Annotated in this window: 56 protein-coding genes and 1 riboswitch (2 of these 57 running past the window's edge); of the genes, 36 read left to right on the top strand and 20 right to left on the bottom strand. The window is 62.9% G+C overall.

Features of this window, described 5'->3' with window-relative positions:
* Together C1H84_RS07390 and C1H84_RS07385 are read left to right on the top strand one after the other, a co-directional pair.
* On the top strand, nt 1–527 hold the 3' portion of the coding sequence (locus C1H84_RS07390) for a LysR substrate-binding domain-containing protein (RefSeq protein ID WP_113606994.1). 397 nt of this gene lie to the left of the window's left edge; only the last 527 of its 924 coding nucleotides appear in the window; its start codon lies off the left edge, out of view; it ends in the stop codon at nt 525–527.
* A gap of 233 nt (nt 528–760) precedes the next feature.
* Nucleotides 761–2149 (top strand): MFS transporter, encoded by a 1389-nt coding sequence (locus C1H84_RS07385; protein ID WP_425323562.1) that lies wholly within the window; start codon nt 761–763, stop codon nt 2147–2149.
* A gap of 91 nt (nt 2150–2240) precedes the next feature.
* Here C1H84_RS07385 and C1H84_RS07380 read toward each other — a convergent pair whose 3' ends face one another.
* Nucleotides 2241–3173 carry a LysR family transcriptional regulator gene (locus tag C1H84_RS07380; RefSeq protein WP_053798795.1) on the bottom strand — a complete coding sequence of 311 codons (933 nt, stop codon included), beginning with the start codon at nt 3171–3173 and terminating at the stop codon, nt 2241–2243.
* A 146-nt stretch (nt 3174–3319) separates the two neighbouring features.
* Between C1H84_RS07380 and mmsB the strand changes: the two genes are divergently transcribed.
* Complete coding sequence (gene mmsB / locus C1H84_RS07375; protein WP_053798794.1) at nt 3320–4249, top strand: 3-hydroxyisobutyrate dehydrogenase; 930 nt, start codon at nt 3320–3322, stop codon at nt 4247–4249.
* Nucleotides 4236–4994: a 3-hydroxybutyrate dehydrogenase gene (locus C1H84_RS07370; protein ID WP_047120105.1), complete on the top strand. Its 759-nt coding sequence runs from the start codon at nt 4236–4238 to the stop codon at nt 4992–4994. Before mmsB ends, C1H84_RS07370 begins: the two co-directional genes overlap by 14 nt.
* Before the next feature lie 84 nt (nt 4995–5078).
* Here the strand turns inward: C1H84_RS07370 and C1H84_RS07365 are convergent, their stop codons facing one another.
* Nucleotides 5079–6413: an MFS transporter gene (locus C1H84_RS07365; protein WP_113606993.1), complete on the bottom strand. Its 1335-nt coding sequence runs from the start codon at nt 6411–6413 to the stop codon at nt 5079–5081.
* A 157-nt stretch (nt 6414–6570) separates the two neighbouring features.
* Between C1H84_RS07365 and C1H84_RS07360 the strand changes: the two genes are divergently transcribed.
* Genes C1H84_RS07360 through C1H84_RS07345 form a run of 4 tightly spaced genes read left to right on the top strand, consistent with a single transcriptional unit; the run spans nt 6571 to nt 10567 of the window.
* Nucleotides 6571–7443: a shikimate dehydrogenase gene (locus C1H84_RS07360; protein ID WP_047120103.1), complete on the top strand. Its 873-nt coding sequence runs from the start codon at nt 6571–6573 to the stop codon at nt 7441–7443.
* The gene (locus C1H84_RS07355; RefSeq protein ID WP_113606992.1) at nt 7443–9293 is read left to right on the top strand and encodes a bifunctional sugar phosphate isomerase/epimerase/4-hydroxyphenylpyruvate dioxygenase family protein; all 1851 of its coding nucleotides are present in this window, start codon (nt 7443–7445) and stop codon (nt 9291–9293) included. Before C1H84_RS07360 ends, C1H84_RS07355 begins: the two co-directional genes overlap by 1 nt.
* Before the next feature lie 18 nt (nt 9294–9311).
* Entirely contained in the window at nt 9312–10082 is a 771-nt protein-coding gene (locus C1H84_RS07350; protein ID WP_047120101.1) for an IclR family transcriptional regulator domain-containing protein, read from the top strand.
* Between the two features lie 41 nt (nt 10083–10123).
* Nucleotides 10124–10567 (top strand): hotdog fold thioesterase, encoded by a 444-nt coding sequence (locus C1H84_RS07345; RefSeq protein WP_244910842.1) that lies wholly within the window; start codon nt 10124–10126, stop codon nt 10565–10567.
* Between the two features lie 71 nt (nt 10568–10638).
* Here C1H84_RS07345 and C1H84_RS07340 read toward each other — a convergent pair whose 3' ends face one another.
* From C1H84_RS07340 to C1H84_RS07330, 3 genes are all read right to left on the bottom strand, one after another.
* Nucleotides 10639–11643 (bottom strand): intradiol ring-cleavage dioxygenase, encoded by a 1005-nt coding sequence (locus tag C1H84_RS07340; protein ID WP_113606991.1) that lies wholly within the window; start codon nt 11641–11643, stop codon nt 10639–10641.
* Nucleotides 11644–11757: 114 nt separating this feature from the next.
* Entirely contained in the window at nt 11758–12999 is a 1242-nt protein-coding gene (locus tag C1H84_RS07335) for an aminotransferase-like domain-containing protein (RefSeq protein ID WP_113606990.1), read from the bottom strand.
* A 155-nt stretch (nt 13000–13154) separates the two neighbouring features.
* Entirely contained in the window at nt 13155–13553 is a 399-nt protein-coding gene (locus C1H84_RS07330) for a helix-turn-helix domain-containing protein (RefSeq protein ID WP_113606989.1), read from the bottom strand.
* Between the two features lie 380 nt (nt 13554–13933).
* Here C1H84_RS07330 and C1H84_RS07325 point away from each other — a divergent pair, with 380 nt between their 5' ends.
* From C1H84_RS07325 to C1H84_RS07315, 3 genes are all read left to right on the top strand, one after another.
* Nucleotides 13934–15115, top strand: a complete 1182-nt coding sequence (locus C1H84_RS07325; protein WP_113606988.1) for an NAD(P)-dependent malic enzyme — start codon at nt 13934–13936, stop codon at nt 15113–15115.
* 230 nt (nt 15116–15345) lie between these two features.
* Nucleotides 15346–15789, top strand: a complete 444-nt coding sequence (locus tag C1H84_RS07320; protein WP_146955948.1) for a hypothetical protein — start codon at nt 15346–15348, stop codon at nt 15787–15789.
* A 39-nt stretch (nt 15790–15828) separates the two neighbouring features.
* Nucleotides 15829–16236, top strand: a complete 408-nt coding sequence (locus C1H84_RS07315; RefSeq protein ID WP_161447255.1) for a DUF4262 domain-containing protein — start codon at nt 15829–15831, stop codon at nt 16234–16236.
* A gap of 212 nt (nt 16237–16448) precedes the next feature.
* Here the strand turns inward: C1H84_RS07315 and C1H84_RS07310 are convergent, their stop codons facing one another.
* Both C1H84_RS07310 and C1H84_RS07305 read right to left on the bottom strand, forming a co-directional pair.
* Nucleotides 16449–17216 carry a 2-keto-4-pentenoate hydratase gene (locus C1H84_RS07310; RefSeq protein ID WP_113606986.1) on the bottom strand — a complete coding sequence of 256 codons (768 nt, stop codon included), beginning with the start codon at nt 17214–17216 and terminating at the stop codon, nt 16449–16451.
* A 323-nt stretch (nt 17217–17539) separates the two neighbouring features.
* On the bottom strand, nt 17540–19027 hold the full coding sequence (locus tag C1H84_RS07305; protein WP_181728067.1) for an amino acid permease: 1488 nt from the start codon (nt 19025–19027) through the stop codon (nt 17540–17542).
* A gap of 203 nt (nt 19028–19230) precedes the next feature.
* Here C1H84_RS07305 and C1H84_RS07300 point away from each other — a divergent pair, with 203 nt between their 5' ends.
* The gene (locus tag C1H84_RS07300; protein ID WP_047120092.1) at nt 19231–20076 is read left to right on the top strand and encodes an HpcH/HpaI aldolase/citrate lyase family protein; all 846 of its coding nucleotides are present in this window, start codon (nt 19231–19233) and stop codon (nt 20074–20076) included.
* Nucleotides 20077–20251: 175 nt separating this feature from the next.
* On the opposite strand, the gene C1H84_RS07295 is transcribed toward C1H84_RS07300, so the two are convergent.
* Nucleotides 20252–21760, bottom strand: a complete 1509-nt coding sequence (locus tag C1H84_RS07295; RefSeq protein ID WP_053798782.1) for an alanine/glycine:cation symporter family protein — start codon at nt 21758–21760, stop codon at nt 20252–20254.
* A 423-nt stretch (nt 21761–22183) separates the two neighbouring features.
* Nucleotides 22184–23044 carry a fumarylacetoacetate hydrolase family protein gene (locus C1H84_RS07290; protein WP_113606985.1) on the bottom strand — a complete coding sequence of 287 codons (861 nt, stop codon included), beginning with the start codon at nt 23042–23044 and terminating at the stop codon, nt 22184–22186.
* Nucleotides 23045–23258: 214 nt separating this feature from the next.
* Here C1H84_RS07290 and C1H84_RS07285 point away from each other — a divergent pair, with 214 nt between their 5' ends.
* From C1H84_RS07285 to C1H84_RS07265, 5 genes are all read left to right on the top strand, one after another.
* Nucleotides 23259–23900: an ABC transporter permease gene (locus tag C1H84_RS07285; protein ID WP_053798780.1), complete on the top strand. Its 642-nt coding sequence runs from the start codon at nt 23259–23261 to the stop codon at nt 23898–23900.
* A gap of 55 nt (nt 23901–23955) precedes the next feature.
* Complete coding sequence (locus C1H84_RS07280; RefSeq protein ID WP_053799472.1) at nt 23956–25158, top strand: ABC transporter ATP-binding protein; 1203 nt, start codon at nt 23956–23958, stop codon at nt 25156–25158.
* Nucleotides 25155–25883 (top strand): ABC transporter permease, encoded by a 729-nt coding sequence (locus tag C1H84_RS07275; protein ID WP_047120088.1) that lies wholly within the window; start codon nt 25155–25157, stop codon nt 25881–25883. Before C1H84_RS07280 ends, C1H84_RS07275 begins: the two co-directional genes overlap by 4 nt.
* The gene (locus C1H84_RS07270; RefSeq protein WP_047120087.1) at nt 25880–26857 is read left to right on the top strand and encodes a glycine betaine ABC transporter substrate-binding protein; all 978 of its coding nucleotides are present in this window, start codon (nt 25880–25882) and stop codon (nt 26855–26857) included. The genes C1H84_RS07275 and C1H84_RS07270 overlap by 4 nt, the downstream gene beginning before the upstream one ends.
* Nucleotides 26858–27353: 496 nt before the next feature.
* The gene (locus tag C1H84_RS07265; RefSeq protein ID WP_113606984.1) at nt 27354–27911 is read left to right on the top strand and encodes a YceI family protein; all 558 of its coding nucleotides are present in this window, start codon (nt 27354–27356) and stop codon (nt 27909–27911) included.
* 120 nt (nt 27912–28031) lie between these two features.
* Here the strand turns inward: C1H84_RS07265 and C1H84_RS07260 are convergent, their stop codons facing one another.
* The 5 genes from C1H84_RS07260 to C1H84_RS07240 form a co-directional block, all read right to left on the bottom strand.
* Entirely contained in the window at nt 28032–28457 is a 426-nt protein-coding gene (locus C1H84_RS07260; RefSeq protein ID WP_113606983.1) for a DUF4190 domain-containing protein, read from the bottom strand.
* 117 nt (nt 28458–28574) lie between these two features.
* On the bottom strand, nt 28575–29744 hold the full coding sequence (locus C1H84_RS07255) for an MFS transporter (protein ID WP_244910841.1): 1170 nt from the start codon (nt 29742–29744) through the stop codon (nt 28575–28577).
* 144 nt (nt 29745–29888) lie between these two features.
* Nucleotides 29889–30521: a LutC/YkgG family protein gene (locus tag C1H84_RS07250; RefSeq protein WP_047120084.1), complete on the bottom strand. Its 633-nt coding sequence runs from the start codon at nt 30519–30521 to the stop codon at nt 29889–29891.
* A complete protein-coding gene (locus C1H84_RS07245; RefSeq protein ID WP_113607227.1) occupies nt 30518–31969 on the bottom strand; it encodes a LutB/LldF family L-lactate oxidation iron-sulfur protein in 1452 nt (483 codons plus the stop codon). The genes C1H84_RS07250 and C1H84_RS07245 overlap by 4 nt, the downstream gene beginning before the upstream one ends.
* A 17-nt stretch (nt 31970–31986) precedes the next feature.
* Nucleotides 31987–32751 (bottom strand): (Fe-S)-binding protein, encoded by a 765-nt coding sequence (locus tag C1H84_RS07240; RefSeq protein WP_047120083.1) that lies wholly within the window; start codon nt 32749–32751, stop codon nt 31987–31989.
* Nucleotides 32752–32897: 146 nt separating this feature from the next.
* On the opposite strand from C1H84_RS07240, the gene C1H84_RS07235 reads away from it, so the two are divergent.
* Both C1H84_RS07235 and C1H84_RS07230 read left to right on the top strand, forming a co-directional pair.
* A complete protein-coding gene (locus tag C1H84_RS07235; RefSeq protein ID WP_113606981.1) occupies nt 32898–34574 on the top strand; it encodes an L-lactate permease in 1677 nt (558 codons plus the stop codon).
* 28 nt (nt 34575–34602) lie between these two features.
* Nucleotides 34603–35310 (top strand): FadR/GntR family transcriptional regulator, encoded by a 708-nt coding sequence (locus C1H84_RS07230; protein WP_047120081.1) that lies wholly within the window; start codon nt 34603–34605, stop codon nt 35308–35310.
* Between the two features lie 86 nt (nt 35311–35396).
* Here the strand turns inward: C1H84_RS07230 and C1H84_RS07225 are convergent, their stop codons facing one another.
* The 3 genes from C1H84_RS07225 to C1H84_RS07215 form a co-directional block, all read right to left on the bottom strand.
* Nucleotides 35397–36461 (bottom strand): hypothetical protein, encoded by a 1065-nt coding sequence (locus C1H84_RS07225; RefSeq protein WP_113606980.1) that lies wholly within the window; start codon nt 36459–36461, stop codon nt 35397–35399.
* 77 nt (nt 36462–36538) lie between these two features.
* Complete coding sequence (locus tag C1H84_RS07220) at nt 36539–36859, bottom strand: cytochrome P450 (protein WP_280524257.1); 321 nt, start codon at nt 36857–36859, stop codon at nt 36539–36541.
* A gap of 496 nt (nt 36860–37355) precedes the next feature.
* Nucleotides 37356–37907, bottom strand: a complete 552-nt coding sequence (locus tag C1H84_RS07215; protein ID WP_113606978.1) for an OsmC family protein — start codon at nt 37905–37907, stop codon at nt 37356–37358.
* A 32-nt stretch (nt 37908–37939) separates the two neighbouring features.
* Nucleotides 37940–38061, bottom strand: a riboswitch (SAM riboswitch).
* 149 nt (nt 38062–38210) lie between these two features.
* Here C1H84_RS07215 and C1H84_RS07210 point away from each other — a divergent pair.
* Nucleotides 38211–41435 carry a DEAD/DEAH box helicase gene (locus tag C1H84_RS07210; RefSeq protein ID WP_113606977.1) on the top strand — a complete coding sequence of 1075 codons (3225 nt, stop codon included), beginning with the start codon at nt 38211–38213 and terminating at the stop codon, nt 41433–41435.
* Nucleotides 41436–41525: 90 nt separating this feature from the next.
* Here C1H84_RS07210 and C1H84_RS07205 read toward each other — a convergent pair whose 3' ends face one another.
* Nucleotides 41526–41969 carry a MarR family winged helix-turn-helix transcriptional regulator gene (locus tag C1H84_RS07205; protein ID WP_047120079.1) on the bottom strand — a complete coding sequence of 148 codons (444 nt, stop codon included), beginning with the start codon at nt 41967–41969 and terminating at the stop codon, nt 41526–41528.
* Nucleotides 41970–42226: 257 nt separating this feature from the next.
* Between C1H84_RS07205 and C1H84_RS07200 the strand changes: the two genes are divergently transcribed.
* The 11 genes from C1H84_RS07200 to C1H84_RS07150 all read left to right on the top strand — a co-directional run bounded on the left by C1H84_RS07200 (nt 42227) and on the right by C1H84_RS07150 (nt 50782).
* Nucleotides 42227–43141, top strand: a complete 915-nt coding sequence (locus C1H84_RS07200) for an N-acetylglucosamine kinase (protein ID WP_047120078.1) — start codon at nt 42227–42229, stop codon at nt 43139–43141.
* A 98-nt stretch (nt 43142–43239) separates the two neighbouring features.
* The gene (locus C1H84_RS07195; RefSeq protein ID WP_047120077.1) at nt 43240–43557 is read left to right on the top strand and encodes a bifunctional 3-phenylpropionate/cinnamic acid dioxygenase ferredoxin subunit; all 318 of its coding nucleotides are present in this window, start codon (nt 43240–43242) and stop codon (nt 43555–43557) included.
* Entirely contained in the window at nt 43558–44700 is a 1143-nt protein-coding gene (locus C1H84_RS07190; RefSeq protein WP_113606976.1) for an NAD(P)/FAD-dependent oxidoreductase, read from the top strand.
* Nucleotides 44697–45953, top strand: a complete 1257-nt coding sequence (locus C1H84_RS07185; protein ID WP_113606975.1) for an MFS transporter — start codon at nt 44697–44699, stop codon at nt 45951–45953. Before C1H84_RS07190 ends, C1H84_RS07185 begins: the two co-directional genes overlap by 4 nt.
* Before the next feature lie 2 nt (nt 45954–45955).
* Nucleotides 45956–46456, top strand: a complete 501-nt coding sequence (locus C1H84_RS07180) for a DedA family protein (RefSeq protein ID WP_113606974.1) — start codon at nt 45956–45958, stop codon at nt 46454–46456.
* Between the two features lie 67 nt (nt 46457–46523).
* The gene (locus tag C1H84_RS07175; RefSeq protein WP_047120075.1) at nt 46524–47012 is read left to right on the top strand and encodes an Lrp/AsnC family transcriptional regulator; all 489 of its coding nucleotides are present in this window, start codon (nt 46524–46526) and stop codon (nt 47010–47012) included.
* Nucleotides 47013–47218: 206 nt separating this feature from the next.
* A complete protein-coding gene (locus C1H84_RS07170) occupies nt 47219–47452 on the top strand; it encodes a hypothetical protein (RefSeq protein WP_152666887.1) in 234 nt (77 codons plus the stop codon).
* Between the two features lie 281 nt (nt 47453–47733).
* The gene (locus tag C1H84_RS07165) at nt 47734–49104 is read left to right on the top strand and encodes a TrkH family potassium uptake protein (RefSeq protein WP_113606973.1); all 1371 of its coding nucleotides are present in this window, start codon (nt 47734–47736) and stop codon (nt 49102–49104) included.
* Nucleotides 49097–49795 carry a potassium channel family protein gene (locus tag C1H84_RS07160; RefSeq protein WP_244910840.1) on the top strand — a complete coding sequence of 233 codons (699 nt, stop codon included), beginning with the start codon at nt 49097–49099 and terminating at the stop codon, nt 49793–49795. The genes C1H84_RS07165 and C1H84_RS07160 overlap by 8 nt, the downstream gene beginning before the upstream one ends.
* A 201-nt stretch (nt 49796–49996) precedes the next feature.
* Complete coding sequence (locus C1H84_RS07155) at nt 49997–50425, top strand: hypothetical protein (RefSeq protein ID WP_113606972.1); 429 nt, start codon at nt 49997–49999, stop codon at nt 50423–50425.
* A gap of 168 nt (nt 50426–50593) precedes the next feature.
* Nucleotides 50594–50782, top strand: coding sequence for a hypothetical protein (locus C1H84_RS07150; RefSeq protein WP_047120071.1), 189 nt, complete (start codon nt 50594–50596; stop codon nt 50780–50782).
* Here the strand turns inward: C1H84_RS07150 and C1H84_RS07145 are convergent.
* Complete coding sequence (locus tag C1H84_RS07145; protein WP_113606971.1) at nt 50779–51018, bottom strand: LapA family protein; 240 nt, start codon at nt 51016–51018, stop codon at nt 50779–50781. The two genes, C1H84_RS07150 and C1H84_RS07145, sit on opposite strands and share 4 nt — an antisense overlap.
* On the bottom strand, nt 51015–51668 hold the full coding sequence (locus C1H84_RS07140; protein WP_082344834.1) for a TetR/AcrR family transcriptional regulator: 654 nt from the start codon (nt 51666–51668) through the stop codon (nt 51015–51017). The genes C1H84_RS07145 and C1H84_RS07140 overlap by 4 nt, the downstream gene beginning before the upstream one ends.
* 108 nt (nt 51669–51776) lie before the next feature.
* Between C1H84_RS07140 and C1H84_RS07135 the strand changes: the two genes are divergently transcribed.
* The 5 genes from C1H84_RS07135 to C1H84_RS07115 form a co-directional block, all read left to right on the top strand.
* Nucleotides 51777–53210, top strand: a complete 1434-nt coding sequence (locus C1H84_RS07135) for a flavin monoamine oxidase family protein (RefSeq protein ID WP_113606970.1) — start codon at nt 51777–51779, stop codon at nt 53208–53210.
* 4 nt (nt 53211–53214) lie between these two features.
* Nucleotides 53215–54087 carry a universal stress protein gene (locus tag C1H84_RS07130; RefSeq protein WP_047120068.1) on the top strand — a complete coding sequence of 291 codons (873 nt, stop codon included), beginning with the start codon at nt 53215–53217 and terminating at the stop codon, nt 54085–54087.
* 156 nt (nt 54088–54243) lie between these two features.
* Nucleotides 54244–55758, top strand: coding sequence for an APC family permease (locus tag C1H84_RS07125; RefSeq protein WP_244910839.1), 1515 nt, complete (start codon nt 54244–54246; stop codon nt 55756–55758).
* A gap of 74 nt (nt 55759–55832) precedes the next feature.
* Nucleotides 55833–56240 (top strand): arsenate-mycothiol transferase ArsC, encoded by a 408-nt coding sequence (locus C1H84_RS07120; RefSeq protein WP_047120911.1) that lies wholly within the window; start codon nt 55833–55835, stop codon nt 56238–56240.
* Nucleotides 56228–56335 carry the 5' end (the start) of an MFS transporter gene (locus tag C1H84_RS07115; protein WP_113606968.1) on the top strand. Its footprint extends 1128 nt past the window's final position, so the window shows 108 of its 1236 coding nt (coding positions 1–108); its start codon is at nt 56228–56230; the stop codon falls past the right edge of the window. The genes C1H84_RS07120 and C1H84_RS07115 overlap by 13 nt, the downstream gene beginning before the upstream one ends.

The following is a 56335-nucleotide window of genomic DNA, read 5'->3' as shown; positions in this document are numbered from 1 at the left end:
TGGTGAAGCCGAGAATGCGGATCATGAACTCGCAGGACGTGATCCAGTCGGTCCGGGAGGGCGAGCTGGAATTCGGTTTCGTCGAGACGCCGCACATCCCCATGGGGCTCAGAAGTCAGCAGGTCTACAGCGACGAAATGCTGATCGTCACCGCGCCGGACCACCCGTGGGCGCAACGAGGCGGCGCACTGACCCTGCACGAGCTGCAGAACACCGCGTTGATCGAACGGGAAGCGGGTTCCGGGACCCGGGCCTTCCTCGACTACATTTCCCATGCCGACCGCCCTAAGCCGCTGGCCGAGTTCAATAGCAACGCCACCATCTGCCAATGCGCGGCCGCCGGCATGGGCCCGGCGGTGCTCAGCCAGCTGGCCGTGGAAAGCCAGCTGAAGCTCGGGACGCTGGTGGAGATCCCCTTCGACGGCCCGGCGCTGGTCCGCGAGCTGCGGGCGATCTGGTCGGTGGACCACGTCCCCGGCGCCGCCGAGCAGGCGCTGCTGGAAATCGCCGCGGAATCCGCGTCCTAACCCTCCAAGAGGGAGGCTGACCTCGGATAACCTCGGCCGCAGCCGCTGTTCGATGGAAGCAAGCCCGTGCAGTGACGGGCGCATGCTGCGGGGTCCGCTGTGCAACAATGCACGCTTGGTGTGCGCAATCGGCCCCTCGAACAAGACTGGTAAACCTTTCAAAGCAGTGTGAGCTGCGACATACTCGGGTGCTACGGGACGGGTCCAATGGGGGACCTGCGGCATCGGAAGGATTGGCAGTGGCATCGGGAATTTCTGATAAAACCGAACGCAAGGGGCTGCGACGGGTCGTCGCGGCATCGATGGCGGGCACTATCGTCGAGTGGTACGAATTCTTCCTCTACGCGACCGCGGCCACCTTGGTGTTCAACAAGGTCTTCTTCCCCGACTCGGGCAACGACCTGGACAACATCATCAAGGCATTCCTCACCTATGCGGTGGGATTCATCGCCCGGCCGATCGGCGGCATCGTCTTCGGCCACTTCGGCGACAAGTACGGTCGCAAGCACCTGCTCCAGGTGGCCATCATCCTGGTCGGCGTGACCACGTTCCTCATGGGCTGCCTGCCCACCTACGACATGATCGGCTACGCGGCCCCGATCCTGTTGATCGTCCTGCGCTTCCTGCAGGGCTTCGCCGTTGGCGGCGAGTGGGGCGGCGCCGTGCTCCTGGTGGCCGAGCACGCGCCCAACCGCGAGCGAGGATTCTGGGCTTCATGGCCGCAGGCAGCGGTGCCGATCGGCAACCTGCTGGCGACCATTGTGCTGCTGGTGCTGTCCTTCACCCTCAGCGACGAGGCATTCCTCGCATGGGGCTGGCGCGTGGGTTTCTGGCTCTCTGTAGTGATCGTGGGCGTTGGTTACTACATCCGCACGAAGGTCTCCGACGCGCCGATCTTCCACGAGGCCAAGGCCGAAATGGAAGCCAATGCCGCGGCAGGCTACGGCGTGGCCGAAGTGTTCAAGCGCTACCCACGCGGGGTGTTCACCGCCATGGGCCTGCGCTTCGCGGAAAACATCCTCTATTACATGGTGGTGACCTTCTCCATCACCTACATGAGCGTGCAGCTGGACATGCAGACCTCCAACATCCTCACCCTGATGCTGCTGGCCCACGTCTTCCACGCCATCGTGGTTCCGCTGGTTGGACGCTTCACCGATACCCTGGGCCGCCGCCCGGTCTACGCCGCCGGCGCCGGATTGATGATCGTTTGGGCTGTGGTCGCCTTCCCGATGTTCAACACCCGCAACGACGCGATCATCCTGCTGGCCATCGTTGCAGGACTCGCAGTGCATGCGCTGATGTACGCGGGGCAGCCGGCGATCATGGCTGAGATGTTCCCGACCCGCATGCGCTACTCCGGGGTGTCGCTCGGCTACCAGGTCACCTCCATCGTCGCCGGGTCGATGGCTCCGATCATCGCGGCGGCCCTGCTGCGGGCGTCCGGAAGCTGGGTGCCGGTAGCCGGATACATCGTCTTCGCCGCGCTGGTGACGCTGGTTGCCGTCTACTTCCTTCGTGAATCCAAGGGAGTGGACCTCGGCGACATCGACGAGCAGGACCGCATCAGCAACGGCCTGTCCACCGAGGTGCTGGACTCCGAAAGCAAGCTGACGCGCTAGCTGTCAGGCCGCTACTGCCAGAGTGCCGCATCCCGCACCGGGGAGCGGCACTCTGGCAGTTAAACGGCACCGGCCCGGCTGTGGTGTCCCTTCAGGAATTGGCCGCGGAGGACACCGGGGCGAAGGGCGCCAAATGCCAGTCCCCGCGCTCGGCGGCCTCGTGCAGCGCCGTGGCGGTGAGCTGCACCGCCGGATTGCGCAGCGCTTCCTCACGCCCGACCAGCCAGTATTCCGATTCGTAGGTGAACTGGTCGTGGAGCACCGGAACCAGTGCCTCGTAGTGCCGGCTGAGGAATGTTGGCAGCAGGCCGATGCCGCCATGGCCCATGGTCGCCGAGTACTGCACCGCGATGCTGTTGGACGAGATGGCTCGGCGCATGGGCGGCAGCCCGCTGGTGGCATCGTCGAGCTTGTCCACCGTCAGCGCGGTGTCGATGTAGTAGTTCAGCGCATGCTCGCGCAGGTCTTCCAGTTTCCCGGGGGTCCCATGCAGGTCCAGGTACCTTTTAGTGGCGTAGAGCCGCAGCTCGTATTTCAGCAGCAGATGGGAGACCGCGCGTCGCACCTGGGGCTGGCCGATGACGATTTCCAGGTCCATGCCGGTGCGGCCCTGGCGTGCCCGCGTGGTTTCCGAGACCAGGTCGAACAGTAGCTGCGGGTGGATCTCGTGCAGCTTCGCGAGGGTCGGCGCGGCCAGATGGGCGCTGAAGGCGTCCGGTGCGGCGACGCGCACGTGGCCGGTCACCTGTCCAGGCTCGTCGGCGGAGCCGATGGCGGCGACGGCCCGTTCGATGGCCTCGGCCGAGGCCATGGCGCGCCGCCCGAGGTCGGTCAGTTCCCACCCCTGCGCCGAGCGGGTCAGCAGCCGTCCGCCCATGGCCTGCTGCAGCGAGGCGATGCGCCGGGAAATCGTGGAGTGGTTCACCCCGAGCACGTTGGCGGCCGCCGTGTACCTGCCCAGCCGGGCGACGGTCAGGAAGGCGATCAGGGACTCGAGATGGTGGTAATCGATGGGACGCTGCATGCTCCCAGTGTGCGCCAGCGCACAGCGGTGTTGCAATTTTCTCGGGTCTTTGTGCATTGAGGAAGTGATGTGGCGCACCTACGCTGGCCATATCCGGGATTACCCGAATTATCAAGCACCTGTCGGCGCGTGGAAGGAACAGCACAATGAGCGTATATGCATGGATCGGACTGGGGAACATGGGCGGACCCATGTCGGCGAACCTGGTCGCCGCCGGGCACGAGGTGCGCGGCGTCGACCTGAACGAGCAGGCCCGCGCCGCGGCGGCGGGAGCCGGTGTGCTCCTCGTCGATTCCGTGGCCAAGGCACTGGAGGGGGCGGATGCGGTGATCACCATGCTGCCCAAGGGCCAGCACGTCCGTGCGGTTTACGAGGGCCCCGAAGGCATCTGGGCCCATGCCACCGACTCGATGATGCTGCTTGACTGTTCCACCGTGGACATCGAGACCTCCCGCTACATCCACGAGCAATCCGCGGCCCGCGGCCTGAAGTTCGTCGACGCCCCGGTTTCCGGAGGCATCTCGGGAGCGGCGGCCGGATCTCTGGCCATCATGCTGGGCGGGGCGCCGGAACTCATGGAACGGGCCAGCGAACTGGTGGCGCCGATGTCAGCGCGAGCCATCGTCGCCGGCGGCCCGTCCATGGGCATCGCGGCGAAGATCTGCAACAACATGATGCTGTTCATCGACCTCATGGCCAGCGCCGAGGGATCGCAGCTGGCCGAGAAGCTGGGGCTCGATCCGCAAGTGTTCTGGGAGATCGTGTCGGTATCCTCAGGCCGTTCGTGGGCGCAGCAGACCTGGTACCCGGTTCCCGGCATCGTCGAGACCGCCGCGGCGAACAACAACTTTGACGCGACCTTCCGCGTGGACCTGGCGCGCAAGGACGTAGGGCTGGCGCTGGATGCGGGAACCACGTCAGGCATCTCGCTTCCCGCCGCGGAACTGGTCAGCAAGCACTTCGACGAGCTGATCTCCGAAGGACTGGAAGACAAGGACTGCTCGCTGATCGTTAAGAACCTGGTGCCCGGCGGGCAGGTGCGCGGCTACGGAGCGGCAGAGCATGCAAGCCGGTGACACCCGGCGCACCGTGCGCCGGGCGGTAGTCACCGGCGGCGCGGGAGGCATCGGGCTGGCCTGCGCCCGCGAGCTCTCCGCCCAGGGAGTCCGCGTCGTGGTGGCGGACCTGGACGAGCAGGCGGCGCGGAATGCGGCGGCCGAGGTCGGAGGGGAAGCCTGGGTGGTGGACCTGTCCGACACCTCGGGGCTGGAGGAGCTGTCCCTCGACGCCGACATCCTGGTCAACAATGCCGGGGTGCAGCGGGTGGGACCGATCCATGAATACCAACCCGATCATTGGCGCCTGATCCACCGATTGATGCTCGAAGCGCCGTTCCTGCTGATCCGCGCGGCGCTGCCGGGGATGTATGAGCGGGGGTTCGGGCGCATCATCAACATCTCCTCCGCCCATGGCCTGCGCGCCAGCGCGTTCAAGAGCGCCTACGTGTCGGCCAAGCACGGACTGGAGGGCCTGTCGAAGGCGACCGCGCTGGAAGGAGCGGAGCGCGGGGTGACGAGCAACTGCATCAATCCCGGATATGTGCGCACCCCGCTGGTCGAAGCGCAGATCGCCGACCAGGCGAGGGCCCACGGCATCGACGAATCCGAAGTGATGGAAAAGATCATGCTGACCGAGATGGCGGTCAAGCGGCTCATCGAGCCGGAGGAAGTCGCTTCGCTGGCCGGTTGGCTTGCGGGGGACAGTGCTGCGATGGCCACCGGAGCCAGCTACGCCATCGACGGAGGCTGGACGGCGCAATAGCCATTGAACCCGCCGCGGCAAACAGCGGGCAGGTGCCGGGAATGGACTTCCCGGCGCCTGCCCGCTGTCGTTTCTCGGCCGTATTTATGCCTTTGCTACGTGGTGCCCCAGCTGGCTGGTCGGCACGCGGTAGGTTTCGCGGGCGGTCAGCGCGGAGAGCGAGGCGATCAGGGCGATGGCCGCGGTGAACAGGCTGATCTGCACCCAGCCGCCGGGCTGCAGTCCGCCCAGGGCGGCGACGATGGACGGGGCGAAGCCAGCCATCAGGAAGCCCAGCTGGGTGCCGATGGCCAGGCCGGAGAAGCGCACCTGGGAGGAGAACATCTCCGCGTAGAAGCTCGGCCATACGGCGTTGGCCGCCGCGTAGGCGCAGGAGAAGACCAGCAGCGAGAGCCCGAACTGCAGCAGCGTGTTGCTGGTTTCCATGGATCGCAGGTAGAAGGGCATGACCGCGGCGGAAGCCAGCGCGCCGTAGATGAAGACCGGTTTGCGGCCGATCTTGTCGGCCAGCATGCCGAAGAGCGGTTGGGTGAGCAGTGCTCCGATATTGCCTGCCACGACCAGCCACAGGGTGATGGACTCGTCCATGTTGCCAATGGTCTTGCCGTAGGAGATGGCCAGGGTTCCATACACGGTGGACACCGCGGCGATGAACGCGCACAGCACCACGCGCAGCACGTCCTTCCAATGGAAGCGCAGCAGCACCGCCAGCGGCAGCTTGGCGATCTCGTTGTTCTTCTTGGCCTTCTCGAATTCAGGGGTCTCATGCAGCGAGCGGCGGATGAAGAAGGTGACCACAACAACCACGGCGGACAGCCAAAACGGGATGCGCCAGCCGATGCCGAACTTGATCTCGTCCGGCAGTGCCACTACCGGAATGAAGATCAAGGCCGCCAGGATCTGGCCGCCCTGGGTGCCGGTCAGGGTCCAGGAGGTGAAGAAGCTGCGCCGGTGATCCGGGGCGTGCTCCAGGGACATGGAGGAGGCACCGGCCTGCTCGCCGGCGGCGGACAGGCCCTGCATCAGGCGGGCGACCACCAGCAGGATCGGGGCCAGCCAGCCGACCTGGTCGAAGGTGGGCAGGCAGCCGATGGCGAAGGTCGAGGCTCCCATGAGCACCAGGGTGAACATCAAGACCTTCTGGCGTCCGATCCGGTCGCCGAAGTGGCCCAGGATGATCGCGCCGATGGGGCGGGCGATGTAGGCGAAGCCGAAGGTCGCCAGGGACATGACCGCGGCGTTGGTGTCGGCGTCGGGGAAGAAGATGTGCGGGAAGATCAGGGCTGCGGCGGAGCCGAAGATGAAGAAGTCGTAGTATTCGACGGCGCTGCCCATGAAGCTGGCCAGCGCGGCCTTGACCGGCGTGCGCTGCCCGGCTCCGTTGTCTTCAGATGCCGACGGCTTCGGTGTCGTGGTCATCGGGTTACTCCCTAGATGGTGGCGATGTTCTGGCCTCATTCCTACAAATGTTCGCTATGCGACCACTTGTTCGGAATGTGTTCATTGGTTTAGAGTAGATGCAAATCACAGACGAAGCAATACCTGTTGCATCGATGACTGAATGCGAGGACCTGCGATGAGTACAACTGCCGAATCCTATTTGGTGGGCTTGATCGGCGACGGGGTGATGCCGTCGCTGACTCCCGGGATGCACGAGCGGGAGGCTGATGCGCAGGGCCTGCGCTACCTGTACCGTCCCATCGACCTCACCGTGCTGGAGCGCCCGGGCAGCGATGTGGGTGCTCTATTAAAGGCCGGTGAGCAGCTCGGATTCAATGCCTTCAACATCACCCATCCGTGCAAGCAGCTGGTCCTGGAGCACCTTGATGAGATCTCCCAGAACGCGCGGGACATCGGCGCGGTGAATACGGTGGTCATCCGCGACGGGAAGTTCCACGGCTACAACACCGACGCCTCAGGATTCGGCCGCGGCTTCGCCGAAGGGCTGCCCGGAGCCAACCAGCAACAGGTCCTGCAGCTGGGAGCCGGCGGCGCCGGATCCGCCGTGGCCTACGCGCTGCTGGCGTCCGGAACCGAGCAGCTGTTCCTGGTGGACCCGGACGCGCAGCGCGCTGGGCAGCGGGCCGCGGAATTGAACCGGCTTTTCCCTGAAGCCACGGTCACCGCGGCGTCCCCTGACCAGGTTCCCGAGCTGCTGCCTGCGGCGGACGGGCTGCTGAACGCCACCCCGATCGGCATGCACCACCACCCGGGCCTGCCGCTGGATTTGGCCGGGCTCGAATCCCGCCACTGGGTAGCCGACTGCATCTACCGCCCGGTCGACACCGAACTGATCCTCGCAGCCCGCGACCGCGGCTGCCGGGTGCTTGACGGCGGGCACATGGCGGTGGGCCAGGCCGTGGACTCCTTCGAGATCTTCACCGGCATCAAGCCCGATGCCGCGCGCATGCGCGCACACCTGCTGGAAATGCTGGAGGCGGGCCTGTAATGCGCACCTCCATTGCCACCGTGTGCCTCTCGGGCACGCTGGAAGAGAAGATGCTCGCCTGCGCCAAGGCCGGATTCGACGGCATCGAGATCTTCGAGCAGGACCTTCTGGTCAGCCCGATGTCCCCGGAGGAGGTCCGGGCGCTGGCCGCGCGACTGGGGCTCACCTTGGACCTGTTCCAGCCCTTCCGCGACTTCGAAGGCGTCGAGCCGCAGCTGCTGCAGGCGAATCTGCACCGGGCGGAGGCGAAGTTCAAGCTCATGACGCGCCTGGGCATGGACATGATGCTGCTGTGCTCCAATGTCGGCACCGCCACGATCAACGACGACGAGCTGTTCGTCTCCCAGATCCGCCAGCTCGCGGACCTGGCCGCCGGATACGGGATCCGCATCGCCTACGAGGCGCTGGCCTGGGGCACATACGTGAACACCTACCAGCACTCCTGGGAGATCGCCCGCCAGGTGGACCGCGAGAACGTGGGCATCTGCCTGGACAGCTTCCACATCCTCTCGCGCGGGGACGACCCCGAGGCGATCGCGCAGATCCCGGGGGAGAAGATCTTCTTCGTGCAGCTGGCCGACGCCCCGGTGCTGTCCATGGACATCCTGTCCTGGTCGCGGCACTACCGGGTGTTCCCGGGGCAGGGCGGATTCAAGCTGGACGAGTTCCTCGGCGCCATCGCCCGCTCGGGCTATGCCGGCATCATTTCGCTGGAAATCTTCAACGACGTCTTCCGCCAGTCGAATGTCGAGCGCACCGCGGTGGACGGGCTGCGCTCGCTGAACCTGCTGCAGTCCCAAACCGCCGCGCTGCTCGATGCGCAGGGCATCGGCTCCGCTCTTGCACTGCAGGCGCTGCCCGGCGGGCAGAAGGCCAACGGTTTCGACTTCACCGAAATCCGCACCGAGGACCCCGAACCGGTGGCCCGGCTGCTGGCCCAGCTGGGCTTCGAATTCCGCGGCCAGCACCGGCGCAAGCCGGTGCAGCTGTTCAGCGCCGGCGGGGCGCGGATCATCATCAACTCGCAACGCAGCCGCGGGGTCACCGCCGCGGTGTCAGGCTTCGGGGTGCAGGTCCCGGACCCCGCCGCGGCCGGCGAGCGCGCCGTGCAGCTGCTGGCCCGCCCGGTCCCGCGCCAGCACCTGCGCAACGAGGCGGACCTGCCCGGCTTCAACGCCCCGGACAACACCGAGGTCTTCTTCGGAGCCACCGGGGACGCCGGGGGCTGGGAAGCCGAATTCGGGGTCCACGAGTCCGGAGCCGCGGCGGAGCACCCCGCGCTGATCCAGTGCATCGACCACCTGAACCTCGCCCAGCCTTGGCAGTCATTCGACGAATCCGTGCTGTTCTACACCAGCGTGCTCAACCTCCAGGCGCTGCCCGGCACCGAGGTTCCCAGCCCCATGGGGCTGGTCCGCTCGCAGGTGCTGGCCACCGGGGACAATGCGGTCAGGTTGGCGCTGAACATCGTTCCGCACGGGCTGGAAGAGGCCATCGACAGGAACCACGAGTACCCCGAGCACATCGCGGTGCGCACTGGGGACATCATCACCCTGGCCCGCAACGCGGTGGCCGACGGCATGGACTTCCTGCACATCCCGGCCAACTACTACGAGGACCTCGCCGCGCGCTTCGACCTGGAGCCGCAGCTGCTCCAGACTTTGCAGGAGCTGAACCTGCTGTACGACCGGGACGAGCACGGGGAGTTCCTGCATTTCTACACAGAGACCATTGGAAACATGTTCTTTGAAGTAGTTGAGCGCCGCGATGGTTACGATGGGTACGGGGCGCCCAATGCCCCAATCCGGCTGGCCGCGCAATTCGAGCGCAACCGCTGGAGCAGACACTAGCCACGGGGAGAATCGACTGTGACGCAGCGGCCGGACTACTTTGTTAAATCCACGGAGAAGACCCTGGCCGTCCTGCTCGCCTTCAACGGCGGAAACCCGGAGATGACCGTCAGCCAGGTCGCCGCCGCCACCGAACAGACCCGCGCCTCCGCCCGCCGCTTCCTGCTGACCCTCACCGACCTGGGCTACCTGGAAGCCAACGGAGCGAACTTCCGCCTGACCCCGCGCGTGCTGGACCTGGGAGCCTCCTACCTTTCCGGGCTGACGCTGCCCAAGGCCGCCACCTTGCACCTGGAAAGCCTGGCCCGCGAGCTGGAGGAAAGTGCCGCACTGTGCGTCTTGGAAGGCCAGGACATCCTGTACATCGAGCGGGTGTCCTCGCCGCGGCTGTATTCGATGAACGTGTCCATCGGCAACCGGCTTCCTGCCTGGGTCACCTCCATGGGCCGTGTGCTGATCGCCGAGCTGGGCGACGCAGAGCAGAAGGAGTTCTTGGCGCAGATCGACCTGCAGCGCTACACCGAGCACACCGTGGCGAACCTGGAGCAGCTGCGCGCGGAGCTGGCCCGGGTGAAGGAGCAGGGCTGGTCGCTGGTGAACCAGGAACTGGACGAGGGCCTGCGCGGGCTGGCCGTGCCGGTGTACCGGGGAGACCAGCTGCTGGGCGCGCTGAACATTTCGGTGCAGCGCGGGCGCGCGGACCTGCAGAGCATCACCGAGCAGCTGGTGCCGCGCCTGCGCCGGGCCGCGCAGGACATCGCCGACGACTTCGGGGGACGGCTGGCCTGACAAGCCGCCCGGTTGCGCCGCGACGGCGTAGGCTGTCCTGCATGAGCACAGGCAAGGCGGCCATGGCGCCGCACGAGCACCCGGCATTCGCCAACGACAAGTCCGCCCAGTGGCTGGGCGCCGAGGTGCTGCGCGCTGACTACGGCGACGTGGTGATCAAGATGCGGCTGCGCGATGACATGCTCAACGGCTACGGCATCGCGCAGGGCGGCATGATCGTCGCCTTCGCGGATACCGCCTTCGCCCTGGTCTGCAACGACCCCCACAGCGATGCAAGCACCATCACCGTGGCCTCCGGGGTGGACGTGAACTTCATGAATCCGGGATTCTCCGGGGATACCACCACCGCCACCGCCAAGCTGGTGGGCCATGCCGGGCGCAGCGGGCTGTTCGACATCGAGGTCACCCGCGACAACCAGGACGGCAGCACCACCCACCTGATCCATATGCGCGGGCGTTCGCGCACCATCCCCAACCGCAGCTAGGTCCGGGCGATCGCCTGCCCAACTCGGAGTCCGACAGGGCCCTGCGCCCGAGCCATTGCGGCCCTCGGCCACTACGAGCCGGCCGGCGCTGAAGCAGTCGGGTCGGTGCCAGGTTGCTGCCCATCGGGCAGTGCAGGAGGACGCCCGGTAGGCATGCCTCCTGGGGCCCCTCCGCCGCCTGGGGCCCCTGCGCCGCCTGGAGCACCGCCGCCTCCCGGGGCTCCTCCGCCGGTAGCCTCGGTGTTCGTATTCACATTGACCGTGAGGCGCACGGTGTAGCCGGCGCTTGTATCTCCGGTGACGGTCGCCAGCTGGGTGGCCCCCGAATCATCGCCGAAGACATTGTCCGAGTCCAGACTCACGCCCTGCAGGTTCTTCACCGACTGCTCGTAGCCGGTGGTGGCGTACACCGCGGTACAGGTTTCCTGCGGCAAGGCGACCTGCGAGGTGGCGATCGCCGTGGTGTGGTCGGTAATCGACCCGGTATCCGGGTACACCTCGAAGTGGATGTGCGGCCAGCGCCCGGCATAACATGCAGGGAAGATGCTGGTGTAGCGCACCAGACCCTCGGCATCGGCCACCTGGACCCCGCGCAGGTAGTTCTCATTTTCCAGACCGCTGGAGTACATGGAGTATTCCCCGGACCGGTCGCAGTGCCACACGTACACGGCCACACCCTCGAAGGGCTGGTTGTTGTTGGCCATGTCCACGATCTTCAGTTCAAGGGTCATCGGGATGCCCTCAGCCGTGGTGGTGCTGGTGCCGAAGCTGGAGCGGATGTCGCTGCGGACGATTCCGCTTTGCTCCAGCACATCGGGCCCATTGGACCCGTCGCCCGGGTACGGGCCGGCGGTCTCGTCAGGGATCTCTGCGGCGGTGGACGGGGAAGGGGAACCCTGGGTGCCGGTGGGGGAACAGGCCGCCAGGGCGAACGCGAGCGTGCCCACTCCCATCCCGGCCAGGACCTTGCGCCGCTCGATCAGGGTGCCGACGTCGAAGGACAGACCCTGGTCCTCAAGATCTTCTTCGGGCCGGGGCAACTGTCGGTGTCCGAACCAGCGTGGTGGGGGATTCATAGCGCGCTCCTTGAAGCAGGTGACATGGGATTGATTGCCGTGTTCACTACCGTAGACGCACGGATCATGGCCCATCACAGGAGGCACTGTGGGTTTTCTGAGAAGGGCTGGCGGCTAGCTTCCCTTGGAGGCGATGGCCTGCTCGAGCAGCAGCGAGAGACGGCGCACGCCCTCGGCGATGGTTTCCTCGTCCACCGAGCAGAACGCCAGCCGCAGCTTGTTGCTGGCCTCTCCCGAAGGGCTGAACGCCGCCCCCGGAATGAAGATGACCCCGGCCTTCACACCCTGCTGCAGTAGCTCGTAGGTGTCGATGCCCTCGGGCAGCGTCAGCCAGATGAAGAATCCGCCCTCCGGATGGGTATGGGTGATCCCCGCCGGCAAATGCTCGCCCAGCGCGGCCAGCATGGCGTCGCGGCGCGAACGATACAAATCGTTGTACTTGGCAATCTGGCCCTTCCAGTCATGCTCGTCCAAGTAGGCGCTGATGATCATCTGGTTCAACGTCGGCGGGCACAGCGCCACGGCCTCGCCGGCCAGGTAGAAGCGGCGGAACAGGTTGGTGGGCACCGCAGCCCAGCCGATGCGCAGGCCCGGGGCGAAGATCTTGGAGAAGGAACCCATGTAGATGACGTTCTGCGCATCCAGACTGCGCAGCGTCGGGGCAGCCTCGCCCTCGTAGCGCAGCATGCCGTACGGGTTGTCCTCGAGGATCAGGATGCCGGCCTCGCGGCAGATCTCGACGATTTCGCTCCGGCGCTCGGCGGCCAGCGTGATTCCCGAGGGGTTGTTGAAGTTCGGAATGGTGTAGAGGAACTTGATTCGCTCGCCGGCGGCGCGCAGCTCGGCGATGCGGGCGCGCAGCGCGTCGGGGATGAGCCCGTTCTCATCGGTGCCCACCGGGCGGGCCTTGACCTGGTAGGCCTCGAAGGTGTTCAGCGCGCCCACATAGGTGGGATCTTCGCACAGGACGGTGTCGCCAGGGTCGCAGAAAACCTTGCAGGCCATGTCCTGGGCTGACTGCGAGCCGTTGGTGACCACCACGTCCTCGATACCCACGTTCGTGATGCCCTCGGCAGCCATGACTTCGATGATCTGCGCGCGTAGCTCGGGGGTTCCCAGACCGGAGCCGTATTGCAGGGCCACCGGCCCCTGCTCGACGATGATGCGCTGGGCCAGCTCGCCGACTTTCTGAAGCGGCAGCAGCTGTAGGTACGGGTTGCCGCCGGCCAGCGAAACCAGCGAAGGATCCAGCGACAGCTCGAACACGTCGCGGACCGCCGACTGCTTGATTCCGGCGGCGCGCCGGGAGAAGAGCGCTTCCTGCACGTCCTGGATGGAACGCTGATCGGTTGACATGGGTCCTCCTGGATCGGCCGGCCCCACGGTAGCGGGAGCCCGGCGACTGCGACGTTCAGTGGCGCAGAAAAGTTTTCAAATAGAATACTTTGGTATTCCAACAGGAAAACAGGTGCTTGGCAAGATCCTAGGCCCCGAAAACCGCAATTTCGCTGTCAGTTCGCCCTGGATGACGGGTTCTCGCGGGAGTCCAGCCAAGCCTGGATGGCGCTGGGGCGGATGCGGCGATGCGTGCCCCGGTATTCCACCGGAATGATTCCGGAGTCCGCGAGCTTGCGAAGATAGCTGTTGGAAATCCCCGCCATCTGGGCCGCCTGTGAGGTGTTCAGCAGCAGTTCGGCGGTGCCGATGGTGACCGAGTCCCCGGCGGCGAAGCGCGAGAGCACTTCGATCAACGCGTCGTGGGCATCCTTCGGGATCTGCAGGGCGGTGCCGTTGACGAATACCGTCGTGTCGCTGGATTCGGCCAGCGCGCGGCGCAGCCTCGCGGTGGTTTTTTCATCGAGTGCCTCGAAGGTGCGCACCTTGCCCAGCGCGGAAGTCGGAGTTGCCATAGGTCTCATTTTGCCTGAGAACCGCCCTGGCCGCACGGTTGGTGACCGAGGCCTTCCAGATGCCGATTATGAAACTTTATGACGGTGATGCGACGAATGGGGGTTGTCTAGCGACCAGCGGTTCCCGTATGGTGGAAATCGTAGGTCTAAAGAAAGTACTGACCAGCCATCTTCCGGCACACCGTGGGGAACGCTTCGCCTTACCAGGCTGCTTCGCTCGGGGAACTGTGCACATGGACGCTTGATACCTGCCTTAACTGCGCAGCCTCAAGATCCATTGCGGTCGGATGAATGGTCATGCGCGTTCCTACGCTATTCCACAAGTTTCGTGGGTACTGCGTTTTCGTCATTCAGAACTTTCTTGAAAGTAGAGCTATTCAATGTCTGTTGAATCCACTAAAGACCTGTCCACCATCACCGACACCGAAATCTTCGACTCCCACCTCGGCGGCAAGCTGAGCGTCCAGTCCAAGATGCCGCTGACCTCCAAGCGCGATCTGTCCATTGCCTACACCCCGGGTGTCGCCAAGGTATCGCAGGCCATCGCGGATGATCCGGCAAAACACGCCACCCACACCTGGGCCTCCCGCTTGGTCGCCGTGGTCTCCGACGGCACCGCGGTGCTGGGCCTTGGCGACATCGGCGCCGCCGCCTCGCTTCCGGTTATGGAAGGAAAGAGCGCCCTGTTCAAGGAATTCGGCGGCCTGGATTCCATCCCGTTGGTGCTGGATACCAAGAACGTCGATGAAATCGTCGAGACGATCGTCCGCCTGCAGCCAAGCTTCGGCGCAGTGAATCTGGAAGACATCTCCGCCCCACGCTGCTTCGAGATCGAGCGCCGACTGATCGAGGAACTCGACGTTCCGGTCATGCACGATGACCAGCATGGAACCGCCGTGGTGGTCCTCGCGGCCCTGATCGGTGCAGCACGCCAGGTCAAGCGGGACATCAGCTCCATGAAGGTTGTCGTCTCCGGTGCCGGTTCGGCCGGCGTCGCCGTGACCAACCTGCTGCTGTCCGCCGGCGTCGACGATGTGATCGTGCTCGACTCGCGCGGCACCATCCACCGCGAGCGCAACGACCTGAACCAGTTCAAGGCAGACCTGGCCGCCCGCACCAACCGCGACGACGTGATGGGCGGACTGGCCGAGGCGCTGGACGGCGCGGACGTCGTGGTCGGCCTGTCTTCCTCGACCTTCCCGGAGGAAGCGCTGGCCAAGATGAACAAGGACGCGATCATCTTCGCCCTGTCTAACCCGTCCCCGGAAGTCATGCCGGATGTCGCCGCCAAGTACGCGGCAGTGGTCGCCACCGGCCGCAGCGACTTCCCGAACCAGATCAACAACGTGCTCGCATTCCCGGGCATCTTCCGCGGCGCGCTGGATTCTGGCGCCAAGAAGATCACCGAGGAAATGAAGGTCGCAGCCGCCCACGCCATCGCCGAACTCACCGGCGACGACCTGGCCGCCGACTACATCATTCCTTCGGCGCTGGACGACCGTGTGATGCCGGCCGTTGCTGCAGCCGTTGGCGCCGCTGCCAAGGCGTCGGGCGCGCTGTAAAGATTCCCCTGCGAGGGAGCTCATAGGCGGCAGTTGGAGAGCTGCCGCCACCGGAATTCGCCGTTCCGAATCATTCGATTCGGGACGGCGTTTTTCGTTGCCGCGGGATTCACCGCGATGATCCGGAATGGGCGGCATCCGTTGTCCACATGTCGCACCGCACCGCGCTGGTCCCCCGGAAGCGCGCTGAGACTGGGAATATCTCGGCTCACTACCTAGGGAGGACACTTATGGAAACGTCCGGAGGAACCTTAAGTTTCATAAGCAGCACACCCGATGAAGATTTCATGTACAGGATCGCGCGGGAACTGGACGAGGCGGGATTCGCGGTGGTGGCGTACCTTCCCGACGACGGCCGGACCTTCGCGGCATTTTCCATCGGGCTCAGCAGCTACGGGCATCCGGAACTCGTGGTCACCGCGGACTGCGAAGAGTCCGCGCGCTGTTTCCTGCTCCACCTGATCGAGCAGGTGCTCCGTCGCGGCAAGGCCTTCCGGGAAGGGATCACGTCGACGCCGTTCTTCCCCTCGCTGGAGGTCGTGGACATCACCGACCCCTTGGCTGGGCTGCGTATCTACGATGAATTGCTCGACGCCGAGGATTTGCGGGTGTTCGGAGTACGACCGAAACACGCACTCGATAGCGCCCCTGCCGACAGCACTTCGGTGCGCTGAGCACGGAGAGGAAATGACATGTGCGATATGTGCAATGGCATGACCAGGGAACAAGTCAATGCCAAAACGAACCGCCACATCCAGGAATACGGCAGATCCATTGTCTACGTCGAAGCAGATGCAACCAGCGGATCCTACGGTTACACAGTTGGGCTGAGCAAGGTTGGCCATCCAGAATTCCTGGTTCGGGGCATGGGCCCGGAGGACACCATGCAGATGCTCAACGGCTTCTCGGAAAGCGTTTTGTCGCGCGGCGAGAAGTTCGGGCAGGGGCACACCGCAAATTGGAAGGATGGCAGCCTGCTGTTCTTCAGCACGGTGTCCGGCCGCCTCCATCTGCTGATTCCGGCAGCCTACTCGCGGTACGCGCAGCGGACCCGGCTGCTGGAGATCAGCTTCGTCGGGGAGGACGTTCCGTACAGCGTGCTCGCCGCGCGAAAGAACTAAGCTGGAGGCCGGACGGGAACTGCTCCGGGGTGTTGGTTTTAGGCGGTTACACTCTGAATCCTGAAGAGCCGGTTTGGGCTTACCACTACGAGACTGATGGACCTGCGCTACCAGAATGGAACAGGCCCGGGCAGCGAGTACCGGGATTCGGTTGCTGCGCTCCTGTTCGGAGCGACTCTTCGCCGGGGCTCCGGCCGGAATTGCACCCGGGATTAGCGGAATGAGGCATGCACGGTACCCAGCCTGCTGATTTGGGCGGACGCTGCGGCAGCATTGCCCAGCGACACCGGTACGTTCATGGAGCCGCTGAGCACGACGTCGCCCGGCTTCAATCCCGAACCCAGCGCTGCGAGGTGGCGGGCCAACCATGCGACGGATTCGAGCGGGTTGCCCAGGACGGAGTCGGTGGAGCCGGGATGCTGCGCCCCGCCGACTGTCAGCAGGCTCGTCGCGTCGGCGATATCGGCAGGTAGCCGGACCGGTTCGCCAACCACGGCCGCGGCCGCATTCGTGTTGTCGGCGACGAGCAGCGGGAGACTTGCAGCTCCTCCGGACCAGCGGCTGTCGATGATTTCCAACGCAGGGGCCACGGACTCGGTGGCCTCGATGACGTCTTGCACCGAAGTGGCGGGGTCGTCGAGCGGCGAACCGATGGTGAACGCGATTTCCGCCTCCACCATCGGATTGCTGAGCTGTTGTGTCTCGACGAAACTACCGGAGGGCGACAGCGTGCTTTCCAAAACGTATCCGTGGACCGGGGATTCGTACCTGTATGAGGCGCGCGCGGACGCTGCGGTCAGGCCGATTTTGTAGCCCGCGACGCGGTCGCCGTCAGCTAGTGCAAGTTCGCGGCCCAAGGCAGCGATTTCGCAGGCGAGCTCGAGATCCAGGGCTTCGAATCCGGCAGGCGTGAGTGGTGAGCCGCAGCGTGTGGCGTGGCGCAGATCGCGGGCGACGGCATGAATGTTTGACGCTTCCATATCTTCCTCCGATAGGACGAACAATCCACTGGCTGCGGAGCTTTAGCAGCCTGTTGGATCTTTCGTTGGGGCACTGAGGGGACCGTTGGGTTTACGGATCCGGCGAGGCGTCTTCGTCGGGATTTTTCCGAGCTACAGTACCAGCATGGCAAATCGCATAGTGGAAAATAAATTTTATTACACGAAAAAAAGTCATATTTCGGTGAGAGGTCGAAGGCCCTTTCGGCGGCCCATGCCGCAGCGAAAGAACGAGAGGGCCGCTGGAATCAGAACTGGTTCCAACGGCCCTCTCCGTATGGGGGATCGTCCCTGGCGCACCTCGCCTAGTGCGACAAGCGCGAGCCCTTGGCCTCGAGATAGGCGGCTGCATCGCGCTTCTCCTGGGCGATGCGCACCTCGTGGTCCCGGCGCAGCTGCTGGTGCTTCGGATTCTTGCGCAGCAGCAGGTATCCGAGACCGACCAGCGCGAACCAGATCGGGGCCGCGTACATCTCCAACAGGGTGTCCGGGTCCTGGGTGAAGGCCCACAGCAGGAACACGAAGAAGGCCAAAACTACCCACGGCATGAACGTGCCGCCGGGGACCTTGAAGATCGACTCGTCGTGGGCCTGCGGGCGGCGCTTGCGGTAGACGATGTAGCTGATCAGGATGATGCTCCAGACGAAGATGAAGCACAGCGAGGAAATCGTGGTGACGATGGTGAAGCCCTTGGACTCGCCCAGCCCGAAGACCAGCAGGACGATCGCGCTGAGCAGCACCACGCCGGAGAGGAACAGCGCGTTGCGCGGAACCTGGCGGCTGGTCAGCTTGGAGAACGCCTTGGGGGCGTTGCCGTCCGTGGACAGGCCGAACACCATGCGCGAGGTGGAATAGATGCCGGAGTTCGCGGAGGACATGGCAGAGGTCAGCACCACCATGTTGACGATGTGCGCAGCGGCGCCCAACCCGGCCAGGGAGAACAGCATCACGAACGGGGAGTTGTCCGCATCGAAGCGGTCCCACGGAACCACTGACATCAGCACAGCCAGCGAGCCGACGTAGAACAGCAGTACGCGGACCGGAATGGCGTTAACGGCCTTGGGGAGGTTGTGCTCGGGGTTCTTGGTTTCCGCCGCCGCCGTGCCCACCAGCTCGATGCCCACGAACGCGAAGACCGCGATTTGGAAGCCCATGATGAAGCCCATGAGCCCGCCTCCGAAGAAGCCACCACCCACGTTGAACAGGTTAAGGAAGGAAGCCCGGGCGCCGTCGTGCTCGAAGCCGGTGAACACCATGACCAGGCCGATCACGATCAGCAGCACGATGGCCGCGATCTTGATCAGCGCGAACCAGAATTCGGTTTCGCCGAATCCCCGCACCGAGGGGAGGTTCAGCGCGATAAGCGCCACGATGACAACCAGTGCAGGAATCCAGGTCGGGATCAGCGGCAGCCAGAAGGTTACGTAGACCGAGGCAATCACGATCACGTCGGCCACGCCGGTGACGATCCAGCAGAACCAGTAGGTCCAGCCGGTGAAGAACGCGGCCCAGGGACCGAGGATGTCTCCGGCGAAGTCGGAGAAGTTGCGGTAGCTGCTGCGGCTGAGCAGCAGTTCGCCCATGGCCCGCATGACGAAGTACAGCATGAAGCCGATGATCATGTAGACGAGGATGACCGATGGGCCGGCCACTGAGATGGTTTTGCCGGAGCCCATGAACAGGCCGGTGCCGATGGCACCGCCAATCGCAAGCAGCTGGATATGTCGGTTGGACAGGGCGCGTTGGAGCTCCGGTCCGTTCTCGCTGGCAGTATCCGTGGATTCGTGCGCCACGTGGTGCCCCTTTCGTGCATCGCCCCGCGGGACGCCGGTCGTACTGGTGCGAGCTCATACGAGCCCAGTGAGTGACATTACAGCATCCGAATCTCGTTCAATAGTCGAATTTCCGCGGGAAGTGCAATGCCAGAGGTGGGAATAGAGTTAATTGTGTTCGAGCTCATTAGTGCCGATGACGGGTCAATGAGTAGTCTTGGATCATGGCATTTCGAAATCGTCGAGCAGCGGCTCTCCCGGCAAAGTTGTCCCGATCCTGGCTATTGGTTAATGCGGCCAAGGACGAAGATTTTGCCCCGGCCCTGGCCTCGGAAGCGGACTCAGTCATCTTCGACATGGAAGCCGCGGTGCCCGATGACAAGAAGGCAGAAGCCCGTGACAAGGTGGTCCACGCGCTTTCCAACGGCATGACCGCCTGGGTGCGTGTCAACGGCATCGACACCGACTACTGGTCCGATGACTTGGCAGCTCTGTCGGCCACTCCCGGCCTGCGCGGCGTCATGCTGGCCATGACCGAAAAACCTGAACAGGTCACCTACACCGCGATGCGCCTTCGTGCCGGAACCCCGGTGCTGGCGCTGATCGAATCAGCAGTCGGCATCGAGAATGCTACTGCCATTGCCTCGGCTCCCGGCACTTTCCGCCTGGCCTTCGGCGTGAACGACTTCCGCAAGGACACCGGCGTCTCCGACGACCCGCTGGCCTTAGCCTACGCCCGCGGCAAGCTCGTGGTCGCATCCCGCGTGGGCAAGCTGCCTGGCGCCATCGACGGCCCGCCTCCTGCAGGCTCCGACGGAGCCAAGGTCACCGAGGAGACCCTGGTGACCGCATCGATGGGCATGACCGGAAAGCTGTCGCTTTCGCGCGACCACGTGGACGGCATCAACGCAGGGCTTGCACCGAGCGAGGACGAGCTGTCCTGGGCCATGGAGCTGCTCGAAGCCCACGCGGCGGGCGCCTCGGTGGGCGACGGTTCCTACCTGCCACGACTGGCCCGAGCACAGAAAATCGCCGATCTGGCCGATTCCTACGGCCTGTGGAACGCCTAGGCATCTGATACACAGCACCATTGCATCCCTCCCGGCGGCTCGCCGGGAGGGATGCTTTTTGGTGTGCTGGTGGCCTGGGCCGCCGACTGGGTTGGACTGCGTTTCGGAGAATAAAACAGCGCCCTCCCTGATCCGTGAATCAGGGAGGGCGCAGGGACGGAGTCCGCGTTTCGAATTAGCGGATTGGATCCGGTTCCTGGACGTCGCCGCCGTACTTGTGCGACGAGCCCACGACATCGCCGGACTTCCACTCGGCCCAGCCTGGGCGGCCTGCCATGAAGTCCTCGATCTGGGCCTTGTCGGCTTCCAGCTTCGGGTCGTTCTTGAGGTACCACTTGGTTTCGCGGGCGATGAGTCCGGACATGATCAGCAGGCCGATGAGGTTCGGCAGAGCCATCAGGCCATTCATCATGTCGGAGAAGTTCCAGACCGCGGTCAGCTCGGTGGTGCAGCCGACGAACACGATCAGCGAGAAGACCACGCGGAACGGCATGACGGCGCGGCGGCCGATGAGGCGTTCGATATTGCGCTCACCGTAGTAGGACCAGCCGAGGATGGTCGAGAAGGCGAACATGACCAGGCCGAGGGTCACGATCCAGTGGCCCCACTGGCCCGGCAAGCCGTAGCTGAATGCCTGGCCGGTCATCAGTGCTGCGGAGATCTGCTCCCCGGTTTCCGGATCGGTCATGTTCCACACCCCGGTAGTGATGATGACCAGGCCGGTGCAGGTGACCACGATGATGGTATCGATGAAGGTCTGGGTCATGGAGACCAAGCCCTGGCGTACCGGGTGGGTGGTCTGCGCAGCCGCTGCTGCGATAGCTGCCGAACCCATGCCCGACTCGTTCGAGAAGATACCGCGGGCCACACCGAACTGCACGGCGATGATGATGGCCGAACCGGCGAAGCCGCCGACTGCCGAGGTGCCGGTGAAAGCATCGGTGAAGATCTGCGCGAAAGCGGCGGGAATTCCACCGACGTTGGCGATCAGGATGTACAGCGCTGCGGCAACGTAGAAGATGATCATGACCGGGACGAAGCCGGCGGTGACCTTGCCGATGGACTTGATGCCGCCGACCAGCACGGCCATGGCCAGCACAGTCAGGACCAGGCCGGTGACCCACGGAGCCACGTTGAAGGAGTTTTCCATGTTGGCGGAAATCGAGTTGCCCTGGGTCATGTTGCCGATGCCGAAGCAGGCAAGAGTTGCCGCAATGGCGAAGAACAAAGCCAGGAACTTGCCGAACGGGCCCTTGATGCCGCGTTCAAGATAGTACTGCGGACCACCGGACTTTTCGCCGGCAGCGTCGGTGCCGCGGTAGCGGACGCCGAGGAAAGCTTCGGAGTATTTCGAGGCCATGCCCAGCAGGCCGGTAACCCACATCCAGAACAGGGCGCCAGGGCCGCCAATGCCGATGGCGGTGGCAACACCAACGATGTTGCCGGTGCCGACGGTTGCGGCCAGCGCCGTGGTCAGGGCCTGGAACTGCGAGATGTCGCCTTCGGCTCCCGCGTCCTTGCGCTTGAGCAATCCCAAGCGCAGGGAGGCCCCAAGCTTGACTAGCTGCAGGCCGCCCAGGCGGATGGTCAGGTATAAACCGGTACCCAGCAAAAGCGGGATGAGGACAAACGGTCCCCAAATTACCGAGGAGATGTCACCAAGTGTGGTGGCCAAGGCATCCATAGAAAAGTTCCTTCGTGCGAGTGAAGAGTATGCAGTCCGTTGATGTAGACGGATTGCTTGCTGTGACTCACTTTATAGGAAGCTGAGACGGATGTCACAAACGGTAACCTTGGCCAGGGTTCCCCGATGTGCCGCCTTGTCAGGTGAGGGTCGGATGCGCGGGTTGGACTATGGGATTTCGCGGGGATCCAGCCGAATTTTCGACATTCAAGCAGGCGAAAAGTGCCTGAGATCGGATTCTTCTGCGGTGAAAATAAGATCCCAGTGAAGAAAATTCCGATCCAGCAACGTGCGCCAGAGGCGTGGGAATTTTCGATGAACGGCAATAACTGTCACGTTTATGTCGAAAATTCTCGTCTCCGGACAACTCCGCTCCCGCATTCGACGTGATGAATGCGGGAGTGGAATCGTCCGTGGAGCGCGCTATTCCGGGGCGGCTGCCTTGAAGGTCACCCGGGACGTGCCAAGCCCCTCGATGCTGGTTTCCAGGACATCGCCGGCCTTGAGCCAGGGGTGGCGGTTGTGCTCGTTGCGCCGGCCCAGGGCAACACCCGCGGGGGTGCCGGTGAGGATGACGTCGCCAGGCTGCAGCTCGTTCATGACCGACAGATAGGCAACAAGTTCCGCCGCGGAGAAGATCAAGTCGTCAATGGTGCTGTCCTGGACGGTCTCGCCGTTCACGACACTGGTGATGCGCGCGTCGGGCTTGAGCTCGTCTGGGGTCACGAGCCAGGGGCCCAACGGAGTGGTTCTGTCCCAGACCTTGCCCTGCAGCCATTCGGAGGTGCGTCCTTGGTAGCCGCGCAGCGACACGTCGCTGCTGACCGCGTATCCCGCGATATGCTCTTCTGCCTGCTCGGCGGCGATGCGTCGCCCGGGCTTGCCGATGATGATGGCCAGCTCGGCTTCGTAGTCCAGGCGGTGGTCCTCCGGTGGGACTTCGATGTCGTCGTTTGCGCCGCACAGCGTGGAAGCGAACTTCGCGAACACCGAAGGGTACTCCGGCAGCTCCTTGCCAACCTCCGCTGCGTGCGCCTTGTAGTTGAGCCCGATGCAGTACACCTTGCTGGGATTCGGGATGACCGGGGCGTAGTCGGCTTCACCCTCGGCGATCGAATCGCCGACCAAGGCGCGGGCCAGAACTTCCTGCTGGATGGCATCGTTCAGGCGCAGAAAGCGCTGCACGGTGTCCAGATTTTCCAGGTAGTAAATCCGGTCGTCCTCGATGACTGCTGCGGTCGTATGGCCGGGGTCGCTGGCCAGGCGAAGGGTAGCTAGTTTCATATACCTATCGAACTACATTTCCCGCGACTGCGCACCCGTAATCCGGACATTCGAAACAAGGCCTGCCTCAATAAATACAACCTAGTCAAATGCTGTATACGGGAAACCCAACTAGTTTCGCCCTGAAAGCGGGACTAAAGTGGGAAGAAACTGAGGCTGGCTCAGCACTCGGTTGCACTGCTAAATACGAAACTAAAGTGAAGTAGGTTTTAATGTGGGAGATTTCATTGGCGAGCGATCTCGCCAAATACTTTTCGCCTCCTGGCAGCACTTCTCGCTGGTCGCGCAGTGCCTGATCCTGGCGACGTTCATCGCGGTTTTGATCGCCGTTCTGGTTTATCGGAACAAAGCATTAGCGGGAATTGCCAACGGAGTCAGTGCCGTCGGCCTGACCGTTCCATCCTTTGCGCTCATCGGTCTGTTGATCGTGCCTTTCGGCTTCGGGGTGACGCCCGCCGTTATCGTGGTGACATTCTTTGCCGCCCTGCCCATCCTGCGCAATGCGATCGTGGGCCTGAACAATATTGAGCCGACCATCGTCGAATCCGCTCGCGGGATTGGCATGAGCCGGCTCAAGACGCTCGTATCCGTTGAAATCCCCATCGCCTGGCCGGTCATCCTCACCGGCGTGCGCATCTCAGCCCAGATGGTGATGGGTGTGGCCGCGGTCGTTTCATACGCCCTGGGCCCTGGACTCGGCGGATTCATCTTCTCCGGACTCTCCCGGCTTGGCGGCGCCAATGCGCTTGAGTCGGTGGTCGTCGGAGTAGTCGGCGTCGTCATCCTGGCACTCATTCTTGACCTGATCTTGCTCGGCATCGGCCGACTGACTACCCCGCGAGGTATCCGTGTCTGATTCAAAAAATTCCGCATCCGGCGTCTCGGAGCACACCGTCTCCGGCGCTTCCATCATGCTCGAAGAAGTAACCAAGACCTACCCCGGGCAGAAGAAGTCCGCCGTGGGTGGCCTGACCCTTGAGATCCCGGCGGGATCCATCGTCATGTTCGTCGGCCCTTCGGGTTGCGGCAAGACCACGACGCTGAAGATGATCAACCGTCTGATCGAGCCGACCAGCGGGCAGATCGTCATCAACGGCGAAGACGTCACCACGATGAACGGCGACGAGCTGCGCCGCCGCATCGGCTACGTGATCCAGGCCGGCGGCCTGTTCCCGCATATGACCGTGGCGGCCAACATTGCCATGGTTCCCAAGATGCTCGGCTGGGACAAGGCGAAGATCGCAGCCCGCGTCGACGAGCTGCTCGAACTGGTCTCGCTGGATCCCGAGCTGTACCGCGACCGCTTCCCCAAGGAGCTCTCCGGCGGGCAGCAGCAGCGCGTGGGCGTGGCCCGCGCGCTGGCCGCCGATCCTCCGGTGCTGCTCATGGACGAGCCCTTCGGCGCGGTGGACCCGATCACCCGCCAACGCCTGCAGGACGAGCTGCTGAACATCCAGTCCGAGGTACAGAAGACCATTGTCTGCGTGACCCACGATTTCGACGAAGCGGTGAAGCTGGGGGACTGGATCGCCATCTTCAACGAGGGCGCGCAGCTGGAGCAGTACGATTCTCCTGAACGCATCCTGGCCAACCCGGCCAGCGAATTCGTGGAGAACTTCATCGGCTCCGGCGCAGGGCTGAAGCAGCTCACGTTGACCCGTGTGAACGAGGTGGATCTGGTGGATGCAATTACCACCACCCCGGGCAAGCGGGCCTCGGATGTGCTCTCGCAGCTGCAGGGCGCAGGGCGGAAACTGGCCGTGGTGCTCGACTCCAGGGGCCGTCCGCTGCGCCGACTTGGCCGCCGCCAGCTCTCCCGCATGGAGATCATCGAGGGCACCTATGACCCTGGTCTTCCGGTGGTTGGCGAGCAGGCCACGCTGAACGACGCACTGGACACCATGTTGGTGGCCAGTGCCGAATACGCCCTGGTGACCGGCCGCCGCGATGTCTTCAAGGGCATCATTACGGTGCAGACGGTGATGGAGGCGATCGCCGCGGCGAATTCCGCGTCCGACGATCACCACGAAGCTCCGGTGGGCTTGAATTCCGGCGCCATCAACGTGGTGGATATCGAGGTCGAGCCCGCGGAGCGCGGTGGGGAGCCGGCATGAGCAAAGAGACCAAGGGGCTGATTTATCAGCTGGTGGCGATCGGCGCGGCATTCGCCGCGCTGGTCATCTGGCTTGTGACCGCTGACCTGACCGAGACCGAACGCCAGACCCTGGATCCGGCAACGATCTGGAAATATACGCAGGAGCATCTGCAGATCACGCTGATTTCCACCGTGATCGTGCTGCTGATTGCCATCCCGCTGGGGATCCTGCTCACCCGCCCGTCGCTGCGCAAGGCGGCTCCCGCCGTCCGGGCCATCGCGAACTTCGGCCAAGCCGCACCGGCCATCGGCGTGATCGTCCTGCTGGCCTTCTGGCTGGGATTCGGTCCGAAAACCGCCGTGATCTCGCTGGTGATCTACGCCATCCTGCCGGTGCTGTCCAATACCATCGTTGGCCTGCAACAGGTCGATCAGCGGCTGGTGGAAGCCGGACGCGGCATCGGCATGAGCCAGCTGGCCGTCTTGTTCAAGGTCGAGCTGCCGCTGGCCGTACCCGTGATGCTGTCCGGAATCCGCACCGCCTTGGTGCTTCTCGTGGGCACCGCGACGCTGGCGACGTTCATCAACGGCGGCGGCCTGGGCATCTTGATCACCACTGGCGTGAACCTGAACCTGAACGTCGTGCTGATTGCCGGCTCGCTGCTGGTGGCGCTGCTGGCTTTGACCGTCGACTGGATAGGTCGCCTGGTTGAACAGCTGGCACGACCGAAGGGACTTTCATGAAAAGAACATCGAAACTCATCGCTTTGTCCTTCGCCGCGTTGATCGGCCTGACCGGTTGCGGACTGAGCCCTTCCACCGGCACTGTGCCGGAATCGGCGCCGGGAAGCATCCAGCCCATCCCGGACCTTCCGGAGGATGCCAAGGCCACCGTGACCTCGAAGTCCTTCACCGAGCAGCTGCTGCTCGGCAAGATCACCGTGATTGCTCTGGAAGTCGCAGGGTTCAACGTCACCGACCTGACCAACGTGCCCGGCTCGCAGCCCGCACGCCAGTTGCTGCTCTCCGGCGATGCCAGCGCGCTCTGGGAATATACCGGCACCGCCTGGCTGACCTATCTCGGTCACGAAGAACCGGTTGCCGGTGAGCAGAAGCAGTGGCAGGCCGTGCATGATGAGGACGTGGCGAACAATATCGTATGGGGAAACCCGGCACCGCTGAACAACACCTATGCGATGGCCATGAACCGTGAGACTGCGGACCGTCTGGGCATCACCAAATTGTCGCAGCTCAAAGAGCTGGACAAGAAGGAACTGAGCTTCTGCGTTGACCCCGAGTTCAACTCCCGCCGCGACGGCTTGACCCCGATGCTCAAGCATTATGACATCGACCGCGGCAAGGGCGTCTCTGAAGACAACATCGGCCTGTACGATGTCGGTGCGATCTACCAGGCCACAGCCGACGGGGCCTGCAACTTCGGCGAAGTCTTCACGACCGACGGCCGCATCAAGGCGCTGGATCTGACGGTGCTGGAAGACGACCTGAAGTACTTCCCGAGCTATAACGCCGCTCCGGCGTTCAACGGTGATTTCATCCGCGAGTTCCCGCAGGCAATGGACATCATGGAGCAGATCGCTCCGCTGCTGACTGATGAAGCTCTCATGGATATGAACTACCAGGTGGACGTCGTTGGACGCGAACCTTCGGATGTCGCCTTCGAATGGATGGTCGACCAAGGGCTGGTGACCAAGCCATAGGGCTGGGCGCCATCCAACGCACCGGAGGTGTGTTCCGGGAACAGCACGTTCCCTGAACACACCTCTTGTGTATTAATCATTGATAGCGTCCAAGGCCACCGCAACGAGGGTTCAGACTTGGTTTCGGGTTTCAAGTTGTCCATCAACCTCGTCTGCGGCTTCGGTGCTCGCGGCCGTGGTGGTGGACCCCTCCTGCCAGATTTCTTCCAGGTCGGCAGCGAGTTCATCTTCCTGTTCCGCGATAACGGGTTTCCTGGGTCTCGATACTCACGCGACCCGCCTGTCCATGAATCCTGCTTGGCGCAACATGGCTGGCAAAAAAGTTTGAAAAATGAATGGACTAGTCAACAGCGTTTTTTATGGTTTGCGTGTCGAAGTTTGACAACATTTCACCGATAAGTGGTTGACGGTTCAACTTGATTGGTGCAATACTGATATCAGCAAAACAAATTGAAGCATCAACTAATCCAGTAGGTGCTGACGGAAGGAATTGATCATGACTGCAGCAGCAACTTCGCCATTGACCGCAGGTACCTGGAACCTGGACGCCTCGCACTCCGAGGTGGGCTTCTCGGTTCGCCACGCAGGCATCTCCAAGGTCCGCGGCAGCTTCACCGAATTCGATGCAACCCTGACCATCGGCGAGAGCCTGGCTGATTCCTCGGTGGAGGCCACCGTCCAGATCGCTTCGGTTTCCACCAAGGATGCCAATCGAGACGCCCACTTGAAGAGTGCCGACTTCTTCGATGCCGAGCAGTTCCCGACCATGACCTTCAAGTCGACCGGAACCAAGGGCAACGCAGACGAGTTCGTGCTCATCGGCGACCTGACCATCCGCGGCGTCACCAAGCAGGTTGAGCTGGAAACCGAACTGGGCGGCCAGGCTGTGGATGCCTTCGGCGCCACCCGCGTAGGCTTCTCTGCCTCGACCACCATCTCCCGCAAGGAATTCGGCATCACCTGGAATGCCGCTTTGGAAGCCGGCGGCGTACTGGTCAGCGACAAGGTCAAGATCGAGATCGACGCCTCGTTCGTCCTGCCGACCGCAGAATAGTTTTCTCGACTGCCGCCTTGGGGAAGGCGGCACGGGGCCGATACCGGCAAAACCTCCGAATCACGCACTGCGTGGGTCGGAGGTTTTGTCGTTAGATCGGGTTGCGCGGGCCGAATGAGATCAGTAGTCGAAACCGCCGGCGACGGGGAAGGATACGAAGACCGCGAGAATTATGAAGATTATGTACAAGAACCCCAGCGCTCCAAAGATGGTGCCAATCCACCCGGTGACCTTGCCGACGGTGGCTGAAGTGTTGAATTCGCGCTCCGCCCTGTTCGCCTTAACAATTGCGATCGGGCCGAGGACGATCCCCACGACGAACAGGGAAATGATGCCCAGGATCATGGAGGTCTGGGCCAGCTGCGCACCTTCCGGATGCACCATGGGATAGCCGTAGCCCGGCTGGTTGCCCAAATGCTGCTGGTTCTGGCCATGGTACTGCGGGGCCTGGTATTGCGGCGGCTGGTACGAGGAACTTGGCTGCGACCAGTTCTGGTTGCCGCCCGAAGAATAGGGATTGTTGGGTTCGTTATTTGGCGTGGTCATCTGGCCGATGCCTTTCCTCAAAGCGATTGATAAGTCTATTGAACCAAGAAATCCCGAGGATGCACCGTACAGACGCGAGGAAATACGCCACGAGCCGGAGAAGTTCATCACGCACAGCTAGGCGGGATTCGCGGCTCTCCACCTGGCATGCGCCAGCGTGGCGATGATTGCCAGCGCGATCCCGAGCCAAAGCCCGTAGCCGAAAATCTGTGCGTAGCCGGCAGCGGCCGCAAGATCCGCGGTCAGGTAGGTCATTGTGGAGGCTCCGAAAAACAGGGAGAACACGAACAGCGAGACGGTTGTCGCACGGGCCTCAGGGGCAATGTCGGTGGCCCAGCCCTGCATGGATGAATGCATGATCGCGTTCGCCGCACCGAGGAAAAACCCGGTGAAGGTGAAGGAGGCGGGGGAGGGGATGAATGCTGAGGGAACGAAGCTCAGGAACAGCACCGCCCCGCCGATACCGATTAGCCAGGTGCGCGAGAATCGGGCCACCAGCCGCCGCATCAGTCGGGCCCCGAGGATCACGCCCAGCGCGAAGCCGCAGCCGAGCAGACCGGAGAGCCCGACGCCTACCCCTGACTGCTGCAAGGCGGGAACAATATAGGTCAGCAACCCCATTAGCAGCGCGCCTTCAACGAAAACTATCGCATAAAGCAGCAGGTTGGACGGCCGCACTGCGGCCCCGAGCTTCATCGTGGCGTGTGCGCGGGCCGGCTCCAGCACCCCGCGCAGCGACACAAGCGCGGCAACCGCGCCCAGGGCGGGAAGGATGAAGACCACCCGCCAATCGAGGTAGGCGGCCAGCAGTCCCGCGGCCAGGGTCGCCAGCGTGGTGCCCAGGGACGAATAGATCTGCAGGTCCGACAGGCCACGGGCGCGTTCAATGCCCTTGCGCGTATCTCCGAGCAGGGTCAGCAGCGTGGGATACATGGCCCCGAACATCAGGCCGGTGAAGGACCGGGCCAGCAGCAACGGCAGGTAGGCGGTGAACAGCACGCTGGCAATGGAGCCGAGCGCGGCGCCGACCAGCGAGCAGCGCAGTACCGTGAGCCTGCCGAACTTGTCGCTGACCAATCCCCAGAAGGGCTGGCCCACCGCGTAGAGCAAGGCATAGGCGGCAATCAGCTCAACGGCCTGGGCGAAGGAGAGCTCGGTTCCGGCCGACAGCATGAGCAGCATCGGTGCGGTGCCGTAGCGGTCGAAGAAGGACAGGAAGCCGATGAACCGCAGGGCGGCGTCAGGCAGTCCGCGCGGGGCCGCCCGCTGTGTGTCCTTGGTGCCCACGTGCCGGTCCTCCATCGTGCTGCGCTTGGTGCCGCGAAAAGCTTCTCGTCAATCAAAACAGATAGCCCGCGGGCATAAAAATTCGCAGCCGGTTCCCTGGAGGTTAGGAGTGGGAACCGGCTGCGATGGCCTTGTACGATTCGGCTACAGACCGCGCACCAGCAAAACGTCCAGCACACGCGGGCCGTGCACGCCCTCGACGCGTTCGAGCTCGATGTCGCTGGTGGCCGACGGGCCGGAAATCCACGTCAACGGCCGGGTCACGGTCAGGCGGGGCATGGCCTCGGGCAGCAGCTGCACGATCGTGGAGACCGGCACGATGCACACGTGGTGATCGGGAACCAGCGAAATCGCGCGGCGGCCCTGGTCCGGCTCGCCGTCAAGGATGATGGTGCCGGATTCGGCGATGGACACCGCCGAGGAGGTCACCACCGCGCTGGTCTCGTCCAGCTCGGCGACACTCAGCCGGGCGCCCGGCTCGTCGATGCGCCGGGCGATGCCCTGCGGCAGCGCGGACAGCCAGCCGGTGTCCAGCCCATGCGGGTAGACCACCGAGGATGCCTGGCCCAGCTTCGCGGCCACGAGGGCGGGGATCTGCGCGGCGTCGATGACGTCCACGCCGGCCTTGTAGTCGACCAAGCGGTCGACGAGCATCTCGATGAGTTGCTCTTCGCTCATCTCCGAGCTGGTGCGGTACTCGCGCGGGATGTCTTCGGCGGCCGGGGCGTCGGCCAGGGCCGAACGGATGCGTCCGAGGATTTCTTCTTTGGCGCTCACTTGGATTCCTTCTCGTCGCTCCACCAGTCGCGGAAGGACTTGTTTGGCGGGGCAGGGATGTCGCGGGACTGGGTCCAGCCGGCGGCGATGCCCGGAAGCTTCTTGATCTTCTTGCTCTTGCCGGCGGCCAGACGGCCCAGCGGCAGCGCCTTCTCCAGCAGGCCGATGTTCTTGCCCTTGCCCAGCGCCCAGGAGCCGCCCTTCATGAGCAGGTCCATCTGGGTCGGGATCTTGCGCTTGCCACGGTTCGCGTCCACGTCGTCCCCGCGCAGGTGCACCAGGATCTCCGGGATGTTGATCTTCACCGGGCAGGCCTCGTAGCAGGCGCCGCACAGCGAGGAGGCATACGGCAGCGAGCCGTTGTCCTCGGCCTCGATGCCGGTCATCAGCGGCGAGAGGATCGCGCCGATCGGACCAGGGTAGGTCGAGCCGTAGGCGTGGCCGCCGGTGCGCTCGTAGACCGGGCAGACGTTCATGCAGGCCGAACAGCGGATGCAGTTCAGCGCGGAGCGCCCGAACTTGTCGGCCAGCACGCGGGAGCGGCCGTTGTCCAGCAGCACGATGTGCACGTTCTGCGGTCCGTCGTCTTCGCTCACGCCGGTCCACAGCGAGGTGTACGGGTTCATGCGCTCGCCGGTGGAGGAGCGCGGCAGCAGCTGCATGAACACCTCGATGTCCTCCCACTTCGGGAGAACCTTCTCGATGCCCATGACGGTGATCAGGGTTTCGGGAAGGGTCAGGCACATGCGGCCGTTGCCCTCGGACTCCACGACGCCCAGGGTTCCGGTGTCAGCCAGCGCGAAGTTCGCGCCGGAGATGGCGACCTTGGCGGCCAGGAACTTCTTGCGCAGGTGCTTGCGGGCGGCCTCCGCGAGCCGGGCCGGCTCGTCGGTCAGGTCCGGATCCACGACCGGCATCTCCTTCAGGAAGATGTCGCGCACCTCGGTGCGGTTCTTGTGGATGGCCGGGACCAGGATGTGGCTCGGCTTGTCGTGGCCCAGCTGGACGATCAGCTCGGCCAGGTCGGTCTCGAAGGCTTCGATGCCCTGGGTTTCCAGGTGCTCGTTCAGGCCGATTTCCTGCGTCGCCATGGACTTGACCTTGACGACCTCGGTGGAGCCGGTTTCCTTGATCAGGTCGGTGACGATCTTGTTCGCCTCATCCGCGTCGCGGGCCCAGTGGACCACGCCGCCGCGGGCGGTGAAGTTCTTCTCGAATTCCAGCAGGCGCTCTTCAAGATTGATCATCGAGGAGTTCTTGATGGCGCTGCCGGCATCGCGCAGCTGCTCCCAGTCGGGCAGTTCGCCGACCACGCGCAGGCGCTTGTCGCGGATGGTGTGCGTCGCGTGGCGCAGGTTCTTGCGCATCTGGGTGTTGCCCAGTTCGCGGTGCGCGGCCTGGGGGAACGGCTCCTGCTCGAACAGGTTGCCCATTCCCGGGGCCGGCATGCCGAGGAATACCTGGCTCACAGTTTCACCGTCTCTTCCATGGTGCTGGCCAAGATGTCGGCCAGGTGCAGGGTCTTTGGCTTGGCGCCGGTGCGGGACAGGCCGCCGCCGATGTGCATCAGGCAGGAAGCGTCGCCGCCCGAGCAGGCCGAAGCGCCGGTGGAGCAGATGTTCTTCACCTTGTCCTCGAGCATGGCGGAGGAGACGTCGGCGTTCTTGATCGAGAAGGTGCCGCCGAAGCCGCAGCACTGGTCGGCCTCCGGAAGCTCGTTCACGGTGATGCCGCCGACGGTCTTGAGCAGGTCGAGCTGGCGGTCGCCGAGCTGCAGCGAGCGCATGCCGTGGCAGGACGGGTGGTAGGTGATGGTCTCGGGGAAGTAGCTGCCCAGCTGCTTCGCGGCATCGGTGATTCCCAGGACGTCGACCAGCAGCTGCGAGAGCTCGTAGGTGCGCTTGCCAACGGCCACTGCGCGTTCCTTCAGCTCCGGCTTGCCCAAGCGCTCGGCGAGGTAGGGGTGCTGGTGCTTGACCGAGGCGACGCAGGAGCCGGAAGGGGCCACGGCAACGTCGTAGTCGTCGGTGTCAAAGGCATTGATATGGTTTTCAACCACCGGCAGGGCTTCGGGCATGTATCCGGAATTCATGTGCATTTGCCCACAGCAGGCCTGCGCCTTGGGGAAAATGACCTCATGACCCAAGCGTTCCAGGATTTTCACCGTGGACTTGGCTGTTTCGGGGTACATGGCATCGACGATGCATGTGGCAAAGAGAGCGATCCGCATACTAAATATCTCTTTCGAAGTGTGGTCTGACCATACTACGTCGGAACTTTCTCGATAGTCAAGACTTGTTGTGATGGCTCTCACCTCGTACACTTGGTGGTCGGACCACGTATGGTCAGACCATCACAAGTAAGGACGCCCACACCGTGTTTACCCCCACAACAGATCCCATAGCTGGCAGCGTTGCCATCTCGGCTCTGGTCGCTCTCGTGCCATTGCTGACATTTTTCATCCTCCTTGCGGTTATTAAAACCAAGGCCCACGTGGCGGGTCTCGGCTCGTTGGCCGTCGCAATCCTGGTTGCCATCTTCGGTTGGCATATGCCGGTGGGCATGGCGCTGAACTCCGGCGTCATGGGCATGGTGTTCGGTGCCTTCCCGATCGTCTGGATCGTCGTCATGGCGATCTTCCTCTACCAGGTCACTGTGGTCTCAGGGCGCTTCGACGACCTGCGCCGCGTCTTCGACGTAATTGGCGGCGGCGATGTCCGCATCCAGGCAGTGCTGATCGCCTTCTGCTTCGGCGGCCTGCTTGAAGCGCTGGCCGGATTCGGCGCCCCCGTGGCCATCACCGCCACCATGCTGCTGGCCCTGGGCCTGTCCCCGCTGCGCGCCGCCTGCGCCGTGCTGATCGCCAACACCGCCCCGGTCGCCTTCGGCGCCGTGGCCATCCCGATCACCACCGCCGGTGCGCTGACCGGCATCCCGTCAGCCGAGATCGGCGCCGTGGTGGGCCACCAGTCGCCAATCCTGGCACTGTTCGTTCCTTCCATCCTGGTTCTGGTCATCGACGGCTGGCGCGGCATGCGCCAGACCCTGCCGGCCACCTTGTTCATCGGTTTCTCCTTCGCCGTGGCCCAGTGGCTGTGCGCCACCTACTTCTCCTACGAGCTGACCGACATCGTCGCCTCGCTGGTCGGCCTGGCCGCCGCCGTGATCCTGCTTCGCTTCTGGACCCCTAAGGGCGCCGGCGAGGCCCGCGGCCGCATCCTGACCGCCGAGGCCGCCGCGCTGCCGATCGAGCACGGCAAGAAGCTGAACCCTTCCAACACCTGGATGGCGCTGTTCCCCTACCTGCTGGTCATCCTGATCTTCGGCGTGGCCAAGCTCTGGAAGCTGGGCGTGGACATTCCCGCATGGCTTGCCAGCACCGACATTAAGTTCGGCTGGCCGGGACTGCATGGAGCTGTGGTCAACGCCAACGGCGAGGCAGTGTCCTCCACCATCTACAACTTCTCCTGGCTGTCCTCCCCGGGCACCCTGCTGCTGATCACCGGCACCATCGTGGCGCTGGTCTACTCGATGAACGACGGCGGCGGCAAGTACAAGATGACCTTCGGCCGCGGCATGGCCGAAGTCTGGCACACCGTCTACAACATGCGCTACGCCGCGCTGACCATCCTGTCGGTGCTGGGCCTGGCCTACGTGATGAACCTGTCCGGCCAGACCATCACCGTTGGCACCTGGCTTGCCGGCACCGGAGCGTTCTTCGCCTTCCTGTCGCCAATCCTGGGCTGGATCGGCACCGCGGTGACCGGTTCGGACACCTCGGCCAACGCGCTGTTCGCCAAGCTGCAGCAGACCGCCGGCATGAACGCCGGCATCGATCCGACCCTGCTGGTGGCCGCTAATACTTCCGGCGGCGTGGTCGGCAAGCTGATCTCCCCGCAGAACCTGGCCATCGCCGCCACCGCGGTGAAGATGGAAGGCCAGGAGTCGGTCATCCTGAAGAAGGTTGCCGGCTGGTCCGTGGGCATGCTGATGGTGCTGTGCGTGCTGGTTTACCTGCAGTCCACCCCGGTCCTCTCCTGGATGCTGCCGTAGCCCGAATCCGGGCTAAAATTGGGTCTAGATGTCAGTAAATCCAGCTCCACGTGCCTACCAAGTAGTTCTCACCGCAATTGAGAACGACCTGCGGTCAGGAGTCCTCACACTGGGGGACCAACTCCCCGGTGAGAGGGCCCTGGCCGAGCAGCACGGTATCTCCCGCGCTTCGGTGCGCGACGCGATCCGCATCCTCGACGTGATGGGGATCGTGCGGACCTCTACCGGTTCGGGCCCGAACTCCGGCGCGGTGATCATTTCCGAGCCGTCGGCCGGGATCTCCCAGGCGCTGCGACTGCACGTGGCGGCCAAGGGGATCAATGTGCGCGAGATCGTGGAATCACGCATCCTGCTGGAAACCTGGGCCGCGCAGATGCACCCGCGGGACACCGTGTACGCGCAGCAGGTCCTGGACCGCACCGCCGTGCTGATCATGCGCATGGACGACCCGCAGCTTTCGCGCGACGAGTTCCACCGCATCGATGCGGAGTTCCACGTGCTGCTGGCTTCCACGGCAGGCAATGCGGTGGTCGAATCCATGATGGAGTCGCTGCGCAACTCGATCAGCGACTACGTGGCCGCGTCGATCCCGGATGACGAGTCCTGGCAGCCGATCGTGCGCACGCTGCGCCGCCAGCACAAGGCGATCCACCACGCGTTCGCCACGGACCAGCGCGAGCGCGCGGCCCAGCTGCTCGAAGAACACATCAACTGGTTCTACTCGCAAACCCGATAGCAAGACCAAAGCCGAGGCCTTCGATCCAAGAATGGATTGAAGGCCTCGGCTTTTTGCGTCTGCATGTCACTGGGCAAGACTAGGAATCAGTCGGCCAATCGTTCCGACACCCAATGGGGATGCTCACCGAAGCTCAGTTCGCAGTTGCGGCAGGAATACCTCGGCACCGGAGGGTTCGGAATGGCGCAGCCGCCAACGACGTATTCCTCTTCATCAGGCGGGAAGGCCGGCATACCCCAGAAATATTCCTTCGGATTCCGGGCTCCGCAGCCCGGGCAGGCAACGAGCATTCTCTGGAGATGCTTGAGCGTGGGTGCGTGCATCAGCCGGTGGCAATCGGCGCATAGCAACGCTGCGTCATCAACATGGTCCTGGATGTCCCAATGCAGATCGACATGACGATCGCGGAAGAAGTGAACCGTACTCCTGCCCTTGATATTAGTCTGGCAGCCGTCGCAGTAGTCGGTTTCTGAATCATGTCGCTGCGCGAGGGCCAAGGCATGCACCGTGGCTGTAGCTTCCGACTCGCTATCGACCCCGCAGGCTCCCGCATCGAGGTACAACGGGCGCGGATTTTCAACGAGCCCGGTCAACGCGTTGAGAACGCGCTCCGCGAGCTGGGGATTGAGCGCCTGCGAAGATCGAGGCAGCCCGGAATCGCACAGCTGTTCGAGGTCCAGCAACGAAATCGGCTGGGCGAATGTTGCCTCACGGCGGACATCGTAGGTTCGCCCTTCTAATGATTTCACAGTTTCCAATGCCATAACCAACGGCGGCGTCGTGGCAAGGACGGTAAGTACCATGGTGCCTGCCGAAATTTCTTCCCCGATATTCCAGACGCGTTGATCCATCCTGGACACATCGAGGTAGGCTGCGGCACCGATCGCGTCAGGCTCCCAGCAGAAGTACAACTTCTTTTCGGATCCCAGCGTGAAGGGCATCTCGGCACCGATTTCGTTGCGCTGGCGGTTCAGCAGCGCGTTTGGTGGGAAATGGGGCCTAAGCTGTTCCTCGAATGGCTCATGCTGGTGAATCATGTCGATTAGTTTCTGACGAGTCATATCCATGCAGGCCCAAGCCTGCTCGGGTGACGTCAACTGGCCGTAGCGGGAAATCAGTTGTGTGCGGTCGAAAGAGCGGTAGTCGGTCATTAGGTCAGGACTCCCCGGTGCGATGAGCTAATTGTTGACTAGAATCTATCCGGTTCTTCCGACAAATTGGCGACCAACTACCAGATGATCAGCGGAAGCTTGCTGAATCCACTGCCGGGGAAGTGGGCGCGGACCGGCGGATCGTTCTCGATGGACACCAGCCGGTGGACGCGCAAGATCAGTTCTTCGATCAATACCCGCAGTTCCAGCCGTGCCAGGGGCGCACCGGGGCAGTTGTGGATCCCTGCCCCGTAAAGCGAGTTCAGGCTGGGATGCCGGTCGAGGAGGATGTCGTCGGGATCTCCGAAAGCGCTTTCGTCGCGGTTGGCCGACGCCCCCATGGTGCTCACACGTTTGCCGGCAGGAATACGTACCCTAGAAATCTCTACATCCTTTATAGCGACCAGCCGGTCGGAAACTAGCGGTGCAGGGGAGCACAGTATCCGTCGGAAACGGCATCGACCAGGCGTGAAGCAGACTCGCAGGGATGCCGAGTCTGGTCGTAATTGTGGTTAGTTCGCTTACTGTCCAATTGCTCAGCAGGCTGACCAGTTCCTTCATCGGTCATCTTGCGGTCGTAGACCCACTCATTCATCAGACAGGTGGTCAGATCCGTTGACGCGTTTCCCCAGCACAGCACCAGTCCCTCAGCGGGATGTAGCCGCCGATCTCGATGGCGTTTTGCTTCATGGCCGTGCGGTTCTGCTCTCCGGTCGCAACACTGCCGAGACGCCTCGGGATCCTTGGGTCCCACTGGACAATTTTCGGCGCAGACATGGCAGCTTCTTCCGGTCCTTAGCCTTCGCAGTCAGCCTATGAGTGCCACGCCGTGGAAACAAGGCTCTGTGTAAAGCATGGCGTCGCCCGTGAAGCGGGCAACGCCATGCTGATCAGCTAGTTGTTGGAAACCAGCGAGATCTTTGTGCTCACCGGCACCGGATTGGCGAACAGATCCAGAACCGGGCAGTGGGCGTCGACTGCCTGGCGCAATTCGTCGTAGCGCTCAGCGGTTTCCGGGCCGGTGATCTGCACATCGAGATCCACCGAGGTGAAGCCGGGGCGGATCGACTTGTCGATGCCGAACAGGCCGCGCACGTCCAGGTTTCCGTTGGCCACGATCTTCACGTCGTCGACCTGGATGTTCAGCTGCTCTGCATAAAGACGGTAGACAACGACCTGGCAGGAGATCAATGCGCCCAGCGCGTATTCGACCGGGCTCGCTGCCAGATCGTCGCCGCCCAGAGCAGCTGGCTCGTCGACGGTAAAGGTGTGTTGGCCCGAAACGATGTTGCTGGCCACCGAGCCGAAGCCCTCGCCCTGAACGGTGAAGGTCAGTTTGGCGCTGTCCGGAGCAGCGGAGATGCGTTCTCCCCAGCCGGTGCCGGCCTGCTGTAGGCGGGCTGAACGATCTTCGGCAACGGAAAGGGTGGAAGCTGCGGTAGACATGAGGAAATAATCCCCTTTCTGGCGCAAAGGGGCGCCATCGCTTACGAACCTGTCTTTCAGATCCGTCGAATCATCACCTGGAGCACCCCGCACAATGACGCGAATAGGGTTGCCGTCCAACCAGCCAGGGCTTGTGTGATTGGAACTCGTGATTCAGTAGTTACTTTTCTACCGGGTTTCTTCGTGGTTGGTAAATAGCTTTCTTCATGTTTCGTCACAGGAAGAACTGTCCATTGCGTCGATAGAATTGATCACGAACTCCGCGCAGTTACGGCGCGGCCTCCTACCCGAGAAGTTGTGAGCATGGAATACCAGCTGACCCCCGTCGCCGCTCAAACCCTGGTCACCGAAGGCGAGTACAGCCAAGGGTGGCTGATGGCCAATTCCGGGCAGGTGACCATTTCAGACCGTCGGCAGATGCCCGGTCGTTCGATCGTTTCCGGCTGGGTTCTCCGGGCCTTCGTCGTGGTCCAGCTTTCCATCGAGGGCACGAGCATCAGCTTCAGCAGCCGTTGCGATGCGCATCCGGAAGAATATTCCTGCGCGGATGTCGCAGCGTTGCTCGTGGAAGCAACCCAGATCGGCAGCGGCGGCTTCGCAGTTTCGGATGTAGTCAGGGCAGAAGACACCTGGAAAGCTCCGCAGGCCCCGCAATGGGAACGGACCCTGAAGCGGCTGCTTCCGCAGGTGCCTGCCGGTGCTGAGCACGAAAACGACCTTGAAGAGGAACCACTGGGACTGATCCTCAAAGTCATCCCCGCCACTCGATTTGGCCGGCCGACCTTGAACCTCAACGCGCGTCCGGCCCGCAGGGGAACCCGCAGCCCCTGGGTCCAGACCGGAGTATCTTGGCGTAAGCTGCCATTTGACGACAGGTTCGCCAAGGAGCAGCGCCGCGCCGCCAACGAATTGGTCATGCTCAACGAACGATCCCAGCATGACCAATATGGCCATGTCTGGGATGCGACCGACTGGATCATCCTGAACAACTTGCCCGGAAAAGACCTGCGCGAAGCCTTCGACCTGATCCATGAAACCGGAATTCACATTGTCAACGGCAACGCCAGCAACCGCAGCGAGGTGTCTTTTGCGGATCTTTCCGGTTCAGCCTTTCTCGACTTGCGGCGAAACGACAGCGGCCTGACCATTGAAGGCATTTTCCGCGGTCCGAACGGCGAAACGGATAACGTCTTGGCATTGGGCAACCCGCCGTCCATGATTGCCTTTGCCGACAAACCGCTGGACAAGGCGAAAAATCTTTCACTGGCACCGCTGGAAGACGCGGTAGGGCCGGAGCTGAGGGATCTCATCAGCGCCGGCGCAATGATGGTTCCGACCAAAGACATCGAGGACTTCGAAAGTGGGTACCTGAACTCCCTTCGGCAGGTGGCACCGGTGCGCAGCGAAGATGCCAGCTACAGGGTTCCCCAGCCGGCACGCCCGGTGCTCCAGCTTCAGCTGACTGAAACTGGCACTGGTTTGACCATGAGCTTTGCGTGGAAATATCCGCCCAAATCGCCACGCCAGAAGTCGGTTGAACGCGAGATCATCAGCTCGGTGAACGACAAGCTCGGCGGGGACCAACCACTGGGCCAGACGACCAAGAACGGTGTCTTCCCAGAACAAGAACTCTCCAAGAGCCAAGCCATTGAATTCGTCATGTACCTCCTTCCGTTGCTTGAGGAACACCCGGATATCCTCATCACCGGCCACGAGCAGTTGCCGAGCTATTCACTGAATTCCGAACCGGCCACGGTGAGCATCGAAGCGGGGGAGAGCACCGGAGACTGGTTCGATCTGGCCGTCGAGGTGTCCATCAACGGGCTGAAGGTGCCGTTCGCCGAACTGCTTTCCGCACTGACCATGGGGGACGAGTATCTGGTCCTTGAGGACATGACGGTGATTCCGATTGACGGACCGGAATTCCACCAGCTGCGCCAGCTGGTCCAGGAAGCCGGGGAACTGGGCACCGTGTCCGGCAACAGCATCCGAATCCACCGCTTGAGCATCGACTGGTGGCAGGAATTGGTGGACTTGGGCATCATCGAAGCCCAGGAAAACCAGTGGTTCCAGACCATGTCTGAACTGACCAATGGCGCGCAGCTGGAGAAGATCGACCTCCCCGACTCGTTCACGGCGCAACTGCGACCGTACCAGGAGCAAGGCGCCGCCTGGCTGAACTTCCTGCGCACGCATTCGCTGGGCGGGGTGCTGGCGGACGACATGGGCCTGGGTAAGACCGTCCAGCTGCTGGCAGGCCTCGAACAGGCCCGCACCGAGAACCCGGAGCAGAAGTTCCTGGTGATCGCTCCGACCTCTGTTGTTGGCAACTGGGTTAACGAAGCGCATCGTTTCACCCCGCAGATGCGGGTCCAGTCCATCACCTCCACGGCCAAAAAGGCAGGGAAGAGCATTGTCGAGCAAATCGGCGATGCCCAACTGGTGGTCACCAGCTACGCCATTTTCCGGTTGTCATTCGAAGAATTCGAGGAGGCAGGGTTCTCCGTGCTGATTCTCGATGAGGCGCAGCAGCTGAAGAACCACACGTCCAAGGGATACAAGCAGACGCGCCAGCTGTCGGTTCCGTGCAAGCTGGTGGTGACCGGTACCCCGATGGAGAATAACCTGATGGAGCTGTGGGCCCTGGTCTCGCTGGCTGCGCCCGGTCTGCTTGGCGGCCAGAAGGCATTCAAGGACAACTACCAGAAGCAGATTTCCGACGGCGACTCGGAACGGCTGGAACGGCTGAAGAAGAGGTTGCGCCCGTTTGTGCTGCGCCGTACCAAGGAACAGGTAGTCCCGGAGCTTCCCGCCAAGACCGAGCAAGTACTGGAAGTCGAGCTGGAACCGGCGCACCGCAAGGCCTATGACCGCCGTTTCCAGCGGGTGCGCCAGGAAGTGCTGGGACTGGTGGATGACGTGGATTCCAACCGGTTCAAGATCCTGCAGTCATTGACCCTGCTCCGGCAACTGGCGCTTGACCCTTCCCTGGTTGATGAGGGAAATGCTCCCAGCGCCAAGTTGGAGATGTTGCGCGAGCTCATGGCGGACGCAGTCGCCGAGGGGCACAAGATCTTGGTCTTCAGCCAGTTCACCAGCTTCTTGGGCAAGGCGAAAGACATTGCGGTGGAACTCGGAATCGACCACGGTTACCTGGACGGCGCGACCAGCGGTCCCAAGCGCAAGGACATGATTGACGGGTTCACCGACGGGCAATTCCCGGTCTTCTTCATATCGCTGAAGTCCGGCGGCTTCGGCATCAATCTGACCACCGCCGACTACTGCATCTTGCTGGATCCCTGGTGGAACCCGGCGGCCGAAGCGCAGGCCATCGACCGTGCGCACCGCATCGGCCAGACCAAGCCGGTGTACGTCTACAGGCTGGTTGCCAAGGACACCATCGAATCCAAGGTGCTGGCCCTGCAGGCAAAAAAGACAGCACTATTCAACGACGTACTGGGCGAGCAGACGGATGCGGCACAGTCCTCGGTGCTGAGCGCGGATGACTTCCTGGCTTTGATGCAGTAGGTCGTTTTGCTGCTGTACAGCGAAAGGCGGATTTCTGATCAAAAAATTTGATCAGAAATCCGCCTTTCGCGTGTTCAGGGTCCGGAGCGCCTACACGATGTCGTCAAAGGTCGAGTTGAGCCGGTGCATGAGAATGCCGAATTCTTCCAGATCGTCGTGGTTCCAGTCGCTGAGGTGGTTTCGTAATTGCTGGCGCAGCATGTCGCCACTGGAACTCCATTTCTCGCGGGCCTCATCGGTGGCGGAGACCAGCTGAGCCCGGCCGTCCCGCGGATCCGGAACCCGGGAGACCAGCCCGATGGACTGCAGGTGCTGCACTAACCGCGACACTGTGGCCTTGTCGAGGCGGAGCTTTTCGGCGAGCACACCCTGCTGCTGGGCGTCTTCGCGGATGACGACTGCGAGAAGCCGGTAACCCTGGTCCTGGAGTTCAGGATGGATGATTTTGGCGCGGCGAACCAGCATCTGGCGCGCACGAAACAACAGGGCGGTGAATTCGTCTTCCACCTTTTGCATCAGCTGTTCTTCTTGCATGTTTTCTATTCTAAGATTTTTTGCGGTTCCATGACGTGATTGGGCACAATTCGCTCAAAGAACTAATCGCGCGCCATTCGTAAATTGCATTCGGCCGATTCTGTTTTTTCGCCAATTGCCGGGTTTTCCACGGAGCCATTGAGGCCCAGAACTCCGACCAGGCTGAAAAACCGTCCGTCATCACGGCCGCATGTCACGGGGAATCGATCCGCAGGTTGAACATAGCCTATGAATGACGACAGGGAGATCTAATCATCATGTTCCACACGCAACTGGCGGTCGACGGCGGTCAAACCGAAATAAAACTCAGGATTATCGACAAGGGCTACGTCGCGGAACGTCGCCTGCCTGGGGTCCAGACGCATCTGCCGGTACTGCCGCAGTTGGCGGCCGCTATCGGGCACGCAGCAAGTATCCGCGGTACCGGATTCGACGTCGTTTCCATCGGCACCACCGGGCTGACCAAGGCCGAGCATGACGCCGGGGCGCTCAGGGCGATGCTGCAGCCAGGCGTGGCCTCGGGTCTCAACCTTGCCCATGACTCAGTTTCCAGTTATCTGGGCGCGCTGGGAGACCGGCCCGGGGCGGTCGTTGCCGCCGGAACCGGCGTGGTCACCCTCGCCGTCGGAACCAACAACACGGCCCGCGTGGACGGCTGGGGCAACATCATGGGGGATGCCGGCAGCGCCTACTGGATGGGGCAGCAGGCATTATCCGCGGTGATGCGCGCGCACGATGGCCGCGGACCGCAGACAGCGTTGACCGGCCCGGTCCAAGAACGTTGGCCGGAGCTAGAAGAAGCCTACATCCAGCTCCAGGCCGCGCCCGACAAGATCGCCGTGGTGGCCTCCTTCGGGAAGGAAGTCTCCCGCTACGCCCAGACCGATCCGGTCGCTGCCCTGATCTGCGATCTCGCGGGCAAAGAGCTGGCCCATTCGGCGGCCGCCGCATTGCGCCGGACAGGCCAAGCCGATGCCTCGCAGGCAAGTGTTGCCTGCCTCGGAGGAGTATTCGCCGGTGCCCGGGTACGCTCGGCCTTCACGGCAGAGCTGGCCTCGCTGGTTCCCGGAGCGCGGCTGGTCGAACCGGCCGGCAACGGGCTGGACGGCATCCGGCTGATGGGCGGGCTGACGGCGAACCATCCGCTGAGATCCATGATTTCTTCTGTTTGAACCATCCAGAGGGCTTGGAGGTGACACCGCTAATATGTGCATCGCCTAATTAGGTGACAAGATAGGTTCAGAACTATTTGCGCACCAAAGGAGTCATTGTGAGTTACCGTGTCGGTCCAGCAGACCAGTTGCCAGAAGGCGAAGCGTTGCTGGTAGAGGCAAAAGACAGTGGAGCCATCGAGGACATCGCGGTGTTCCACGCCGAAGACGGTAACTTCTATGCGCTGCAGGACGAATGCACCCACGAAGTCGCGTCGCTCTCCGAAGGCTGGATCGACGGCTGCGAAGTAGAGTGCCCGTTGCACTCCTCCAGCTTCGACCTGCGCACCGGCAAGGTGCTGTGCATGCCAGCCACCAAGGACGCCCGCACCTATAAGGTCAACGTGGTGGACGGCAACCTGGAGCTCGACATCTAGATGTCCTCCGTACACATCATCGGGGCAGGAGTCGCCGGCTACACCCTGGCCCGTGAACTGGTCAGCCGGAACTATGCGGGAACCATCAGCATCAGCGATACGCAGGGGCTTCCCTACGACCGACCGCCGTTGAGCAAGGCCCTGCAAGTCGAGCCCTTCGCGCCGGTCTCCTGGTACCGCGAGAACCGTATCAACCTGGTCCAGGAAGAAATCACGGAACTGCAGGTGCCGACGGCCGAGGACGACTGGGTAGTCTTGGCCACTGGCACCATCCCGCGCACCCTGGACGTGCCCGGCGCGGAATTCGCGCGCAGCCTGCACACCGCGGCCGACGCCCAGCATCTGGCCCGCGAGCTGGAAGACGGGATGTTCGGCCAGCGTGTGCTGGTCATCGGGGCAGGCCTGGTCGGCGCCGAATTCGCCTCCACCGCCCGGATGTTCGGTGCCCAGGTCACTCTGGTCTCCAGCTCCAACGCCCCGCTGGCGCACGTGCTGGGCGAGGATCTGGCCGAGCAGCTGCATGCGGAGCACCAGTCCCACGGCGTCACCACGATCACCGGCACGGTGACCGAGCTGGGCCCCGGCTACGCTATCGTCTCCGGCGAGCGCCACGACGCGGACATCATTGTCTCGGCCATCGGCGTCGAAGCGGATACCGCGCTCGCCGAACGCTCAGGCCTGGACGTGGAGAACGGAATCCTGGTCGATGCCGGACAGCGCTCGACAAGCCATCGGCAGGTGCTGGCCCTGGGCGACGCGGCCCGCGAAGCAGGGCGTCCCCGTGCGGTGCACTGGGAAGCAGCGATGGAGGACGCCGCCATTGCCGCCTCCACCATTCTCGGCACCCCGGCGCCCGGCCGGTCGGTCCCGTGGTTCTGGTCCGACCGCCACGATGCCCACGTGGAAACCGTGGGGGACTTCTCCAAGGTTGCCAGCGTCGTGAAGCGGTACAGCCGCCGCGGCAAGATCCAGACGGTATTCGGCCTGGACGAATCCGGCACGCTGGTGGCGGCCTCCATGATCGATGGGGGACTGATGTCCAAGGCAGTGCGCAAGCTGATCACCCGCGGCATCACCCCCGGCATTGAACAGCTTGAGGACCCGCAGATCGGTCCCCGCGAGTTAGGACGACCCGCCCCATGAGCCCTGGAGCCCCGGGAAGCATCCCTGCCGCATTGCAGGTTCCCACCCGGCGCGTAGGCGCCGCCTGGATCACTGCCCTGGTGATCGTGCATATCGGCATCAACGTCGGTTTCTTCGCGCCCATCCAGGTGCTGCTGGGACTGCATGCCCAGCAGCTGGATGCCAGCCAGAAGAATGCGATCCTCTCGCTGGTCACCGGCGTGGGCGCGGCCGTCTCGCTGGTGGCCAATCCGCTGTTCGGAGCGCTGAGCGACCGCAGCACCTCGAAGTTCGGCCGGCGCATCCCATGGGTCTTCTTCGGCACGCTCGCCGGCGCGCTCTCGCTGTTGCTGATGTCCACGGCCCAGACGGTGAGCCTGCTGGTGCTTGGCTGGGCGCTGATGCAGGCGGCCGGCAATGCCGCGCTGGCCGCGATCTTCGCTGCCATTCCGGACAAGGTCCCGGTGGAGCAGCGCGGCATGGTGGGCGGCCTGGTGGCGCTGGGCCAGACCTGCGGTTCGCTGATCGGCGCGGTCATCGGCATGTATGCCGCGCAGGATCTGGTCTTCGGCTATGCCATCGTCGCGGTGGCAGTGGCGCTGTGCTCCATCCCGTACGTCATGATGCGCCAGGATGTTCCGCTGCCCAAGGGTGCGCTGCCGGCGCTGAAAGCGGGCGAATTCCTCAAGAGCTTCTGGATCAACCCGGTCAAGCACAAGGACTTCGGCTGGGCGTGGCTGACCCGTTTCATGCTGTATCTCGGCTGCCAGTTGTGCCTGGTGTACCTTTTGTTCTTCCTGCAGGACCAGCTGGGCCATCCGGACCCGGCCCAGGGCGTGCTGGTGCTGACCGCTATCTACGCATTCTGCGTGATCTTCTCCTCGGTGATCTCCGGAAAGATCTCCGACCGCGACGGCAAGCGAAAGAAATTCGTGATCATTTCCTCGGTCATCGTGGCCCTTGCCGCCGGGGTGCTGGCCTTCGCCTCCAACTTCACGACCGCCGTCATCGCCGCGGTGCTGCTGGGCATTGGGTTCGGCGCCTACCTGGCCGTCGACTTCGCTCTGCTGACCCAGGTGCTGCCGCACGCCGATTCGCGCGGCAAGGACCTGGGCATGATCAACATTGCCAACTCGCTGCCGCAGGTGGTTGCACCGCTGGTGGCCTGGCTGTCGGTGACCTGGTTCGGCGGCTACCCGACCCTGTTCCTCATTTCGGCCGTGATCAGCCTGGTCGGCGCAGCGCTGGTCCGCCAGATCAAGAGCGTTCCGTAAGCATGTCCGAAACCATCTCATGGCTCACCAACGACGCACCATTTGCCATCACCTTCGTATTCTTCTTCTGCCTGGCGTTCGCCCGCGGGAATGCCACCTATTGGGTCGGTCGCGGCATCGCCAAGGGCGTGGAGCATACGAGGTTTGAGCGGCACCTGCATGGTCGGGCCTACCAGCGCGCCCAGCGCTTCATCGCCCGGTGGGGCATGCTGGCGGTTCCACTGAGCTTCCTGACGGTGGGCATCCAGTCCGCGGTGAATACGTCGGCAGGCGTCAGCCGGATGCCAGTGCGCCGTTACCTGCCGGCGGTGGCGGTGGGCGCCATGGCCTGGGCGCTGCTCTACACCACGATCGGCTTGGCGGTATTCTATGCGTGGTTGGCCCTGGACTGGCCGTGGCTCGTCGGCGGGGCGCTGGTGATCGCGCTGGCCGCCGTAGTCATTCTCCGGATGCGCAAGCGCCGCATAGCGCACGACGCCCCGGACAATATCCCGCCGCAGTAACGCCGGCAGCGGCCCTCCGTAAGATCAATGGAAGCACCACGACTCATTGAAAGCAGGTGTGCAAACGATGCTCAATGGAACCAACGCCTCGGGCGGCCCCACGGCGCAGCTTGATGAACTAGACCGCAAGCTGCTGGAGCTGCTCTCCAAGAACTCCCGGCGGACGAATAATTCGCTGGCCGAAGAGCTGGGCATCGCTGCATCGACGTGCCTGGCACGGCTCAACGCCCTGCGCGATTCCGGAGTGATTTCCCGGTTCACCATCGAGGTGGACCCGCAGGTGCTCGGCAGGGAGCTCGAAGCCCTGATCTTCGTGCGCATCCGCCCGGGAGCCCGCCACCTGATGGCGAATTTCGCCACGCAGATGCGCGACAAACCCGGGGTGCGCCAGCTTTTCTTCCTGGGCGGCGCTGACGACTTCGTGCTGCACGTGGCCGTGCGCAACTCGTCAGATGTACGCCAGTTCGTACTGGACAACTTGTCAGCCAATCCAGCCGTGGCGACCACGCAGACGTCGCTGGTCTTCGAGCACAGCCATGGTACCGGCGAGTTCTAGCGGATCCAAGCGGCGGAACCGAGTGACAATTACGCGTCGATTCGATACCCCAATTCAGTAATTCGAATAAATCTGCTAAACTTGTTGTTCCTCTGTACAGGAGAATGAAGCGTCCGGGAAGTTTGAATTGAACACAGCTCCTAGCTGGGATCGCGGGCTGCGGAATCCTCAACTTGAAGACAAAGGGGGTCGAGAAGACAATGAACGTGGAAACCACAATGCTCACTGCCCTGGTCACCCTGGCGGTGCTGGCAATCGTAACGGTCGTCATGGTGCGCAAATACAACCGCAACCATCACGCGGAAATTCGTCAGGGTCTGCTCAAGCAGGCGCATGACTACGACATCGCATCACCCGATGACATGACGAACAATGAATTGACGGTGCAGATCCGCGCGGCCAAGCGCGCGCGCAAGCATCGGAACATCAAAACCGCATAGCGGCTTCGGATTACGATCCGAATGAAAAGCGGAGGCAGGATCCTGCCTCCGCTTTTTTGCGCCCTGTCCGTTAACGCCGAAACAAATGCCCTCGGCACCAACGAATCCGCGCACGCGGGGATGCCCGAGCTACCTCGTTGTCGCTGGTCACCCACCAGACAGCGGGGGATCGGCCGCGGGAAAATTGCCCTCTTGGCAAGCCGGTGAAGCAGGTGTACTGTTTTCCATTCGTAAGGCTTTTCTACAACATGTAGACGGCAGGCACTACGAATTCGGATTCTATGAGCAAACTCCAGCGAAAGCACCGTTTTCATGTTTCCGGATCAACCGTGGTGGCGCGGCCGGCCCGCACGGTGGCTACGGGATTCGCCATCACGATCCTGACCGGCGGGTTGCTTCTCGCGTCCCCTCTTTCCTCTTCCACCGGGCAGTGGACGCCTTTCATCGATGCGCTGTTCACCGCAACTTCAGCAGTCTGCGTCACGGGCCTCGCGGTGCTCGATACCGCGACGCACTTCAGCGTTTTCGGGAAAATCGTGATCATCGCCTTGATCCAGGCCGGCGGTCTGGGCATCATGCTCGTCGCGTCCCTGTTCTCGCTGAGCATCTTGGGAAAACTCAGCCTGCGCGCAAAAATCACTGCGCAGACCGAGGCCAAGGCCGTCGAAGGCCCAAACGTGAAGAACGCCGCCCTGTCGATCGTGAAGGTGACGTTCACGATCGAGGGCATCATCGCGGTGCTGCTGGCTGCCCGATTCATCCTCGGGTACGGCTATTCGTTCGGGGAAGGTCTGGCCTACGGAGGGTTCCACGCGATCTCCGCTTTCAACAATGCAGGATTCGCACTCTTTTCCGACAACTTGGTGGGGTTCGCATCCGACCCGTGGATCTGCATTCCTATTGCCGCGGCGATCATCCTCGGCGGCCTGGGATTCCCCGTCATCCTGCAGATCCGCCGATACGCGCGGAACAGGCTGAAATGGTCCATGAATACGAAGATCGTTCTGGTAGGCACCGTTGCCTTGCTGCTGTTGGGCACCGTATTCATCACCGCCATGGAGTGGGCCAACCCGGACACATTGGGGCCCATGTCCGTCCAGGACAAGCTGCTGGCAGGATTCTTCCAATCCGTGCAGACGCGTACCGCAGGGTTCAACTCGATCAATATCGGGGACATGCATTCGGCCACCTGGCTGGGCATGGATCTGCTCATGTTCATCGGCGCTGGCCCGGCAGGCACCGGTGGCGGCATCAAGATCACGACCTTCGCGGTCCTGTTCTTCATCATCCTCACCGAACTTCGCGGGGAAGCCGCAGTGAACATCTTCGGCAAGCGGCTGTCCCGCTCGGTGCACCGCCAAGCGATCACGGTGGCGCTCGTCGCGGTGGCCGCGGTCTTCACCGGAACTATGGCGTTGCTGGTGATCACCGAATTCACCCTGGATGAATGCCTGTTCGAAGCGACCTCGGCGTTCGCCACGGTGGGGCTGTCGACCGGTATCACCCCCGAGCTGCCCGCGACCGGCGAAGCGGTGCTGATCGCGCTGATGTACCTGGGACGCGTCGGCGTCCTGTCGCTCGGATCGGCGCTTGCCCTGCGCGACAAGAAAGCAGTATTCGAACTTCCTAAGGAAAGGCCAGCAATTGGTTAACTTCTCCGGCGGCCGCGGTGCGGCCAAGAAAATTGCCCATGCAAATTCCGTCGCAGTCATCGGCTTGGGACGTTTCGGAGCTTCGCTGGCTCTGGAGCTGATGAGCTCGGGAACCAGCGTGCTGGGAATCGACCTGGACGAAGATATCGTCCAGTCCCTCAACGGGGAACTCACCCAAGTGGTCCGGGCCGACGCCACCAAGCGCGAAGCTCTTGAACAGCTCTCGCTCAACGAATTCGACAGGGTTGTGGTGGCCATCGGAAACCACCTCCAGGCGTCGATCCTCACCTGTTCAAAGCTGTTGAGCATGGACATTCCCCATGTCTGGGCCAAGGCGCTGGATGACCAGCACGGCCTGATTCTCGAACAGCTCGGCGTGCACCACATCATCTACCCGGAGAAGGACATGGGCCGAAGGGTAGCCCACCTGGTGCGCGGATCGATGATGGACTACCTCGAAATCGATCGTGGATTCGCCATGGTGAAAATGACGACGCCGAAGGTGCTGCAGGGGCTGAAACTCGGCGACAGCAACCTGCGCAAGCACTACGGGGTAACAGTGGCGGCCCGCACCAATGACGAGGGCCGCTGGCAGCATGCCGATGCCCAGACGGTGCTCAAGCCCGGTGACCGCATCCTGGTGCTCGGCCCGATTTCGGATACCGAAGCCTTCGGCCAGCTGCCCGATTGAACGGGTTCCCACAGGCGGCTGAACGCCGCCCGGAGGCCCACCCAGGTGTGACGTAGGCGCGTTTAACGCTGAAATCATGCCGTTTGCATCACAGGGGCATGTGTGTTTGTGAACAAATAGACAAGTATTTAACAGGTAGCGAAAATTCGTGGGGTTTACTGGAAGTACGGTGTTTGAATTTACTTAGGAGAGCGGTTATCGATGGGCACGATCCCACTTGGCGAAGATATTCTGTTGGCACGACATGGCTCGAACATTGTCAAGCTCCGCCAGGACCGCAAGCACCGTTCGACCGTCGCCTACCTGCGTGGCGGAGAGATCGACACCGCATCGAACATCCTGATGGCGGCACCGGCAGTAGCCCCTGCCATCTCCCAGACTGCATCGGCGCAGGCCCAGTCCGCAACGGAGAAGCCTGCAACCCCGGCGGCAAGCATCAGCGCCGGCGCAGCCCGGTACCTGAACAACGAAAGCGCCATCAGCCGTGACGAGGTCCGCTCGCTGGCCAAGATCTCGTTGGGCTTCAGCGCGATCATGGGCACCGTCTTCGGCGGCCTGCTGCTGGCCCTGTACAAGGTCGGCGGCCCCGAAGCCTTTGACTCCATCGCGACGATGACCACGATGCAGTAATCGGATAACTTTCACCGTGCGAAGCGGGGTCCCTTTGGGGCCCCGCTTCTGCCATTAACGTGCAGATTTCACCCATTGCGGGTCAGTCATTGTCCAGCCCTTGTCAAGTCTCGTATTTCAGCGAATCAGGGCATAGGATTGCCGCAACGCGAGGGATGGGAGTGCACCATGCGCTTTGTTTTGGAAGTCAACTTCGACACCGAGAACATGCAGCTGAAGCCGTTGGAGGAGCTGCAGAAGATTCTGCGTGACTGGTCCACCAAGATCACCATGTATCCGCTCGTTCCCGGAGCCCAGGAAGACGTCTTCGACTCCGACAACGAGGAAGTCGGGGAGTGGGCGATCCTGGACGACTAGTCCCGGCGCTTGGAGAATCTTCCGATCACATAGCCTGCCGCCAGCGTGATGAGCAGGATCGCCCACAACGGAGCGGCGGTGTGGAACAGGAAGAATTCGACGCGCACGATATTCAGGTTCTGCAAGATGAACACCAAGGACACGATGACCAGCGCCACCGAGGTCCACTGCTTGCCGGTGATACGTGCCAGCCATGACTTCTTCTGCGGCCCGTCGGCGTCGTGGGCTTGAGTCATTTTTTGCTCCCTGCCGCCAGGAGGCCTGCGACCATGGCCTGCAGGCCGCGCTGGAACGAGTCGTCGCTGGTGTTCCGCCCGGTGGCACGCTGATCGGACACTGCTTGGGTGAAGTTCGGGGTGGCATCCTTGTGGTCCCGCGCGTCGAAGATGTCGTGCGGGGCGGCGGTATCCATGGCCGAGCCGAAAATGAATGATTCCAGCGCCACGATGGTGGGGATGATTGCCTCGTCCTTCAACCCGTAGTCGCGCAAAGCCTCGGCGACCCGTTCATACATCTTCAAGGTGCGCGGGGAATCGGACACCGGGAGCACCGCAATGACCGGAACCAGGGGAATGTGCTGGGCGAAGACATTCCGGTAGCTCGTGGCCCATTCAACCAGCGCCTCGGAGATCTCCAGGGTGTCGAAGACCGAGGTGTCCACGTCGGTCATCACCAGTTCCTGGACCCACTGCAGCAGGTCGTGCTTAGAGGACACGTGGTTGTACAGGGCCGAGGCGGCAACGCCCAGGGATTTGGCCAGGCGCTGCATCGTCAGGGCCTCGTAGCCGTCTGCAGAAGCCAGCTCCAGCGCGTGGCTGGTGATGCGTTCCCGGGTGAGCACGGCTCTGCGCGGTCTGCCCGCACGGCGAGGCGCCTCTTCGCTCATTGATGATCCCCTAGCTGACGTGGGTTACTTCACAAGATCGTGTTCGTACCCTATGCTATAGGAAAGATAAATGAACTGAATTCATTTTATTGTTCTAGGAGAGCAGTCATGAAACATCTCGAACGCGATGTCGTTGTCATTGGTGCAGGTCCTTCCGGCCTGACCGCCGCCTACGAGCTGGTCAAGGCCGGTAAGTCCGTAGCGGTGCTCGAAGCACGCGACCGCGTGGGCGGCCGCACCTGGACCGACACCATGGACGGCGCCACCATCGAGATCGGCGGCCAGTGGATCAGCCCGGACCAGACCGGCCTGTACTCGCTGATCGAGGAACTGGGCATCGAGACCTTCGAGCGCTACAAGCAGGGCAAGAGCGTCTACCGCACCGAGGCCGGCGAAGCCATCATCTACGAAGGCGAGGACTTCCCGGTCGGCGAAGCCACCGTGGCCGAGATGAACAAGCTCATCTCGATCATGAACGAGCTGGCCGCCGGCATGAACCCGGACAAGCCGTGGGAGCACCCGCAGGCCGAGGAGCTGGACAAGATCTCCTTCCACCACTTCCTGCGCGAGAACTCCTCCGACGAGGTGGCGTGCAACAACATCGGCCTGTTCATCGCAGGCGGCATGCTGACCAAGCCGGCCCACACCTTCTCCGCGCTGCAGGCAGTGCTCATGGCCTCCTCCGCAGGCTCCTTCGACAACCTGGTCGACGAAGACTTCATCCTGGACCGCCGCATGAAGACCTCCATGCAGGGCGTGTCCATCGCCGTGGCCGGCCGTCTGCCGGAAGACACCCTGTTCCTGGAGAACCCGGTGCTCAAGCTCGAATGGTCCGAAGACGGCGTGGTGGCCCACGGTGCCGACGTCACCGTTAAGGCCCAGAAGGCCGTGCTGGCAGTTCCGCCGAACTTGTACAACCGCATCAGCTACTTCCCGCCGCTGCCTCGCTGGCAGCACGTCACCCACCAGCACCAGTCCATGGGCCTGGTCATCAAGGTGCACGCGGTCTATGACACCCCGTTCTGGCGTGAAGAGGGCCTGTCCGGCACCTGCTTCGGCCCGAACCACCTGGTCCAGGAAATCTACGACAACACCTTCGACGGCGAATCCACCGGCACCCTCGTCGGCTTCATTTCGGATCTGGAAGCCGACAAGATCTGGGCCATGGACACCGACGCCGAGCGCAAGGAAGCCATCCTGAAGGCCATGGCCGAGTTCCTGGGCGAGAAGACCCTGGATCCGAAGGTCTTCTACCTCTCCGACTTCGGCTCCGAAGAGTGGACCCGTGGCGCCTACGCCACCAGCTACGATTTGGGCGGCCTGTACCGCTTCGGCCCGAGCCAGAACGAGAACGTCGGCCCGATCTACTTCTCCTCCTCGGACCTGGCCGGCGAAGGCTACCAGCACGTTGACGGCGCAGTACGCATGGGCCGCCGCAACGCGGCCCGCATTCTCGCGGAACTCGACGGAACCTCCTACGACGAGTCCTACGACGGCGTGGCTACCCTGACCGCTCCGGCCGACTCGAAGATCACCGTCTAAGACGATGAAACTGCTCGTAGGTTACACCGCCGACGAACGCGGCGCGGAGGCCATTGAGTTGGCCAGCGCAGTGGTGGCCGGAACGAAGGATGCATTCGTGCAGATTGCCATCGTTCTTCCGGCCGCCGCACCCTTTACCGCCGTCTACCCGGGCGGAGACCATGGTTATGAAACCATTCTCTCCGCCCAGGTGGACCGGTGGGCCGCCGAAGCACTGGCGCTGGTTCCCGAGGGAATCGGCGCCAGCGTTGTGGCGCGCTCCGTGTCGTCCATCGCTGAAGGGCTGATCGAACTCGGCGAAGAGTTCGAAGTCCACGGAATCGTGCTCGGAGGGCGCAAGCGCCATCTGGGCGGCTTCTTCATGCCCGGGGCCATCGCCAACGCCCTGCTGCACTCCTCGCCGCTGCCGGTCTTCATGACCTCACCGGCCTCTCTGGAGAACCTGCGCGAAGCAGGCGGGCAGATCACCCGGCTGACCGCGTTCGTCGGAGACCGCCCCGGGGCCGAGGAGATCATCTCCCTGGCCGCCCGCGTCGCCAACGCGCGCAATATCAAGCTGCGTGTGGCAAATTTCGTGGCCCACGCCGACGTGTCCGAAGGCTCCGCCGGAATCGACGACCACGTGCGCGGGATCCGCGAATACCTCGATGAACTGGTGAAGGAACTGGGCATCGAAGCGAGCGTCGAGGTCATCGCCAGCGGCAGCATCGACACCGCGATCAACGAGCTGTCCTGGCAGCCCGGAGATCTGGCCCTGCTCGGCTCGGCCCGCCTGGCGGCGCATCGCCGCCTGTTCATCGGCCCGAAGGCGCATCGCATCCTCGGCCACCTCAACGTCCCCATGGGCGTCATTCCCCACTTGCCATCAACACGGTAGAAAGCCGATCAAAAATTCGTATCCCTTGGATCCTCTCCAAAACGCACTCACCGTCGACCGCCCTGCCGCATACCTGACACAGCGTCCAGGGCGGCGCGCACTGCCGCGGCTCAACGGTGAGCACACTCCCAAAGGTTTTTGACAATGTCACAAGAAATGAGGCGGGATAGCCTTCCCGAAACGAACGATTCGGGACTTCATGAAAAAGGTCTGTCCAAGGGCACCGTCGGTGTCCTGGGCCTGATCGTTATCGGCATCTCCTGCATTGCCCCGGCGTACACCTTGACCGCCGGGCTCGGCGCGACCGTCGCCGAGGTGGGCACCAGCCTTCCGGCCATCCTGATCGCCGGCTTCATCCCCATGCTTCTCGTAGCCCTCGGCTACCGGGAACTGAACAACGCCATGCCCGACTCGGGCACCTCCTTCACCTGGGCGACCCGGGCCTTCGGGCCCATGATCGGCTGGATGGGCGGCTGGGGCCTGATCGCCGCCACGGTGATCGTGCTCTCCAACCTGGCCGCGGTGGCGGTGGACTTCTTCTACATCCTCATCGCACAGCTCACCGGCCAGGAATGGATCGCGGCGCTGACCAAGAACCTGTGGATCAACATCCCCACCACGCTGGTGTTCATCGCCATCGCCGCCTACATCTCCTACCGGGGCATGAATGCGACCAAGGTCTTCCAGTACGTGCTGGTGGGCTTCCAGGTGGGTGTGCTGCTGCTGTTCGCCATCATGGCGTTCACCTCGGATACTCCCTACGATCCGACCCAGATCACCTGGGACATGTTCAACCCGGCGGGCGTGGAATCCTTCACCGCCTTCGCCGCCGGCATCTCGCTGTCCATCTTCGTGTTCTGGGGCTGGGACGTCACCCTGACCATGAACGAGGAAACCACCGACCCCAACAAGGTCCCGGGCCGCGGCGCCACCTGGACGGTGCTGATCATCATAGCGCTGTACCTGGCCGTCGCCACCGCCGTGCTGTACTTTGCCGGCGTCGGAACCACCGGACTGGGCGCCGGCAACCCGGACAACCAGGAATCCATCTTCGCGGTGCTGGCCGGACCGGTCATGGGCCCGCTGGCCATCTTGATGTCGCTGGCCATCATGTCCTCCTCTGCGGCGTCGCTGCAGTCGACCATGGTCTCCCCGGCGCGCACCATCCTGGCCATGGGCTACTACAAGGCGCTGCCAAGCAGCTTCGCCAAGATCTCCCCGCGCTACATGTCGCCGTCGGTGGCCACCGTGGTCTCGGCGGCAGCCGCCGCGGCGTTCTACGTCGTCACCCGCCTGCTGTCGGAAAACGCCCTGTGGGACACCATCACCGCCCTCGGCCTGATGATCTGCTTCTACTACGGCCTGACCGCGCTGGCCTGCGTCTGGTACTTCCGCAGCGAGCTGTTCTCCAACGCCCGGAACTTCTTCTTCAAGTTCCTGGCTCCACTGGTGGGCGGTGTCATCCTGCTGGTGATGTTCTTTGTCACCGCGGTCGACTCGATGAACCCGGAGTACGGTTCGGGCTCGGAGATCGGCGGCATCGGCATGGTCTTCATCCTCGGTGTCGGCGTGCTGCTGCTGGGCGTGTTGGTCATGCTCTACAGCCGCATCCGCCACCCGGCGTTCTTCAAGGGCGAGACAATCAAGACCGGCAAGAACCTGACCCTCTGAGAATCCAGGCGCCCCGGCGTCACTGTTGCACATTGAACCACCCAAAGCGCGCTTTGGGTGGTTCAATTGTTTTCATGACTACACCTTCGGTTCTCTTCATTTGCTCACGCAATGCCGGCAAGTCGCAGATGGCCGCGGCACTGATGGATTACGTGTCAGACGGCAAGGTCACCAGCTATTCGGCCGGCACCAACCCCGGTGCCTCGATCAATCACGAAGCGGTCGCCTCGCTGGCCGAGTGCGGCGCGGACATGGCCCAGGGCGAACCCAAGCCCATCGATCCGTCGCTGGCCGCCTCGGTGGACCGGGTGGTTATCCTCGGCACCGACGCCAATCCGAGCTTCGATCCGCAGGTGAAGACCGAACGCTGGGTCACCTACGAGCCGAGCGAAGACGGCATCACCGGCGCCGAACGGATGAACATGATCCGCGATGAAATCGCCGACCGGGTACGCAGCCTTTTCCACGAATTGGAGAAGTAGGCATCGCACTTTCCAAGACCGCACGCCGCACCACCTCGTGGTGGCTTCCCGGCATCTGCCTGATCCTCACCGGCTGGTGCGCCAACCAGTATGTC

Source organism: Glutamicibacter soli, assembly GCF_003309065.1.
Classification (GTDB): Bacteria; Actinomycetota; Actinomycetes; order Actinomycetales; family Micrococcaceae; genus Glutamicibacter; species Glutamicibacter soli.
Note: the sequence above shows the minus strand (reverse complement) of the source record. Positions and strands in the feature narration are given on the sequence as shown.

Bases quoted from the DNA above. Each gene is read 5' to 3' on its own strand.
- C1H84_RS07135 (WP_113606970.1), top strand. From the start codon at position 51,777: ATGAAACATCTCGAACGCGATGTCGTTGTCATTGGTGCAGGTCCTTCC.
- C1H84_RS07145 (WP_113606971.1), bottom strand. From the start codon at position 51,018: ATGACTCAAGCCCACGACGCCGACGGGCCGCAGAAGAAGTCATGGCTG.
- C1H84_RS07185 (WP_113606975.1), top strand. From the start codon at position 44,697: ATGAGCCCTGGAGCCCCGGGAAGCATCCCTGCCGCATTGCAGGTTCCC.
- C1H84_RS07190 (WP_113606976.1), top strand. From the start codon at position 43,558: ATGTCCTCCGTACACATCATCGGGGCAGGAGTCGCCGGCTACACCCTG.
- C1H84_RS07300 (WP_047120092.1), top strand. From the start codon at position 19,231: ATGGCATTTCGAAATCGTCGAGCAGCGGCTCTCCCGGCAAAGTTGTCC.
- C1H84_RS07340 (WP_113606991.1), bottom strand. From the start codon at position 11,643: ATGAATCCCCCACCACGCTGGTTCGGACACCGACAGTTGCCCCGGCCC.
- C1H84_RS07265 (WP_113606984.1), top strand. From the start codon at position 27,354: ATGACTGCAGCAGCAACTTCGCCATTGACCGCAGGTACCTGGAACCTG.
- C1H84_RS07180 (WP_113606974.1), top strand. From the start codon at position 45,956: ATGTCCGAAACCATCTCATGGCTCACCAACGACGCACCATTTGCCATC.
- C1H84_RS07200 (WP_047120078.1), top strand. From the start codon at position 42,227: ATGTTCCACACGCAACTGGCGGTCGACGGCGGTCAAACCGAAATAAAA.
- C1H84_RS07245 (WP_113607227.1), bottom strand. From the start codon at position 31,969: ATGCCGGCCCCGGGAATGGGCAACCTGTTCGAGCAGGAGCCGTTCCCC.
- C1H84_RS07325 (WP_113606988.1), top strand. From the start codon at position 13,934: ATGTCTGTTGAATCCACTAAAGACCTGTCCACCATCACCGACACCGAA.
- C1H84_RS07240 (WP_047120083.1), bottom strand. From the start codon at position 32,751: ATGCGGATCGCTCTCTTTGCCACATGCATCGTCGATGCCATGTACCCC.
- C1H84_RS07370 (WP_047120105.1), top strand. From the start codon at position 4,236: ATGCAAGCCGGTGACACCCGGCGCACCGTGCGCCGGGCGGTAGTCACC.
- C1H84_RS07125 (WP_244910839.1), top strand. From the start codon at position 54,244: ATGAGGCGGGATAGCCTTCCCGAAACGAACGATTCGGGACTTCATGAA.
- C1H84_RS07155 (WP_113606972.1), top strand. From the start codon at position 49,997: ATGGGCACGATCCCACTTGGCGAAGATATTCTGTTGGCACGACATGGC.
- C1H84_RS07205 (WP_047120079.1), bottom strand. From the start codon at position 41,969: ATGCAAGAAGAACAGCTGATGCAAAAGGTGGAAGACGAATTCACCGCC.
- mmsB (WP_053798794.1), top strand. From the start codon at position 3,320: ATGAGCGTATATGCATGGATCGGACTGGGGAACATGGGCGGACCCATG.
- C1H84_RS07215 (WP_113606978.1), bottom strand. From the start codon at position 37,907: ATGTCTACCGCAGCTTCCACCCTTTCCGTTGCCGAAGATCGTTCAGCC.
- C1H84_RS07345 (WP_244910842.1), top strand. From the start codon at position 10,124: ATGAGCACAGGCAAGGCGGCCATGGCGCCGCACGAGCACCCGGCATTC.
- C1H84_RS07310 (WP_113606986.1), bottom strand. From the start codon at position 17,216: ATGGAAGCGTCAAACATTCATGCCGTCGCCCGCGATCTGCGCCACGCC.
- C1H84_RS07175 (WP_047120075.1), top strand. From the start codon at position 46,524: ATGCTCAATGGAACCAACGCCTCGGGCGGCCCCACGGCGCAGCTTGAT.
- C1H84_RS07275 (WP_047120088.1), top strand. From the start codon at position 25,155: ATGAGCAAAGAGACCAAGGGGCTGATTTATCAGCTGGTGGCGATCGGC.
- C1H84_RS07130 (WP_047120068.1), top strand. From the start codon at position 53,215: ATGAAACTGCTCGTAGGTTACACCGCCGACGAACGCGGCGCGGAGGCC.
- C1H84_RS07210 (WP_113606977.1), top strand. From the start codon at position 38,211: ATGGAATACCAGCTGACCCCCGTCGCCGCTCAAACCCTGGTCACCGAA.
- C1H84_RS07270 (WP_047120087.1), top strand. From the start codon at position 25,880: ATGAAAAGAACATCGAAACTCATCGCTTTGTCCTTCGCCGCGTTGATC.
- C1H84_RS07120 (WP_047120911.1), top strand. From the start codon at position 55,833: ATGACTACACCTTCGGTTCTCTTCATTTGCTCACGCAATGCCGGCAAG.
- C1H84_RS07315 (WP_161447255.1), top strand. From the start codon at position 15,829: ATGACCAGGGAACAAGTCAATGCCAAAACGAACCGCCACATCCAGGAA.
- C1H84_RS07355 (WP_113606992.1), top strand. From the start codon at position 7,443: ATGCGCACCTCCATTGCCACCGTGTGCCTCTCGGGCACGCTGGAAGAG.
- C1H84_RS07330 (WP_113606989.1), bottom strand. From the start codon at position 13,553: ATGGCAACTCCGACTTCCGCGCTGGGCAAGGTGCGCACCTTCGAGGCA.
- C1H84_RS07380 (WP_053798795.1), bottom strand. From the start codon at position 3,173: ATGCAGCGTCCCATCGATTACCACCATCTCGAGTCCCTGATCGCCTTC.
- C1H84_RS07165 (WP_113606973.1), top strand. From the start codon at position 47,734: ATGAGCAAACTCCAGCGAAAGCACCGTTTTCATGTTTCCGGATCAACC.
- C1H84_RS07280 (WP_053799472.1), top strand. From the start codon at position 23,956: ATGCTCGAAGAAGTAACCAAGACCTACCCCGGGCAGAAGAAGTCCGCC.
- C1H84_RS07225 (WP_113606980.1), bottom strand. From the start codon at position 36,461: ATGACCGACTACCGCTCTTTCGACCGCACACAACTGATTTCCCGCTAC.
- C1H84_RS07360 (WP_047120103.1), top strand. From the start codon at position 6,571: ATGAGTACAACTGCCGAATCCTATTTGGTGGGCTTGATCGGCGACGGG.
- C1H84_RS07290 (WP_113606985.1), bottom strand. From the start codon at position 23,044: ATGAAACTAGCTACCCTTCGCCTGGCCAGCGACCCCGGCCATACGACC.
- C1H84_RS07320 (WP_146955948.1), top strand. From the start codon at position 15,346: ATGGAAACGTCCGGAGGAACCTTAAGTTTCATAAGCAGCACACCCGAT.
- C1H84_RS07140 (WP_082344834.1), bottom strand. From the start codon at position 51,668: ATGAGCGAAGAGGCGCCTCGCCGTGCGGGCAGACCGCGCAGAGCCGTG.
- C1H84_RS07260 (WP_113606983.1), bottom strand. From the start codon at position 28,457: ATGACCACGCCAAATAACGAACCCAACAATCCCTATTCTTCGGGCGGC.
- C1H84_RS07295 (WP_053798782.1), bottom strand. From the start codon at position 21,760: ATGGATGCCTTGGCCACCACACTTGGTGACATCTCCTCGGTAATTTGG.
- C1H84_RS07335 (WP_113606990.1), bottom strand. From the start codon at position 12,999: ATGTCAACCGATCAGCGTTCCATCCAGGACGTGCAGGAAGCGCTCTTC.
- C1H84_RS07150 (WP_047120071.1), top strand. From the start codon at position 50,594: ATGCGCTTTGTTTTGGAAGTCAACTTCGACACCGAGAACATGCAGCTG.
- C1H84_RS07365 (WP_113606993.1), bottom strand. From the start codon at position 6,413: ATGACCACGACACCGAAGCCGTCGGCATCTGAAGACAACGGAGCCGGG.
- C1H84_RS07230 (WP_047120081.1), top strand. From the start codon at position 34,603: ATGTCAGTAAATCCAGCTCCACGTGCCTACCAAGTAGTTCTCACCGCA.